This window comes from Rhodococcus sp. NPDC059969, assembly GCF_042738325.1.
Taxonomy (GTDB): domain Bacteria; phylum Actinomycetota; class Actinomycetes; order Mycobacteriales; family Mycobacteriaceae; genus Rhodococcus_F.
The window spans coordinates 1-57,671 of record NZ_JBHWUF010000014.1 but is presented as its reverse complement, the minus strand read 5'-3'; the positions used below and the strand labels follow the sequence as shown (position 1 = coordinate 57,671).

44 protein-coding genes (1 of these 44 running past the window's edge) are annotated in these 57,671 nt (G+C 62.7%); 27 read left to right on the top strand and 17 right to left on the bottom strand.

The features are described from left to right. Window positions 1-1,048 carry the 5' portion of a D-arabinono-1,4-lactone oxidase gene (locus ACFWAD_RS27420; RefSeq protein WP_029255793.1) on the bottom strand. The gene continues 266 nt to the left of window position 1, outside the view, so the window shows 1,048 of its 1,314 coding nt (coding positions 1-1,048); its start codon is at window positions 1,046-1,048; its stop codon lies beyond the left edge, outside the window. A 78-nt stretch (window positions 1,049-1,126) separates the two neighbouring features. Here ACFWAD_RS27420 and ACFWAD_RS27415 point away from each other — a divergent pair, with 78 nt between their 5' ends. After that, window positions 1,127-1,774 (top strand): TetR/AcrR family transcriptional regulator, encoded by a 648-nt coding sequence (locus ACFWAD_RS27415; RefSeq protein WP_230817438.1) that lies wholly within the window; start codon window positions 1,127-1,129, stop codon window positions 1,772-1,774. 70 nt (window positions 1,775-1,844) lie between these two features. After that, on the top strand, window positions 1,845-3,020 hold the full coding sequence (locus tag ACFWAD_RS27410) for an amino acid deaminase/aldolase (protein ID WP_230817439.1): 1,176 nt from the start codon (window positions 1,845-1,847) through the stop codon (window positions 3,018-3,020). Window positions 3,021-3,048: 28 nt separating this feature from the next. On the opposite strand, the gene ACFWAD_RS27405 is transcribed toward ACFWAD_RS27410, so the two are convergent. Then, entirely contained in the window at window positions 3,049-6,492 is a 3,444-nt protein-coding gene (locus ACFWAD_RS27405) for a TM0106 family RecB-like putative nuclease (protein ID WP_378549566.1), read from the bottom strand. An 83-nt stretch (window positions 6,493-6,575) separates the two neighbouring features. Here ACFWAD_RS27405 and ACFWAD_RS27400 point away from each other — a divergent pair, with 83 nt between their 5' ends. Then, window positions 6,576-7,217, top strand: coding sequence for an alpha/beta hydrolase (locus ACFWAD_RS27400; RefSeq protein WP_378549563.1), 642 nt, complete (start codon window positions 6,576-6,578; stop codon window positions 7,215-7,217). A gap of 5 nt (window positions 7,218-7,222) precedes the next feature. Here ACFWAD_RS27400 and ACFWAD_RS27395 read toward each other — a convergent pair whose 3' ends face one another. Continuing rightward, window positions 7,223-7,840, bottom strand: a complete 618-nt coding sequence (locus ACFWAD_RS27395; protein WP_317555172.1) for an isochorismatase family cysteine hydrolase — start codon at window positions 7,838-7,840, stop codon at window positions 7,223-7,225. Window positions 7,841-7,932: 92 nt separating this feature from the next. Here ACFWAD_RS27395 and ACFWAD_RS27390 point away from each other — a divergent pair, with 92 nt between their 5' ends. The 3 genes from ACFWAD_RS27390 (at window position 7,933) to ACFWAD_RS27380 (ending at window position 11,091) form a co-directional block, all read left to right on the top strand. After that, window positions 7,933-8,634 (top strand): FadR/GntR family transcriptional regulator, encoded by a 702-nt coding sequence (locus ACFWAD_RS27390; RefSeq protein WP_378549559.1) that lies wholly within the window; start codon window positions 7,933-7,935, stop codon window positions 8,632-8,634. After that, window positions 8,631-10,001 carry an FAD-binding oxidoreductase gene (locus ACFWAD_RS27385; RefSeq protein WP_378549556.1) on the top strand — a complete coding sequence of 457 codons (1,371 nt, stop codon included), beginning with the start codon at window positions 8,631-8,633 and terminating at the stop codon, window positions 9,999-10,001. The genes ACFWAD_RS27390 and ACFWAD_RS27385 overlap by 4 nt, the downstream gene beginning before the upstream one ends. An 85-nt stretch (window positions 10,002-10,086) precedes the next feature. After that, a complete protein-coding gene (locus ACFWAD_RS27380; protein ID WP_378549553.1) occupies window positions 10,087-11,091 on the top strand; it encodes an NAD-dependent epimerase/dehydratase family protein in 1,005 nt (334 codons plus the stop codon). 55 nt (window positions 11,092-11,146) lie between these two features. On the opposite strand, the gene ACFWAD_RS27375 is transcribed toward ACFWAD_RS27380, so the two are convergent. From ACFWAD_RS27375 to ACFWAD_RS27360, 4 genes are all read right to left on the bottom strand, one after another. Further along, window positions 11,147-12,934: an AMP-dependent synthetase/ligase gene (locus ACFWAD_RS27375; protein WP_378449081.1), complete on the bottom strand. Its 1,788-nt coding sequence runs from the start codon at window positions 12,932-12,934 to the stop codon at window positions 11,147-11,149. A 139-nt stretch (window positions 12,935-13,073) separates the two neighbouring features. After that, window positions 13,074-13,772 carry a hypothetical protein gene (locus ACFWAD_RS27370; protein ID WP_058228429.1) on the bottom strand — a complete coding sequence of 233 codons (699 nt, stop codon included), beginning with the start codon at window positions 13,770-13,772 and terminating at the stop codon, window positions 13,074-13,076. A gap of 126 nt (window positions 13,773-13,898) precedes the next feature. Beyond that, the gene (locus ACFWAD_RS27365) at window positions 13,899-14,525 is read right to left on the bottom strand and encodes a phosphoribosyltransferase (RefSeq protein ID WP_378449082.1); all 627 of its coding nucleotides are present in this window, start codon (window positions 14,523-14,525) and stop codon (window positions 13,899-13,901) included. Window positions 14,526-14,580: 55 nt separating this feature from the next. Next, window positions 14,581-15,408 carry a carbon-nitrogen hydrolase family protein gene (locus ACFWAD_RS27360; protein ID WP_378449083.1) on the bottom strand — a complete coding sequence of 276 codons (828 nt, stop codon included), beginning with the start codon at window positions 15,406-15,408 and terminating at the stop codon, window positions 14,581-14,583. A gap of 102 nt (window positions 15,409-15,510) precedes the next feature. Here ACFWAD_RS27360 and ACFWAD_RS27355 point away from each other — a divergent pair, with 102 nt between their 5' ends. Next, entirely contained in the window at window positions 15,511-17,286 is a 1,776-nt protein-coding gene (locus tag ACFWAD_RS27355) for a DEAD/DEAH box helicase (protein WP_378539170.1), read from the top strand. 103 nt (window positions 17,287-17,389) lie between these two features. On the opposite strand, the gene ACFWAD_RS27350 is transcribed toward ACFWAD_RS27355, so the two are convergent. The 4 genes from ACFWAD_RS27350 to ACFWAD_RS27335 form a co-directional block, all read right to left on the bottom strand. Then, on the bottom strand, window positions 17,390-19,288 hold the full coding sequence (locus tag ACFWAD_RS27350) for an ABC transporter ATP-binding protein (RefSeq protein WP_378549550.1): 1,899 nt from the start codon (window positions 19,286-19,288) through the stop codon (window positions 17,390-17,392). Between the two features lie 92 nt (window positions 19,289-19,380). Beyond that, window positions 19,381-19,971 carry a hypothetical protein gene (locus ACFWAD_RS27345; protein WP_283301357.1) on the bottom strand — a complete coding sequence of 197 codons (591 nt, stop codon included), beginning with the start codon at window positions 19,969-19,971 and terminating at the stop codon, window positions 19,381-19,383. A 56-nt stretch (window positions 19,972-20,027) separates the two neighbouring features. Next, window positions 20,028-20,438: a YchJ family protein gene (locus ACFWAD_RS27340; RefSeq protein ID WP_378549545.1), complete on the bottom strand. Its 411-nt coding sequence runs from the start codon at window positions 20,436-20,438 to the stop codon at window positions 20,028-20,030. Window positions 20,439-20,460: 22 nt separating this feature from the next. Continuing rightward, entirely contained in the window at window positions 20,461-22,023 is a 1,563-nt protein-coding gene (locus ACFWAD_RS27335) for a long-chain-fatty-acid--CoA ligase (RefSeq protein ID WP_378549541.1), read from the bottom strand. Window positions 22,024-22,284: 261 nt separating this feature from the next. Here ACFWAD_RS27335 and ACFWAD_RS27330 point away from each other — a divergent pair, with 261 nt between their 5' ends. The 5 genes from ACFWAD_RS27330 to ACFWAD_RS27310 all read left to right on the top strand — a co-directional run bounded on the left by ACFWAD_RS27330 (window position 22,285) and on the right by ACFWAD_RS27310 (window position 28,532). After that, window positions 22,285-23,058, top strand: coding sequence for an ABC transporter ATP-binding protein (locus tag ACFWAD_RS27330; protein WP_378539166.1), 774 nt, complete (start codon window positions 22,285-22,287; stop codon window positions 23,056-23,058). 4 nt (window positions 23,059-23,062) lie between these two features. Beyond that, window positions 23,063-25,597, top strand: coding sequence for an ABC transporter permease (locus ACFWAD_RS27325; RefSeq protein ID WP_378549538.1), 2,535 nt, complete (start codon window positions 23,063-23,065; stop codon window positions 25,595-25,597). 67 nt (window positions 25,598-25,664) lie between these two features. Further along, on the top strand, window positions 25,665-26,111 hold the full coding sequence (locus ACFWAD_RS27320; RefSeq protein WP_007736175.1) for a hypothetical protein: 447 nt from the start codon (window positions 25,665-25,667) through the stop codon (window positions 26,109-26,111). Between the two features lie 106 nt (window positions 26,112-26,217). Further along, window positions 26,218-27,393, top strand: a complete 1,176-nt coding sequence (locus ACFWAD_RS27315) for an acyl-CoA dehydrogenase family protein (protein ID WP_007736177.1) — start codon at window positions 26,218-26,220, stop codon at window positions 27,391-27,393. A gap of 8 nt (window positions 27,394-27,401) precedes the next feature. Further along, window positions 27,402-28,532, top strand: coding sequence for an acyl-CoA dehydrogenase family protein (locus ACFWAD_RS27310; protein ID WP_378549536.1), 1,131 nt, complete (start codon window positions 27,402-27,404; stop codon window positions 28,530-28,532). A gap of 59 nt (window positions 28,533-28,591) precedes the next feature. On the opposite strand, the gene ACFWAD_RS27305 is transcribed toward ACFWAD_RS27310, so the two are convergent. Together ACFWAD_RS27305 and ACFWAD_RS27300 are read right to left on the bottom strand one after the other, a co-directional pair. Continuing rightward, window positions 28,592-29,938: a DUF5691 domain-containing protein gene (locus ACFWAD_RS27305; RefSeq protein WP_378549533.1), complete on the bottom strand. Its 1,347-nt coding sequence runs from the start codon at window positions 29,936-29,938 to the stop codon at window positions 28,592-28,594. 54 nt (window positions 29,939-29,992) lie between these two features. Then, on the bottom strand, window positions 29,993-30,754 hold the full coding sequence (locus ACFWAD_RS27300; RefSeq protein ID WP_378549530.1) for a GntR family transcriptional regulator: 762 nt from the start codon (window positions 30,752-30,754) through the stop codon (window positions 29,993-29,995). Between the two features lie 211 nt (window positions 30,755-30,965). Here ACFWAD_RS27300 and ACFWAD_RS27295 point away from each other — a divergent pair, with 211 nt between their 5' ends. From ACFWAD_RS27295 to ACFWAD_RS27250, 10 genes are all read left to right on the top strand, one after another. Further along, window positions 30,966-31,715 carry an inositol monophosphatase family protein gene (locus ACFWAD_RS27295; protein WP_378449106.1) on the top strand — a complete coding sequence of 250 codons (750 nt, stop codon included), beginning with the start codon at window positions 30,966-30,968 and terminating at the stop codon, window positions 31,713-31,715. An 11-nt stretch (window positions 31,716-31,726) separates the two neighbouring features. Continuing rightward, complete coding sequence (locus ACFWAD_RS27290) at window positions 31,727-32,005, top strand: hypothetical protein (RefSeq protein WP_378549527.1); 279 nt, start codon at window positions 31,727-31,729, stop codon at window positions 32,003-32,005. A gap of 1 nt (window position 32,006) precedes the next feature. Then, a complete protein-coding gene (locus ACFWAD_RS27285; protein WP_378539162.1) occupies window positions 32,007-33,548 on the top strand; it encodes a sodium:solute symporter in 1,542 nt (513 codons plus the stop codon). Further along, window positions 33,541-34,785, top strand: coding sequence for a M20 family metallo-hydrolase (locus ACFWAD_RS27280; RefSeq protein WP_378549524.1), 1,245 nt, complete (start codon window positions 33,541-33,543; stop codon window positions 34,783-34,785). Before ACFWAD_RS27285 ends, ACFWAD_RS27280 begins: the two co-directional genes overlap by 8 nt. After that, on the top strand, window positions 34,785-36,191 hold the full coding sequence (locus ACFWAD_RS27275) for an amidase (protein WP_378539160.1): 1,407 nt from the start codon (window positions 34,785-34,787) through the stop codon (window positions 36,189-36,191). The genes ACFWAD_RS27280 and ACFWAD_RS27275 overlap by 1 nt, the downstream gene beginning before the upstream one ends. Continuing rightward, on the top strand, window positions 36,188-37,144 hold the full coding sequence (locus tag ACFWAD_RS27270) for a phosphotransferase (RefSeq protein WP_378549521.1): 957 nt from the start codon (window positions 36,188-36,190) through the stop codon (window positions 37,142-37,144). The genes ACFWAD_RS27275 and ACFWAD_RS27270 overlap by 4 nt, the downstream gene beginning before the upstream one ends. A 13-nt stretch (window positions 37,145-37,157) precedes the next feature. Next, the gene (locus tag ACFWAD_RS27265; protein ID WP_378549518.1) at window positions 37,158-38,144 is read left to right on the top strand and encodes a phosphotransferase; all 987 of its coding nucleotides are present in this window, start codon (window positions 37,158-37,160) and stop codon (window positions 38,142-38,144) included. Window positions 38,145-38,192: 48 nt separating this feature from the next. Next, on the top strand, window positions 38,193-39,542 hold the full coding sequence (locus ACFWAD_RS27260; RefSeq protein ID WP_378549515.1) for an aspartate aminotransferase family protein: 1,350 nt from the start codon (window positions 38,193-38,195) through the stop codon (window positions 39,540-39,542). 68 nt (window positions 39,543-39,610) lie between these two features. After that, window positions 39,611-40,822, top strand: a complete 1,212-nt coding sequence (locus tag ACFWAD_RS27255; protein WP_378549512.1) for a hypothetical protein — start codon at window positions 39,611-39,613, stop codon at window positions 40,820-40,822. A gap of 136 nt (window positions 40,823-40,958) precedes the next feature. Next, on the top strand, window positions 40,959-41,729 hold the full coding sequence (locus ACFWAD_RS27250) for a hypothetical protein (protein ID WP_283302988.1): 771 nt from the start codon (window positions 40,959-40,961) through the stop codon (window positions 41,727-41,729). 1 nt (window position 41,730) lies between these two features. Here ACFWAD_RS27250 and ACFWAD_RS27245 read toward each other — a convergent pair whose 3' ends face one another. Then, the gene (locus tag ACFWAD_RS27245; protein WP_317556799.1) at window positions 41,731-42,678 is read right to left on the bottom strand and encodes an aldo/keto reductase; all 948 of its coding nucleotides are present in this window, start codon (window positions 42,676-42,678) and stop codon (window positions 41,731-41,733) included. 183 nt (window positions 42,679-42,861) lie between these two features. On the opposite strand from ACFWAD_RS27245, the gene ACFWAD_RS27240 reads away from it, so the two are divergent. From ACFWAD_RS27240 to ACFWAD_RS27230, 3 genes are read left to right on the top strand one after another with little or no spacing between them, the layout of a single operon-like run. After that, a complete protein-coding gene (locus tag ACFWAD_RS27240; RefSeq protein WP_378549507.1) occupies window positions 42,862-43,317 on the top strand; it encodes a hypothetical protein in 456 nt (151 codons plus the stop codon). Next, window positions 43,317-47,405 (top strand): cation-translocating P-type ATPase, encoded by a 4,089-nt coding sequence (locus tag ACFWAD_RS27235; RefSeq protein ID WP_378549504.1) that lies wholly within the window; start codon window positions 43,317-43,319, stop codon window positions 47,403-47,405. Before ACFWAD_RS27240 ends, ACFWAD_RS27235 begins: the two co-directional genes overlap by 1 nt. Before the next feature lie 11 nt (window positions 47,406-47,416). Next, window positions 47,417-47,698 (top strand): hypothetical protein, encoded by a 282-nt coding sequence (locus tag ACFWAD_RS27230; protein WP_378549501.1) that lies wholly within the window; start codon window positions 47,417-47,419, stop codon window positions 47,696-47,698. 69 nt (window positions 47,699-47,767) lie between these two features. Here ACFWAD_RS27230 and ACFWAD_RS27225 read toward each other — a convergent pair whose 3' ends face one another. Beyond that, complete coding sequence (locus tag ACFWAD_RS27225) at window positions 47,768-53,251, bottom strand: carboxyl transferase domain-containing protein (RefSeq protein WP_378549498.1); 5,484 nt, start codon at window positions 53,249-53,251, stop codon at window positions 47,768-47,770. 528 nt (window positions 53,252-53,779) lie between these two features. After that, complete coding sequence (locus ACFWAD_RS27220) at window positions 53,780-54,553, bottom strand: hypothetical protein (RefSeq protein WP_378549495.1); 774 nt, start codon at window positions 54,551-54,553, stop codon at window positions 53,780-53,782. A 216-nt stretch (window positions 54,554-54,769) separates the two neighbouring features. Between ACFWAD_RS27220 and ACFWAD_RS27215 the strand changes: the two genes are divergently transcribed. Both ACFWAD_RS27215 and ACFWAD_RS27210 read left to right on the top strand, forming a co-directional pair. Further along, window positions 54,770-55,501 carry a GNAT family N-acetyltransferase gene (locus tag ACFWAD_RS27215; RefSeq protein WP_378549492.1) on the top strand — a complete coding sequence of 244 codons (732 nt, stop codon included), beginning with the start codon at window positions 54,770-54,772 and terminating at the stop codon, window positions 55,499-55,501. Window positions 55,502-55,554: 53 nt separating this feature from the next. Next, window positions 55,555-56,529, top strand: a complete 975-nt coding sequence (locus ACFWAD_RS27210) for a sigma-70 family RNA polymerase sigma factor (protein ID WP_378539148.1) — start codon at window positions 55,555-55,557, stop codon at window positions 56,527-56,529. 71 nt (window positions 56,530-56,600) lie between these two features. Here the strand turns inward: ACFWAD_RS27210 and ACFWAD_RS27205 are convergent, their stop codons facing one another. Further along, window positions 56,601-57,011 carry a VOC family protein gene (locus tag ACFWAD_RS27205; RefSeq protein WP_003945103.1) on the bottom strand — a complete coding sequence of 137 codons (411 nt, stop codon included), beginning with the start codon at window positions 57,009-57,011 and terminating at the stop codon, window positions 56,601-56,603. Window positions 57,012-57,671: the final 660 nt, after the last annotated feature.

Here is a 57,671-nt window from a genome sequence, read left to right as displayed (position 1 = left end):
AGAGGTCGTCGGCGGCAGCAAAACGTACTTCGACGGGGAAAGCGACGTTCGTTCCGGACTTCTTCATCCAGCGATCGATTTCGTGGAGCGTCTCGGTGACGTGTTCGCGGGGAATCGCGTATTCCATCTCCTTGAACTTCACCCGGCGCGAGGACGCGAATACTCGGTAGCTGCGATCGGTGAACTCGCGGGCGCCGAGCAGTCGAGACGACACGTTGTTGATTCTCGGGATCGCGGCCGGTGCCAGGGTCGCGACGCGATTGACGCCTTCGAAGAGTGTGTTCGAGAGGAGTTCGTCGTCGACGAACGCGCGGACCTTGCCCACCGGATCGGGTTCGGTGTCTCCGGGGAGTCGGGTGTTGCTCTTCGTGAGCACACGGTCGGTATGCGGAAACCAATAGAACTCGAAGTGATCCAGGCCCAGACGATCGCTCTCGAGGGTGTCCAGTATGTGAGACAGCGTGTCGGGTTCCTCGATTGCGCGGAGCGTGAATCGCGGTACGCAGGCGAGAGTGATCTTCGAAATGATGCCGATTGCACCCAATCCGAGGCGCCCCGCTTCGAACAATTCGACATTTTCGTCGGCACTTGCGGTAACCACGGATCCGTCGGCGAGAACGATCTCGATTCCGCGAATCTGTGTGGCGATACCGCCGAATCGGGCGCCGGTTCCGTGCGTGCCGGTGGATGTCGCGCCGGCCAGTGACTGGACGTCGATGTCGCCGAGATTGGCCATCGCATATCCGCGTTGCCACAGGGCGTCGTTGAGGGCGTGAAGGCGAGTGCCTGCAAAAACAGTGACCAGCGCGCCGTCGTCGGTCGGCGTGATCGAATCGATTCCGCTCAGGTTGTCCAGGCTGACGAGGATACCGTCGGTGACCGCGACACCGGTGAACGAATGGCCTGCGCCGACGGCCTTCACACGTTGGCCACGCGCCGCAGCCTCGGCGACCAACGACGAAAGTTCACGGGTATTTGTCGGCGTCGCAAAGCGACGCGGCGCGGCGCTTTGAGTGCCCGCCCAGTTCTGCCAAGTGTCCGAAGCCATTACGCAATAATGTACTTGGACGGTCGTCCAGGCAAGTATTGCGCGAAGATTTTGTCATTTGCGTTCTACGATCATTGGATGCTGAACAGGCTCCCGGCGGACGAACGCCGCACACAATTGGTCGAGTCCGCTTTGTCCATAGCGGAACAGCGCGGTGTCAGTTCTGTGACGGTAAGGGCGGTGGCAGAGGAGGCCGGCGTATCGCTCGGCGTCGTTCATTACTGCTTCGAGAGCAAGGAAGCGCTGATCGCGGCAATGGGTGAGACGCTCATTCTGCAGCTCAGTGCGTCGATGCAGTACGCATTCGCGCAGGTCCGACACGCACCGGATCTCAGTGGCGTGCAGGGGCTCAAGGAATTGCTGCATATCGGGTTGACGGGAATGTGGCCCACTATCGAGGCAACGCCGGACAGGCAGTTGTTGACCTACGAAATCACCGCGCAGGCTCTCCGCAGTCGTAATCTCGGTGCCGAACGCGCTGGGGCTGTTGCTTTCGAGCAGTACCGAATCATGGACGAGCTTGCGGTTTCGTTTCTCGAGGAGTGCGCCAAGATTTCCGGCACCGTGTGGACCGAGCCGTTGAGTTCGATTGCGCGCCTGAGCCTTGCACTTATCGACGGCCTCGTCCTGCGTTGGCTGGTCGATCGTGACTCCGACGCGACTATTGCGGAGTTCGGAGAAATGGTTCAGGTAATTGCCAACAAAGCAGTGATCGCGCCCCAGTAGAAGTGCCATCCTGGACATACGTCCAGTATTGGTGATTGACTGGTCGCACGCCGCGACGATTGGATCATCTGTGACCCGGACCCTCGATCGACTCACTGCTGCCACGCGAGAACTCGACCCGCCTCTGGCCGCTCTGGATCTGACCACACTGCGCAGTAATGCAGCCGACCTGGTGCGCCGCGCCGGTGGAACGCCGGTGCGAGTGGCGAGCAAATCGGTTCGTTGTCGGACGGTTCTGGCTGAAACTCTCGGCGACACACTGACCGCGTCCGGCGGATTCCGCGGAATCATGGCGTACTCATTGCGCGAGGCTTTGTGGCTGGTCGGGTTGGGCGCACGGGACATCCTGATGGGATACCCGACCGCCGATCGCGGCGCCATCGCGGATCTCGCTGCCGACGACACCGCTCTCGAATCGATCACCTTGATGATCGACGACGATGCACAGTTGGATCTCATTCGTTCGGCGTCGACGGGGGATGCGCCTGTCCGGGTGTGCCTCGACGTCGACGCGTCGCTGCGAATCGGCCCGATCCATCTGGGCGTACGACGCTCACCGCTGCGCGAACCTGCCGCGGTCGCCGCACTCGCGGCGCGTGCGCGCCAACGCGGATTCTCCGTCGTAGGAGTGATGTTCTACGAAGCTCAGATTGCCGGCCTTCCTGACACCAGTGCTCCGATCGGTTGGGTCAAGAAAGCCTCTGCGCGCGAATTGGCGTCCAGAAGGGGCGCTGTGGTCGCGGCCGTCACCGATGCCGTTGGTGCACTCGAGATCGTCAACAGCGGCGGCACGGGGTCGCTGGAGGTCAGCTCGGCCGATCCTGTGGTGACCGAGGTAACAGCAGGCTCCGGGTTGTATGTACCGACCCTGTTCGACCGCTACCGCGCCTTCCGACCCGATCCTGCGCTGTTCTTCGCTCTGTCGGCAGTGCGCAAGCCGACTCCGTCCGTCACGACCCTGTTCGGCGGCGGATACATCGCGTCGGGACCTGCGGGAGCCACCCGCGTTCCGTCGCCGATCTGGCCTGCCGGTCTCAAACTGCTCCGCAACGAAGGGGCAGGCGAAGTTCAGACCCCGGTCACGGGAAAGGAAGCCGGAAACATCGCGATCGGCGACCGCGTGTGGTTCCGGCACGCCAAGGCAGGCGAGTTGTGCGAGCGTTTCGACCGCGTGTACGTGGTCGAAGCCGACGGCACCCGAACCTCGGTTCCCACCTACCGCGGTGAAGGACAGTGTTTCGGGTAAGGCAGGCTTCGGGTAAGGCAGGCTTCGGCTAGCTCGTCAGCCTCATGAACGCGCCCAGTTCCACCAATCCCGCGGGCGTGCTCGGCATGTACTGCGTCAATGCGTGCGATCGGACGATGATCGCGCACCACTTGCCGCGTGAGACAGCAACGTTGAGGCGGTTCCGCGACAGCAGGAACGACATTCCTCGCGGGACGTCCTCGACGGCGGAGGCAGCCATCGACACGATTGCCACCGCGGCCTCGCGTCCTTGGAACTTGTCGACGGTGCCGACCTCGACCTCCGTGAGACCGGCCTCGGTGAGATCGCGCTCGACGGTGCCCACCTGGGCGTTGTACGCCGCGACCACGAGAATGTCCGATTGCTCCAGCGGCCTGGTTCCCTCGAACTCGCTGGGGTCGGTCCACGGTGTACCGAGAAGTTCCTGGATCTGGCGAACGATCTCCTGCGACTCTTCCGGAGAGTATGTGGAATTGCCGCGGTGATCGACGTACACGGTGTGCACTCCGGCGGCGAGTCCGTCGAGTTTCCTTGCTGCACTGACGGTTTCCTGGGAATGGAGTTTGCCCTCGTACGACAGAGCAGACACGGGGGCGCACAGATCAGGGTGCATCCGCCACGTTTTCTCGAGGAAGTAGCCGAGTTCGGGTGGCAGTGCACCGTGTCCCTCGGCGAGCCAACCGAGTGCCGATTCGTCGACAGGTTCGGGGTGCGTGCCTTGGCTGACCTGCGGCAGTTGCTGTGGATCGCCCAGTAGCAACAGGTTTCGCGCGGAGATCGCGACGGCAATCGTGTTGGCCAGCGCGAATTGACCTGCCTCGTCGACCACGAGCAAGTCCAAACTGCCGGCGGGAACACGATCGGTGTTCGCGAAGTCCCATGCAGTGCCGCCGATGACGCAGCCGACGCCTTCCGCTTCGGCGATGAAACCGGCGTATTCCTCGGACGCGATGTCCTGCCATTCCGCGGTCTTGCTGCGGCTACCCTTCTTTGCGACCAGTGCGGGGTCCACGCCGGCCTTCAGAATGCCGCCGAGCATGTTCTCAACCACCGAATGTGATTGTGCCACCACGCCGATTCGCCAATGGTGTTGTTCGATCAGTGTCTTGACGACGCGAGCGCCCGTGTAGGTTTTGCCCGTACCGGGAGGACCTTGCACCGCCACGTAGGAATCGTCGAGGTCGAGAAGTGCGGCGGTGATGGCGTCGGCGTAGTTGTTGTCGGTGCCGACAGGTGGCAGCGGTGAACCCGAGAGGGTTCTCGGGGTGCTGCGCCTGAGAATGTCGACTGCCGCGATGTGTGGCAGTTCGGGCAGGCTCTCACTGGCGCCGGACGCGGCAGCGGCGATGGACTTCTCCATACGTCCGGTGGGAATCGGACGACCAGGTGCCAACGCGACCGGGGAATCGATGTATTCGTCACCGCTGAGCAGTTCTTCCACGGTGACCACGTCGAGCCCTTCGGACTTGACGACGGCGGTGACCTTGACGCTGCTGGTGCCGCGCTGGGTGGGGTTCTCGCTTGCAACGGCATCCGGGGAGGGGGTTGCGTAGAGCGCGAAAAGATCACTGCCCGGGCTCAAAGACGTTCCGGTGCCGAAACTTCCGGTCAACTGGATGTGGCGACGAAACTTCTTCTGCCGCGGGGTGCTCTTGTGCCAGTCCGCTTCGATTTCGGACTGCTCGACCACCATGACGTCGCGGATGTCCACGAGGTCTTCGATCGGTGTGACCAATCGGTCGAAGTGGGCCCACCAGTACGGCTTCCGTTCGCGATTGTGGTAACCGACTGCTGCGGCCAATAGAGCAGCAGCCTGCTGATCGGGGGTTCGTGTCGAACCGGCCTTGTGGCCGGCGAAGTCGCGGAGTGCGATTTCCGATTCGGTGAGTTCTTCGAGTGGAATCTTGATCTGTCCGGTCGGCTCACGAAGTTCGACACCATGTTCTGCGGCGCGCTCGGCGAGCCAATCACGCAGGCGGAGAGTGGATTCGCAGTCGTACTCGTTGTAGTCGGAGATGCCCTGAAGAAGCTCCCTGGCCTGGTCGGCTTGTCCGCCGTCGCGCAATTCGCAGTAGTCGGCATAAGCGACGACCGAGGCGGCGGCGTTGGTCACGTCACCGTCGCGGCCGTGCTCACCCATGTAGAGCGGCTCGAGTTTCTTGATGCTGTACGAGCGTTGTCCGATCCGCAGGCACGCGCGGACGATCGGATACAGGTCGACGAGCACGTTCTCGCTGAGCAGCGTGTCCACTGTCTGCTCGCCGACACCGTGACGTGCGGCCAAGCGCAACAGCGCCGATTTCTCGTACGCGGCGTAGTGGTAGATGTGCATGCCGGGGTGGGCTTCACGGCGCGCGGTGACGTAGTCGAGGAAGTCGAGGAGCGCTTGGCGCTCGCCCTCGCGGTCGTGTGCCCAGAACGGCTTGAACACGTAGTCGTCCGCCGGCCCTTCGACCACGCCGAACAGGTACTCCAACCCCCAGTCGGTGGATCCGTCCTCGGCCCAGAGTGGATCGCCCTCGAAGTCGAAGAAGATGTCGCCGTCGTCGGGGACGGGTAGACCGCCGAGCGCCGAGGGCTCGTAGACCTCGAATTCGGCGTCGCCGGATTGTTCCTGGCGTAGTTGAACGGCTGCCTGCGCACGGAGTTTGTCGAGGGTTTCCCGGCGGATTCCCTCAACTGCGCCAGTGCTCGAGGCGAGTTCGTCGATTGTCGTGATCCCCGAGACGATCAGTTGTTCGCGCTGATTGCCGCGGACACCCGCAACCAGCAGGAGGTCCCGATGGCTTTCGACTTCGACGCTGCAGGTGTCGCAGCGACCGCAACGTAGGTACCGATCGTCGAGCCACTGGGTTGGTTTTCCTTCGGCGCGGTGCTCGTCGAGGACTCGTTCGAGTTCTGCTCTGCGCGCCGCGAACACCGGTGCGATGTCTCCGATGTCGTGTGATGACGTGCTGCCGTCTCCGAGCAGTAGATGAACCTGATCGGAGGCGGCGATTGCATTGCGCTCCAAAGCGTCTGCGTACGCGGCGAGTTGGAGGAGCGCCGACACCTTGGCATGCCGGGAGAGTTTGCTGTCGTAGACGGCGTACGTGTCGCCCTCACGGACGAGGAAATCGCAGAAACCGAGGAATCGGCCGTCGAAGAAGGTTCCCTGATAGATGACGGGCGCACCGGATCGGGCGGCCTCGACGGTGGCCAGGGTGGCGGCGGTCAACCCCGCGCGTGAGTGTTCCGGCCGCGGCATGACGACGACGCCGTCACCGTGTTGATCGATGAACTTCTGAAGCTGTTCGCGCTCGTGCGAGTCGCCGAGGCTCGACGTTCGCTCGAGCATCGGATCCGCCTCGGCGGCCTCGGCCGCGATCAGACCGGTACGGGCGTCGAGTTGCCGCAGCAGTGCGAACTCGCACGAGGCCGCAGCCGAGAGGTCGCTGGCGCTGTAGACGATCTGATCATCGAGTAGGAACACAGGGCGATTGTGCCATCGCTCACCGACAAGGCAACCCACCAGTAATCGCCCACGCGCCGCGGATACCGGTCGCGGAGTGCAGAATGACGATCATGCCTTTCTTCGACGGACGAACCGGTCAGGTGCACTTTCGGCATTGGCCGGCGGCAGGGGGTGTGGTGCCCACGGTGTCATTGGTCTTTCTGCACGGTCTCGGTCAGCACAGCGGGCAGTATCACCGCTTCGCGGGCGCTATGGCGGCGTCGGGGATAGACGTGTGGGCGATCGATCACACGGGGCACGGCTTGTCGGAGGGGGACCCGGGGGTAGGCGCTCCGCTGTCGGATCTTGCTGCCGACGCAGCCGCGCTCGCTGACATCGCTCTGGCGGAATTGCCCGAAGTCCCGCAGGCGGTGATGGGCCATTCCTTGGGTGCGGTGACGGCGCTGACGATGTTGGCTCATCGCGATCACGATTTTGCCTCCGCGGTGCTGTGCGGCATTCCGCGCAGCGCGGTCGAGCAACACGGTTGGGGGGAACTCTCCGAAGCCGGGATTCCGGTGTTGGTCGTCCACGGCACCGACGACCGGATCGCGCCGGTCGATCCGGTCCGAGACTGGGCCCGGACGCTGCGCAACGTCGAGATGCGCGAGTTCGAGGACGCCGGTCACGATCTGTTGCACGAGAAGATTCACGCCAGCGTCACCAACGTCAGCCGTGAATTCCTTCTCGCGCATTCCAGATAGGCCTCTCAGGAGAGTGCGTCAAGCACCTCTTTCGACGTGACGGGATGCGAGAACATCGGATAGTCGTAAGTGATCGCGTTCTCGTGTTCGGCGACCGAAGTGCCTGCCACACAATCGGTGAGAGTGATGACCCGGTAGCCGTTCTCGTATCCGGTGCGCATGGTCGATTCTACGCAGCAGTTGGTCAGGAAACCGCCGAGAATGATCGTGCGAATTCCTTTGCTGCGCAAAATGAAATCGAGGTTGGTGCTGGCAAATGTGTCGAGTCCACGCTTGCCCTCGATGACGATGTCGCCGTCCTTCGGGGTGAGGTCGTCGACGATCGCGGCGCCCCACGAGCCCTTCACGAAAGCCTTGCCGTCGACGACGCCCTTGAGGATTCCGTACGGATGCGAGGTGATTTCGTTGTACCCCTCGGCGAAGGTGATCGGTGCGTGCATCACGGTGACACCCGCCGCGCGGGCCGCATCGACCAGTGCGGCGGTGTTCGCGAGGAGTCCGTTCGATTCCATGACCGGTGCGACGGCCTCGTGGAGGACGCCGCCTTCGGTGGTGAAGTCGTTCTGGTACTCGATGAGCACGACGGCGGTGGTTGCGGGGTCCAGTTCGAGCTTGTCGGTCATGGTCGGCACCTTCTCTGTTGTGGTCCGGGTCACGAATCTTCTCAATTAAACAGTTTGTCAGACAAGCAGGCAAGGGGTGGTAGCGTCGCGGCATGGATACGACTCCGTTGTCGCGCATGCCGCTCAGCCTTGCCGTGTCGGGAAGAATCCGCGCTGCCATTCTCGACGGCTCGCTTCCCGTCGGTGAGGCATTGCCGACCGAACAGGAACTTGCACAGACGTTCTCGGTGGGTCGATCGACGGTCCGTGAGGCACTTCGCGTCCTGCAAGCGCAGGGATTGCTGACCGGCGCGGACACTACGTCGACTGCCAGACCTCGGGTGACGCACGAGCACACGGCCGATTCCGCCGCCACCGCCCTCAGTACGGCGTTGCAGGTGGGTGCAGTTCCCCTGGGCGATCTTGTCGAATTACGAGTGCTGCTCGAATCCGCCGCACTGCGCACAGTCGGTGCGGTGCCGTGCGACGCTAGGGACGCGATCGAGCGGATGCGCGTCGCGACGCTTGCCGACGACTCGGTCGCCTTCCACGACGCGGACGTCGACTTTCACGTCGCGCTCGCCGGAGCGGGCGGGAACAAGGCGTTCGGGTTGGTCATGACGGTTCTTCGGGACAGCATCGCCGGCTACTTGCTGAGCGAACTCGACGCGCGCGAGAACTCGGAAGCCACACTCGGCGCACTGCTGAAAGAACACGAGGGTATCGCCGACGCCATCGAGCGCGGCGCCTCCGACGAGGCTGCCCATTTGGTCGAGCGCCACGTGCGCGGATTCTACGAAGGAAAAACCGAATGACCACGAGTATCGATCTGTTGGGCGAACGCTTGCAGAAAGCGCTGGGGGACAGGGCCACAACCGACCCCGACCGAATGGGCGCGTACGTCCGGGATCAATCACTGCTCACTGCGGCGGGAAAGCCTGCTGCACTGGTCAAGGCGCAGACGGTCGACGACGTCGTCGCCGTCATGACGGTGGCCCACGAACTCTCCGTTCCGGTGGTGACGCGAGGGGCGGGAACCGGGTTGGCCGGCGCCGCCAACGCGCTCGACGGATGCATCGTTCTGAGCGTCGCGGGCATGGATCGCATTCTGGAGATCGATGCCGCCGCGCGCACCGCCACGGTGGAGCCCGGAGTGATCAACGGCGACCTCGCCGAAGCTGCTGCACAGCAGGGCCTTTGGTACGTACCGGATCCGGGAAGCCGGGCGATCTCGAGTATCGGCGGCAACCTGGCGACAAATGCGGGCGGCATCTGTTGCGCAAAGTACGGTGTCACCGGCGATCACGTCGCGGCCCTGACGGCGGTACTGGCGGATGGGCGTCTGATCCGTACCGGTGCGCGGACGCGCAAAAATGTCGCGGGGTTGGACCTGACACATCTGCTCGTGGGGTCTGAGGGCACGTTGGCCGTCATCGTCGAAGCCACGATGCGACTGCGAACGGCGCCCACTGCAGCGACCACCGTCGTCGCGTTTTTCGATTCCGCGGAGTCCGCGATCGATGCGGTCCTCGCGGTGTCGGCAGTGGCCGAACCGTGTCAGATGGAGTTGATGGACGACGTCACCATCGGCGCGGTCAACCGCCTGACGAAGATGGGGCTGGACGAGTCGGCCGGGGCGATGCTGCTCATCCAGTGCGACGGTAGGTCAGCTGCCGCCGAAGCTGCGGACTGTGCCGCAGCGTGCGAAAGCGTCGGGGCGAGAGAGGTTTTCCACACCGACGATCCGGTGGAAGGTGACGAGTTCACCGCGGCTCGACGGATGGCATTACCCGCTCTCGAGGCGATGGGCACGGTGCTCCTCGACGACGTCGCGGTGCCCGTGCCCGCGTTGCCGTCGATGCTGGGGTGCATTCGTGAGACGGCCGAGCGTCACGGTGTCACGATCGGAACCTTCGGTCACGCCGCGGACGGAAATCTCCACCCGACCATCGTGTTCGACGCCGCCGAAGTCGGAGCACAGAATCGTGCGCGTGGAGCGTTCGACGACATCGTCGCCGGGGCGCTGGCATTGGGCGGAACGATCAGCGGTGAACACGGTATCGGCGTGCTCAAAGCGCCGTACATGGCAGACATGGTCGGCCAGACCGAACGCGAGATGATGCTCGCAGTGAAGGCCGCATTCGATCCGAAGAACATTCTCAATCCCGGACGAGGTATCTGAGCGTTTCGTCTGTCGTACTCATCGTAAATTGCGCTACCAGACGAACGTGTTGCCGCACGACGCTTTTCGAGTGACGATGGCCGTCATGAAGCTGTTGATGCTCGGGGGAACACGGTTCCTCGGCCGCGCCCTCGTCGACGACGCTCTGGCGCGGGGCTGGGAAGTGACAGTGCTCCATCGGGGGCTCACCGGAGCGCCGCCGTCTACGGCGGAGGTCCTACTCGCTGATCGCACCGATCAGCGAGCGATGGTCGAGGTGCTCGGTGACCGTCGATGGGACTTCGTCGTCGACACGTGGTCGGGTAGCCCCCGGGTGGTCGGTGAGAACGCACGCGTCTTGCGCGGTCACGTCCAACGGTACGCATACATTTCCAGCGGATCCGTCTACCAGTGGGGCTTGCACGTCGACGAGAGCTCACCTGTGGTTGCCGCTTCCGCGACGTCTGACGACGGCAGCGATTACGCGTCCGCCAAACGCGGCGCCGAACTCGCTGTCCTGGAATTCTTCCCGAATGCACTGCTCGCGAGGGCAGGGCTGATCCTCGGACCACACGAGGACATCGGGCGATTGCCGTGGTGGCTGCGGCGCATCGGCGCAGGAGGCCGCGTCGTTGCTCCCGGGGTGCCGACCAGGCCACTTCAATACGTCGATGTCCGTGACATCGCATCCTTTGTCCTGTCCGGACTGGCCGCAGGGATCGGCGGGGCATACGACGTCATCAGCCCGTCCGGGCACACCACAACCTCCGGGCTCCTTCAGGCGTGCGTGGACGCCACCGGTTCGGGCGCTGAATTGGTGTGGATCGACGAGGACAGGCTGGCGGCCGCTGGAGCGCAGCCGTGGACACAACTTCCGTGTTGGGTGCCGCAAGAGGGTGAGTTCGCAGGCTTCCTCGAAGCCGACACCGCCAAGGCGGCACAAGCAGGGCACGCAGGGCAGGCGGGGCTGCGATGCCGTCCGGTCGAAGACACCGTGCGAGATACCTGGGCGTGGATGCAACAGGAAACTCTGCCGGCCCAGCGGGAGGATCGTGCGGTGCACGGATTGCCTCCGGAGATCGAAAGAGAACTTCTTTCCGCCGGAGACTGAAACGCGTCTGGCCCGGTTCGCATTCGAACCGGGCCAGACGCTTGAAAGACGAGGATCAGGCGTACAAGTCGCTGATCTTGGTCTTGTGAGCTTCGTGAATGATGTTGCGCTTGAGCTTGAGCGTCGGCGTCAATTCGCCGGTCTCCTGCGTGAAGTCGACCTCTAGGATCGTGTACTTCTTGATCTGCTCGGGGTTGGAGACCTTCTTGTTGGCGTCGGCAACGGCTGAGTCGATCTCGGCGATCAGATCGGCGTTCTTCACCAGATCGGCAATCGCGGTGTTTGCGGGCAGGCCGTTGCGCTCGACCCAACCGGGCAGTGTTTCCGGATCGAGGGTGATCAGTGCACCGATGAACGGCTGACCGTCACCGACCACGAGGCACTGGCTGATCAGAGCGTGCGCACGCAGGGAATCCTCGAGGCCTGCCGGTGCGACGTTCTTACCGCCGGCGGTGACGATGATTTCCTTCTTGCGGCCGGTGATCGAGACGTAACCCTCGTTGTCGATCGATCCGAGGTCGCCGGTGTGGAACCAGCCGTCGACGATGGATTCGGCAGTGGCCTTCTCGTTGTGCCAGTAGCCGGCGAATACGACCGGGCCCTGCAGGAGGAGTTCGCCGTCTTCGGCGATCCGGGCGGCGTGGCCGTTGATCGGCTTGCCGACGGTGCCGACGCGCTGCGCGCTCGAGGTGTTGACGGTGATTGCGGCGCTGGTCTCGGTGAGTCCGTAGCCCTCGTAGATCGGGATGCCGACGCCGCGGAAGTAGTGGCCGAGGCGCGCACCGAGAGCTGCGCCGCCGGAGACCGCACGCTCGCACTCGCCGCCCAGTGCTGCGCGTAGCTTCGAGTAGACGAGCTTGTCGAATACCGCGTGCTTGAGCTTGAGTGCCAGTCCGGGGCCACCCTTTTCGAGGGATTCGCTGTATTCGATGGCTGTGGCCGCAGCCTTGTCGAAGATGCTGCCCTTGCCGCCGTCGACGGCTTTCTGGCGAGCCGAGTTGTAGACCTTCTCGAACACGCGGGGCACCGACAGGATGAAGTTGGGCTTGAAGCCGGCGAACTGCTCGAGGAGCGTCGTCAGATCCGACGTGTGGGCGACGGTGACCTTGGCGTCGAAAGCACCGAACGAGATCGCTCGCGCGAACACGTGGGCGAGCGGCAGGAACATCAGCGTTTTCTTGCCGGGGACCATCGACTCCGGCATCGCCAGGCGGCAGGCGTTGGACTCGGCGTAGAAGTTGGAGTGCGTCAGCTGGACACCCTTGGGGCGTCCGGTGGTTCCGGAGGTGTAGATCAGGGTCGCGGGCGAGGCTGCGGTGACCTGGTGACGACGAGTGTGCAGTTCTTCGTCGGTGATTGCGGAACCGCGGCTGGACAACTCGTCGATCGCACCCGACTCGATGACCAGGACTTCGCGTAGGGCTTCTGCGCCGTCGGTGACTTCCTTGTGGGTCTCCGCGTGCTTGGCCGTTTCGACGACCAGAAGCGTCGTCGCGGAATCCTCGAGGATCCACTGTGCCTGATCAGGGGAGGAGGTCTCGTAGATCGCGACGGTGCATCCGCCGGCTGTCCAGATGGCGTAGTCGAGAACGACCCACTCGTAGCGAGTCGCGGACAGGATAGCGACGCGGTCGCCGAGCTCGACACCTGACGCGATCAGGCCCTTGGCAACTGCGGAGACCTGCTTCGCGAATTCAGCTGCGGTGACGTCGACCCATCCACCGTTCGACGGCCTCTTGAACGGCACGAATGTGGGGTCTTCTTCGGCATGACGGAACACGGAGTCGGCCATTGAAACGTTCTCCGGAATTGAGAACGACTGTGGAACTGAGAACTCGCGCACTATTGACCCCTCCAGTGACTACTGACATTTCTGATGTGCATTGCATCACATTAGTCGTCATTTTGCACTGTCGTTACTATTCGGTAGAACTGGTCGGGCGCTGACCTGCAGTTTAGTGTGACCGGCTGTTTACAGGTACTCAGGCGACGTGTTGGAGCGTGCGGCCGTGTACGGACAACCAGCGGCGAATCGCGTAGTCCAATCGGTCCGGATCCACGCCGAGTTGCTCTGCAGTAGCTGCAAGGATCTCCGAGGTGTCTCCCGGCAGTTCGGTGGTGCCGAGTGTTGCGCTGATGAAGGTGTCGGCGGCGGTGCCCAGATCGGTGTGGGGGATTCCGGCCAACATCAACAGGTGCGCCCAGGTCACTTCGGAACCGTCTCCGCAGGCGTCGACCCAGGCGTGGTGAACGGCATCGAGAGCGTTGTCGGAATCAGCAGCGGACAGCAGGTCCTCGACGCTGTTGATCCGCAAGTGATGGAGTTTCTCGGCGACCTGTTGGATGTGACGTGCTTCGATCGGGACGCCCGTCGCCGTGTAGCGGCGCTTGTACGAGCCGATCTTGCCTGCCCACTGGTCCGAGCTCCCGGCTTCCTCGAACGTGCGGAGGAGTTCGCGTGCGCCGTCCGTGACGGGTTTGTCTTCGCGGGCTTTCCGGTAGGCGAGGTAGCGATCGACGACGGTCACTTCGCTGTGGCCCGACGTGGACTGAACGGATTCGATGATGCACAGGGCGAGGCTCTGTCGATAAGCGTCTGACGCAACCCATGCGGACGGGTCGCCCAGGCGGTCACGGCACGCAGCTGCGACGGCGTCGACGGTATCGGTCGAGATGGTCACGGTTCCTCCAGAAAGCTGATTCTTTTTGTTCCATTTGGGCTATCGGCACCGAGGAGCGAAATGTTGCACACATCACAAATTCACATAGTTTTCTTGGACTGCGCTCAGGTGAGAAAGAGTCAGGGCTCAGGCGAGGAAGGTCAGAACTTCGTCGTCGCTGAGTTGATGAAAGTCCTCGAATGCAGCACCGACGCCGCCCAACAGGGCAGGAACGAAGGGGCAGATGACGCGATCGGCCGAGCACGCGATCACTCTCATGGCTTCGGGGGAGGCGACGGGTACAGCGACGATCACGCAGGCAGCACCCGCGGTGCGCGCACACCGGCAGGCAACTGCGGCACTCGCTCCCGTCGCCATTCCGTCGTCGACGATCACCGCGGTGCGTCCGTGGAGGGAAACCGGGGTCCGTCCTTCACGCAGGAGGCGCGCTCGCCGCTCCAACTCGAGTCGTTCGTCGTGCTCGACGGCGGCGAGTTCTCTTTTCGAGACGCGAACCGCTGCGATGACGTCGTGGTTGAGGACTCGCACCCCGCCCTCGCCGATAGCGCCCATCGCGAGTTCCGGGTTGTACGGACTGCCGAGCTTGCGCACCACCACGATGTCCAGCGGTGCATTCAGTGCTGCAGCAACCTCGGCTGCGACGGGTACTCCGCCGCGTGGGAGTCCGAGAACGACCGGCTTGTCCATACGCAGAGCCTCGAGCCGCCCGGCCAGAAATTTGCCGGCGGAAGATCGATCCCGATATTGGGCCACTGCTTTGTCCTCGAGAAGCTCGAACCCCGACCAATTCGACGCTACTCGCTGCACGTCACCGCGACGAGACTGTGAACCTCCGCAGTGCGAGAGCGGGATTCTTCTCGCGTACTTCGGCGATTCGAGCGGCCGTGACAGTCGCGGTGGCGACCCCGACCTGCTCGCCCAGTGAGCACATCACGACGCCCATCGGGTCGACGATCATGCTGGCACCCGCGCCGCCGCGCGCGCTCTGATCCGCCGCTGCGATGTACATCGTGTTCTCGATGGCCCGGGCACGCACGAGAGTGGTCCAGTGGTCTTCCTTGAGCGGCCCGGGCACCCACTGGGCGGGCAGGAGCAAGACGTCCGCGCCGACGTCGACGATGCGTCGGGTGACTTCCGGGAAGCGCAGGTCGTAGCAGGTCTGGAGGCCGAAGGTCAGGCCGTCGCACCCGAAAGTCTGCGGTTCGGTGATGTCACCCGCGCGGATCACGGCCGATTCCTGGTAGCCGAAGGCGTCGTAGAGGTGCAGTTTGCGGTAGGTCGCCACCAGTTCGCCGTTGGGGTCCACCGCGACGAGGGTGTTGGAGATTCTGCTCACGTCGTCGATTCGCTCGTTCATTCCTGCCACGAGGAAGATTCCGAACTCCGCGGCGACCGCCGCCAGTGCCGAACCGAATTCGCCGTCCAGGTCCTCCGCGGACTCGATCAGTCGCTCGTCCGTCTTCGGTGCGGTGAACATCGAGTACTCCGGCGCCACGACAACTTTCGCGCCCCGTGCTGCTGCGTCGGAAGCCAGTGATCGCAGTGATTCGAGGTTGGCTTTCTTGTCCGTCCCCGGAGCGAATTGGGCAATCGCGACAACGGTCTGGGAGGGGGTGGCTGTGGTGGCTGCGGTCATGCTTCCTACGCTAGGCGAAACCCGCTGGGAGGGTGGATCTGTCGTAAATGCACCCCCGGTATGTCGTCGTGTCTATACTCTATCCGCTAAACTGCTGGTCAAATGAGTGATATTGAGCGTGACCCCGAACCCCCAACATTTGCCGACCTCGACATCGATGATCGGGTACTGAAGGCACTGTCAGACGTGGGCTACGAGTCGCCCTCGCCCATTCAGGCTGCCACCATTCCGCCGCTGCTCGAAGGCAAGGACGTCGTCGGTCTCGCACAGACCGGTACCGGCAAGACCGCAGCCTTCGCAGTTCCCGTTCTGTCGCGGATCGACACGTCGATCAAGCAGACCCAGGCGCTGGTGCTTGCTCCCACGCGTGAGCTGGCGCTTCAGGTTGCCGAGGCATTCGGCAAGTACTCCGCCCACATCCCCGGACTCAACGTCCTGCCGATCTACGGTGGCCAGAGCTACGGCGTCCAGCTGTCCGGCCTGCGCCGCGGTGCACACGTCGTCGTCGGTACCCCGGGTCGTGTCATCGACCATCTCGAAAAGGGCACCCTGGACCTGACCAATCTCAAGTACCTCGTTCTCGACGAGGCCGACGAGATGCTCAAGATGGGTTTCCAGGAGGACGTCGAGCGCATCCTCCGCGACACCCCCGGCGACAAGCAGGTTGCCCTGTTCTCGGCAACGATGCCCGGCTCGATTCGCCGGATCTCGAAGCAATACCTGAACAATCCGGTCGAGATCACCGTCAAGTCCAAGACGTCGACCGCCTCGAACATCACGCAGCGCTACATTCAGGTTGCTCATCAGCGCAAGCTCGATGCACTGACCCGAGTCCTCGAGGTCGAGGCTTTCGAGGCGATGATCATCTTCGTCCGTACCAAGCAGGCCACCGAAGACCTGGCGGAGAAGCTGCGCGCCCGCGGGCACTCGGCTGCCGCGATCAACGGCGACATCGTCCAGGCCCAGCGTGAGCGGACCATCGGTCAGCTCAAGAACGGCGCCCTCGACATCCTCGTCGCGACCGACGTTGCTGCTCGAGGCCTCGACGTGGATCGAATCTCCCACGTCGTCAACTACGACATCCCCCATGACACGGAGTCGTACGTTCACCGCATCGGTCGTACCGGCCGCGCCGGTCGTCAGGGTGACGCGTTGCTGTTCGTCGCTCCGCGTGAGCGTCATCTGCTCAAGTCCATCGAGAAGGCGACGCGTCAGCCGCTTGCGGAGATGCAGCTTCCCAGTGTCGACGACGTCAACGCCCAGCGTGTGACCAAGTTCGGTGACTCCATCACCGAGAGCTTGGCATCGGAGAATCTCGCGATGTTCCGCAAGATGATCGAGGACTACGACCAGGAACATGACGTTCCGCTCATCGACATCGCTGCCGCCTTGGCGCTGCAGTCGCGCGACGGTGAGGCATTCCTGCTCGCTCCCGAGCCGCCGGCACCGCCGCGTCGTGAGCGTGAGCCCCGTGAACCTCGTCCCCCTCGCCGTTTCGACGACGGCCCGGCTCCTCGCTCGCGTGGACCCGAGGGTCAGGAATTGGCCGCGTACCGCATCGCAGTCGGCAAGCGTCACCGCGTCGTGCCGGGTGCCATCGTCGGTGCAATCGCCAATGAGGGCGGGCTTCGTCGAAGCGACTTCGGGCACATCAGCATTCGCCCGGATCACAGCATTGTCGAGTTGCCGGCCGACCTCTCCAACGAGACTCTGGAAGCTCTGCGTCGCACACGCATCTCCGGCGTTCTGATCCAGCTGCAGCCTGATTTCGGCCCGCCGCAGGGACGTCCGAGTGGGCGTGGCGACCGTGGTGGCCGCGATGATCGCGGTGGACGTGACGACCGCCGCGGTGGCGGACGCGATCGCTACAACGACTGACGCACAGCCTTCAACGTCTTGATGTAAAGGCTGAAACAGGCGCTGCCCTCCGTGAGGAGGTCAGCGCCTGTTTTTTGTGGGGCGGTGGCAGGGGCGGGCAGTATCAGATCGGCGTCGGTTCGAGGGCGCCGTTCTTCCTGGCGTTGGTGTCGAACTGCGTGCGGTACAACTCGGCGTAGCGACCACCGCGTGCAAGCAGTTCTTCGTGGTTGCCGCGCTCGATGATTTGGCCTGCCTCGACGACAAGGATCAGGTCGGCTGCCCGGATTGTGGACAAACGGTGTGCGATCACCACAGCAGTCCGCCCGGCGAGTGCTTCGCCGAGGGCTTCTTGAACCGCGGCTTCCGACGTCGAGTCGAGATGCGCGGTGGCCTCGTCCAGGATGACGACGCGAGGCTGGGCCAGGAGCAGTCGTGCGATGGTCAGGCGTTGACGCTCACCGCCCGAGAGGCGGTATCCGCGTTCACCCACCACTGTCTCCAATCCGTCGGGGAGCGACGCAACCAGGTCGGTGAGCCGTGCTCGCTCCAGAACCTCACGCAGATCTTCTTCGGTGGCATTCGGTCGCGCGAGGAGCAGGTTGGATCGAAGGCTCTCGTGGAACAGGTGCCCGTCCTGCGTGACCATGCCGACGGTCTCACGGATGGAATCGGAACTGAGGTCTCGGACGTCGACGCCGCCCAGCTCGACCGATCCGGAGTCGATGTCGTAGAGGCGCGGAATCATCTGCGCCACGGTCGACTTTCCGGCACCGGACGTGCCGACCAGGGCGACCATCTGTCCCGCTTCGGTGCGGAACGAGAGGTCGTGCAACACGTCCTCGCCGCCGCGGGTGTCGAGGATCGCGACCTCCTCCAGCGAAGCGAGTGACACCTTGTCGGCAGAGGGGTAGGCAAAAGTGACGTTCTTGAACTCGACGGATACCGGGCCCTCCGGCACCGTGCGTGCATCGGGCTTCTCGGTGATGAGTGGTGCCAGGTCGAGAATCTCGAATACCCGCTCGAAGCTGACCAGAGCGCTCATGACGTCCACCCGGGCGCTGGCCAGTGCGGTCAACGGCGAGTACAGCCTCGTGAGCAGCAGCGCCATTGCGACGACAGCGCCTGCGTCCAATTGACCGCGCAGCGCGTAGAAGCCGCCGAGTCCGTAGACGAGGGCAAGGGCAAGCGCGGAGACGAGCGTCAGTGCTGTGACGAAGACGGACTGCAGCATCGCGGTCCGGACTCCGATATTGCGCACACGCCTGGCACGAACCGCGAACTCCGCAGACTCTTGCGAAGGGCGACCGAACAGCTTGACCAGAGTCGCGCCGGGAGCGGAGAACCGTTCCGTCATCTGGGTGCTCATCATCGAATTATGGTTGGCAGCTTCACGATTGAGTGCCGCGAGTTTCGCGCCCATCCGCCGTGCGGGGATCACGAAGATGGGGAGAAGTACCAACGCGAGCACGGTGATCTGCCACGAGATCCCGAGCATGACGATCAGCGTGATCACCAGCGTGACCAGATTGCTGACAACTCCGGACAATGTGTCGCTGAAGGCGCGCTGAGCGCCGATGACGTCGTTGTTGAGACGGCTGACGAGTGCTCCGGTTCGAGTTCTGGTGAAGAACGCGATCGGCATCTTCTGGACGTGATCGAAGACGGTGGTGCGCAGATGCAGGATCAGATCTTCACCGATGCTGGCCGAGAGCCACCGGGTCAACAGGCCCAGCGCGGCCTCGAGAATTGCGACCAGTGCGATCAGGGCGGCAAGTTTGACGACCACGTCGACGGCGTCGCCGCCGACTATCGCGTTGACCACGCGCCCGGCGAGGACGGGTGTTGCCACGGCAAGCGCAGCCGTGACGACGCTCAGTACGAGGTACCAGCTGAGATTACGTTTCTGCGGGACTGCGAACGTCGCGATCCGCTTCAGTGTCGCCTTCGAGAACGGGCGCCGATCTTCTTGCGCGTGCATCGCGTTGTACATCGCGTTCCACGCGGTGACTTCCATACTCATGACTTCGCCCCTCCGGTCGCCGGCCACGAAGATTACGTGGCCGGTACGACACGAAGGTAGAACCTCAACCAAACTTCAGGTCAAGTGCGGCCTCAGCGGGCCACGTCGACCACCACGCGCGGAGGGTCGCTGAGCGTCGTGACCGTGAACGGCTGCTTCTCGGTCACGCCGATGAACGATTGTGTGACTCCCTCGAAGACGTTGGACCCGTTGACCTCGGTCACGACTCCGCCGACACCGGGGACCGGGTTGGGGCCGGAGTACTGCTCGACTCCGCTGTCGAAGGGATAAGCGGAACCGTCGATCAGGACCTGGATCACTGCGGCGCCCTGGATGTCCACGGGCTTTCCGCTGCCTTCCTGGGTGGCCGCGTCGACGTACTTGACGCGCCATCCGGGTGTGCCGGTGCCGCCCATCTCGTAGACGACGCGATCGAATCCGTCGTGCTCGCCCACGCGGATGTCGACGACGGTGAGCTTGGATTCGGTGCCTGCTGCCGATGTCTTGTCGGAGCTGTCCGTCGGGACTGGTTCTGTGGTCGACGCTGCGGCACTCGAGGTCGAGGTGACGGCCGAGGTGGCTGCCGTGGGAGTGGTCTCCGCGTCCTGCGAACAGGCAGTCAGGCTCACGCCCACTGCGATGGCAGCGACAGCGGCAAATGATCTCGTCCGGTTCGTTGTCATGACTCGATCGTAGGGCTCGCGTGATCGGGTTCCGCGGCGGCGGTGCCCGGAGTTACCTAACCGATATCGCCGTCGACGTAGAGCCACTTGCCTTCTGCTCGTGCAAATCGACTGCGTTCGTGGAGCATTCCCCGCTCGCGTCCGAATGCGTAGTGAGCGCGAAATTCAACGATGCCGTCGGAATCGAACAGGCCACCTCGTTCGGTGCCCAGGATCTCCAACCGGAGCCATTTCTGGTCAGGATCGAGATCGAGTTCGGTCGGCCGATGGTCGGGATGCCAAGTCCGCGTGAGGTATTCGTCGTCCATCACGGCGAAAGCCGTGTAGCGCGAACGCATCAGGGTTTCGGCGGTCGGAGCATGCGCCGCCCCCCTGATGTACTTGCCGCAGCACTCGACCAACGCGTTGCCGCTGCCGCACGGGCACGGATCGTTCGGTCGGGGTGTGGTGGGGCGGCTCGAGGTCACCGCCCCATTACAGCACGGGTTCTCAGACCAGCTTGTGTTCGCGGTTCTCCCAGTACGGTTTGCGGAGGTCGCGTTTGAGGATCTTTCCGGTGGGATTGCGAGGAAGGATCTCGACGACGTCGATACTGGTCGGGCACTTGAACTTTGCGAGGCGTTCTTGTGTGTAGGTGATCAGTTCGGTTTCGTCGATCTGTGCATCGGCGGTGAGAACCACGACGGCCTTGACGGTTTCACCCCAGCGGTCGTCGGGAACGCCGATGACCGCGACCTCCGCGATTGCCGGATGCTCCACCAGTACGCGTTCGATCTCGGGGGAGTAGACGTTCTCGCCGCCGGTGATGATCATGTCCTTGAGACGGTCCTCGATGAACACGAAGCCGCCGGAGTCGGCGCGGCCCATGTCGCCGCTGCGCAACCATCCGTCGGCGGTGATGGTTTCGGCCGTCGCCTCGGGCTTACCCAGATATCCGGGTGTGCACTGTTCGGATCGCCACCACAGTTCGCCGGTCGTACCGGTGGGCACGTCCTCGAGCGTGACGGGGTCCACCACGCGCATCTCGACGCCGGGGATCGCTGTACCTGCTGATGCCATGCGCTCGACCTGCGACTCGTCGCGGTGAACGTCCGGCATCAACGCGGTAACGACACCTGCCATTTCGGTCATGCCGTAGACCTGGACGAATTCGGTGTCCGGCCAGGCTGCGAGTGCCGCTCGCAACAATGGGAGGGGCATGGGGGCGGCGCCGTAGGTGATGCGTTTGAGTGCTTTGAAGGCGGCGACTGCCTGCTCGCCGGCGGCCAGGACCCCGGCAATGACCGGTGGGACGAGGAAAGCGATGTTCGCACCGGCGGCGAGACCGGCGAAGATCGACGGCCCGTCGGCTTCTCTGGTGAAGTGACAGCGACCACCGGTGTGAATTGCCATGATGGCGTAGCAGGTTCCGCCGACGTGGAACATCGGCATCGCGATCAGGAATCGATGATCCTCGTGAGCCGGCAGGATTTCGAGAACATTGTTGCTGTGCGCGAACAGGTTTCGATGCGTGAGTTGGACACCTTTGGGTCGACCGGTCGTTCCGGAACTGTAAAGAACCAGAGCGGTGACATCGGGGCTCACCTCGGGTCGGGAACTGAGCGGGGTGACCTCGTCGATCCAGGGTTCGAACTCGTCGTGTTCACCGCCGACGGCGAAGATCGACTCGACGGCCGTCAATCGATCGCGCATGGCGACGATCTGGGGCAGGAGGTCGCTGCCGACGAACAGGATGCGTGCGCCACAGTCCGCGAGAACGTAATCCAGCTCTTCGCCCGAAAGTCGCCAGTTGGGAATGACATTCGCGGCCCCGAGCAGTGAGGCGGCGTACGTGACTTCGAGACAGGACAGATGATTCTTGTCGACGAAAGCGACAGTGTCGCCGGCACCGATGCCTGATTCGGCGAGGGCGGCGGCGATACGCAGGATGCGGTCCCGCCACTGGGCCCACGTGTACTCGGTCCCTTGGAAGGTCATCGCTGCTTGATCAGGCTTGACCGTCGCCCAGTGCTCTAGCCGATCGAAAATGATTCCAGCGGTGGCGTCGGACATTCGGCCGCCTCTCTCGTGTGATTGGTGTCACAAGGTTAGTGCGCGCCCGCCATTCATACCGCTGTTTCTCGCCAATGCACGCCCTTGGAGGGCCGTGAATTCTCAGACCCTGATCGGCTCGGCCGTGGATATCAGGGTGGTCCCCGATGGCGGGCGGGCCCCACACCCGACAGGATGGAACCAACCATTGCGGGCGTCCGTGTTTTCACGGGCGCCCGTCACGCCCGCAAAGTAGCACCGAAGTGAACAGGAAAGGCGATCATGAGTTCGCACGCCCAGGATGTCGCGGCCCGCGCAGTCGGCCTGTCCAAGACCTACGGCACCGGAGATACCCAGGTGCACGCCCTCAGTTCGGTGTCCGCAGATTTTGCCCGCGGTGAGTTCACGGCGATCATGGGGCCGTCCGGTTCCGGCAAGTCGACGCTGATGCATTGCCTCGCCGGTCTGGATTCCGCCAGTTCGGGTTCTGTCCTCATCGGCGACACGGAACTCACGACGCTCTCCGACAAACAGATGACGCAACTACGACGCGATCGCATCGGATTCGTCTTTCAGGCGTTCAACCTGGTGCCGACGCTGACGGCGCTCGAGAACATCACGTTGCCCCTCGACATCGCAGGACGCAAAGCGGATCAGACCTGGCTGAACAGCGTCCTGACCAAGCTGGGGCTCGGGGATCGGCTCGATCACCGGCCGGGAGAGTTGTCGGGTGGTCAGCAGCAGCGTGTGGCGTGCGCGCGTGCGCTGGCGGGTCAGCCGGAGATCATCTTCGGCGACGAGCCGACCGGAAACCTCGATTCGAAGTCCTCCGGGGAGGTGCTCTCGATCCTGCGCGCAGCGGTCGACGAGTTCAACCAAACCGTGGTGATCGTGACGCACGATCCGCGGGCAGCGGCGTACGCCGATCGGGTCGTGTTCCTCGCGGACGGCAAGATCGTCGACGAATTGCGCGAGCCGACGGCAGATTCGGTCCTCGATCGTATGAAGCGCCTCGACGCTCCGCAGGCGGTCGTGAACGCGGAAGCCGGGGCTTGAGCACATGGCTTCGGTAAGCAACTCGCCGATGCGCAAGGTTTCCCTGCGTAACTTGGCGGCACACAAGGTGCGACTTGCGCTGACGGTTCTGTCCGTCGTGCTCGGCACGGCTTTTGTCGCGGGGTCCTTCGTTTTCACCGACACCCTCCAGAAGACTTTCGATTCGATCTTCGAGAACACTGCCCAGGGCGTCGACGTTCGGGTATCGATGGAAGACCGCAACACCAGCGGCGTTCCGGTGGAGGACGTCGACAAACTTGCGGCGGTCGACGGCGTCCGGGCGATCGCGCCGGCGGTCAGCGGACAGATCGTCCTGATCAACGCAGACGGTGGTGCCGTTCAGACCGGCGGCGCGCCCAGTATCGGGCAGTCCTACCTACCTCCGGGCCAGGCGATTGCCGAACCCGACACCTTCGTCGAGGGCGCGCCTCCGACGCAGACCGGTCAGGTCGCGCTGAACACCAGCGCCGCCGAGCGAGCCGGTCTGAAGGTGGGGGACACTGCCAAGGTTCTGGCACCGGCCCGCGGAATCGTGGACGTGACGTTGTCCGGCATCTACGAAGGGGCCGGTAGTGACACCGGTGGATTCATCGGCGCGCTCTTCACCGACGAACAGGCTCGTGGACTTTTCACCGACGGCCGGCATGTCGAGTACATCGACGTCGCGGGCAACGGGGTCTCGCAGACGGAACTGCAGCAACGCGTCGAGCAGGTTTTCCCCGATCTCAAGGTGCAGACCGGTGACCAGGTTCGCGAGGAGACCAAGGCCGAGGTCGACTCGGCGCTGAGCTTCATCAACTACTTCCTGCTGGCGTTCGGTGCGATCGCTCTGCTCGTCGGCACGTTCATCATCTACAACACCTTCTCGATGATCGTGGCGCAGCGTCTTCGGGAGCTGGCGCTGCTGCGTGCGATCGGTGCGAGCCGAGCGCAGGTCGGTCGTTCGGTGGTCACCGAGGCGTTGGTGGTCGGGCTCATCGGCAGCATCATCGGTCTGCTCGGTGGTATCGGTCTCGCTTACGGATTGCGCAGTCTGCTCAACACATTCGACGTCGGTCTGCCGGAAGGCCCGCTCCAGGTGGGCGCTCGCACGATCATCGTCGCGTTGGTGGTGGGCGTCGTCGTCACGACGCTCAGCGCCTACGCTCCCGCTCGGCGTGCGTCGAAGATCCCGCCGGTAGCGGCCATGCGTGAGGAGTTCGCCTCCACTGGCGACTCACTGCGGGTGCGGACGCTGATCGGCGCGATCCTCGGCGTGATCGGTGTGGCACTGCTCGTGTTCGGCTCTCGCGGTACCGGCGGCGGCGCCGCTCTGATCGTCGGACTCGGCGCGTTCTCGTTGATCATCGCGGTTCTTCTCGGTGCTCCGGCGCTGTCGCGGCCGATCGTCGGTGCGCTCGGTGCCGTGTTCGCCAAGCCGTTCGGTGCCATCGGGCGATTGGCTCGTACCAACGCGGTGCGCAATCCCCGTCGCACGGCCGCAACGGCATTCGCACTGACTCTCGGCCTGATGTTGGTGACCGTCATCGGAGTGTTCGGATCTTCGGCCAAGGCGAGCATCAATGCTCTTGTGGACGTGGGTGTCTCGGCCGACTACATCCTGACCGGTCCCAACGCGATCGGTGTGCCGCGCGGTGCGGCCGACGCCGTCCGGCAGGTGCCCGACGTGCAGAGCGCGACGTCCTTGCACGGAGTGCGCGCGAAGGTCGACGGTGAGGACGAGCAAGGCGCTTCGTTCGACGGCCCGATCGAAGGCGTGCTCGAGTACAAGATCCTCGAGGGCACGGTCGATCTGACCGGCAACAACATGCTCGTCTCGAAGTCGACTGCGGACGACAAGGGGTGGGCTGTCGGCTCGACTCAGACGCTCACTGGTCCCGGCGGCGTCGAATACCAGACCGTTGTCGCGGGAGTGTTCGAGGACAACCAGCTGATCGGTTCGTGGATCGTCTCGGACGAGGCGTACCGGAAGCTGATGCCGGCGGAGAGCCTGCCGGACTTCGTGGTTCTGGTGAAGGCGAAGCCGGGGGCGGATCTGACGACGCTGCGATCCGAACTCGAAACGGCGACAGAGAAGTACGTTGTCGTCCAGGTGCAGGATCGTGAGGAGTTCAAGGGAACTCAGGGTCAGCAGATCAACACGTTGTTGGCGATCCTCTATGGTCTCCTAGCACTCGCGGTCGTGATCGCGATCCTCGGCATCATCAACACGTTGGCACTCTCGGTGGTCGAGCGGCGACGAGAAATCGGAATGCTGCGAGCCGTCGGCATGCAGCGAGGACAGATGCGACGCACGATCTACCTCGAATCGGTGCTCATCGCGGTGTACGGCGCGGCAGTCGGAGTTGTTCTCGGCATCGCGTTCGGTTGGGCGTTCGTGAGCACTCTCGCGGATCAGGGCCTCGACAAGATCACGATCCCGTGGGGTCAGGTAGTCGGAATGCTGATCGGCTCCGGTGTGGTCGGCGTCTTGGCGGCGCTGTGGCCGGCCAACAGAGCGGCCAAGACGAAGCCGCTGGAGGCGATTGCGGACATGTAGGGCCTTCGGCCCCGTGCGCACTTTTGGTAGCGGAAGCAGCCGAAAGTGCGCACGGTACCGTTGCCGCATGAGCACCCTTCAAGAAGTCGGCGAACGTGAATCCTGGCGCTGCTGGCTGTGCGACGAACCGGTCGACCCCGACATGTCCGTCAACGATCCGCGTGGCCCGAGCATCGACAGCATCAACACCGCAAAAAAGGGTGGCAAGACCAAAGGCGGCGTCGAACGTTTGGCACATCGCGCATGCAACACCAAGAAAGGTGCGGTCAAACCTGTTGTGGAATGGCCGGATCGGCTGTTCGTCGTCGATCCCGCTCCGATCATCGGAGTCGTGGAGCAGCTCGAGCGCAAGGGTGGCCGCGTCGCCGTCGCTCGCTGCCCCGGCAAGGACGACGCCCAGGAAGCCTCCGACTGGCTGATCGATCGGTTGTCGCGTCTGGCTCCCGCATTGAACGTCGAAACGAGCATCGACGCCGCGGGTGGGGGTTACCTGTTGGTCCTCAAAACCGTGTAGGAGCGCAGTTCGGGGGCCGTCTTTCGCGGTACCTGTTCCGCCTCCAGTGTCGTCGGGGTACGGTCGAACCGAACATGAATCCGGTTTCGAGTGCGAAGGAATTCCGATGAACCTGGCATTGACCGACGAGGAACTAGCGTTCCGCGACGAGATGCGGACGTTCTTCCGTACGCAAATCCCCGCGGACATCAGGGAGGCGTACGCCCACGGCGAGGAGTTGGGGCGCGACCGTATGGTCGAGGCGCAGCAGATCCTCAACGCTCACGGTCTGGCGGTGCCGCACTGGCCGGTCGAGTGGGGCGGCAAGGACTGGACCCCGGTCCAGCACAACATCTGGCTCGACGAACTCCAGCTCGCGTCTGTCCCCGAACCGTTGGCGTTCAACGCCAACATGGTCGGTCCGGTCATCGCGGCCTTCGGCTCGCAGGAGCAGAAGGAGAAGTTCCTTCCGGCGACCGCGAACCTCGATATCTGGTGGTGCCAGGGATTCTCCGAACCCGAGGCCGGCTCCGATCTCGCTTCGCTCAAGACTCGCGCGGTCCGCGACGGAGACGACTGGGTCATCAACGGCCAGAAGACGTGGACGACGCTGGGACAGTACGCCGACTGGATCTTTTGCCTCGTGCGTACCAACCCCGATGCGCCCAAGCGCCAGGCGGGCATCTCGTTCATCCTCGTCGACCTGAAGACGCCTGGCGTCACGGTCCGCCCGATCAAGCTGATCGACGGCGGCTACGAGGTCAACGAAGTGTTCTTCGAGGACGTCCGCGTCCCGGGGGAGAACCTGGTCGGTGAAGAGAACCAGGGCTGGGGTTATGCCAAGTTCCTGCTCGGCAACGAGCGGACGGGTGTCACGCGCGTCGGTTTCTCGAAGGTTCGTCTCGCGCAGGCCAAGGCTCGCGCTGCCGAGGTCAAGGTCGGTAACGGAACACTGCTCGAAGATCCGCTCTTCGCTGCCCGCCTCGCCGAACTCGAAAACGAATTGCTTGCCCTCGAGCTCACTCAGCTCCGGGTGGTCGCCAGTTCCGCTGACGGCCAGCCGAATCCGGCGTCGTCGCTGCTCAAGCTTCGCGGTTCCGAATTGCAGCAGGCGAGTGTCGAACTGCTGATGGACGTGGCCGGCCCCGATTCACTGCCGTACGACGCGGGCAGCGACATCGCCTCCGCGAGCTGGGCGCAGCACACTGCCCCGACGTACTTGAACTACCGCAAGGTATCCATCTACAGCGGATCGAGCGAAGTGCAGCGCAGCATCATCGCTTCCTCGATCCTCGGATTGTGAGGCGTGGCATGGACTTCGAACTCAACGACGAGCAAAAACTTCTCCGCGATACCACCAAGGATCTCCTCGCGCGCAGCTACGACGCCGAGAAGCGCAATGCGATCATCGACTCCGATCCCGGGTGGAGCCCGCAGGTTTGGAAGCAGTTGGCCGAGGTCGGCTTGCTCGGCCTGACGTTCTCCGAGGACGACGGCGGCATGGACGCCGGCCCGGTGGAAATCGGCGCGGTCATGACCGAGATCGGTCGACGCTTGGCTCCCGAGCCGGTACTCGACGCGGTCGTGACGCCGGGCGGACTGATCTCCGAAGGCGGCAGCCAAGAGCAGCGGTCGTCGATTCTTCCCGGTGTTGCCGAGGGCGTCACGTTCCTGGCATTCGCCGATCAAGAACCCGGAATCCGTTGGCCGGCAACCGAACGTGCTACAGCCGCGGCGCAGGTCGACGGCGGCTGGACCGTGACCGGGATCAAGAATCCCGTCGGGCACGGCGCGACGGCGGACATCCTCGTCGTGAGCGCTGCGCTCCCCGGCGGTGGCGTCGGACTGTTCCTCGTCAAGAGCGATGCCTCCGGTTTGGTGCGCAAGTCCTACGCCACTCACGACGGTTTGCGCGGTGCGCAGATCGAGTTCACGGACACTCCGGCCGAAGCGCTCGGTGAGGGCGGCGACGCTTCCGCTCTGATTCAATCAGCGCAGATCCGTGAGCAGGCTGCTCTGTGTGCCGAGGCTGTCGGAGCGATGGAAGAGGCGCTGCGACTGACCACCGAATACCTCAAGACGCGTAAGCAATTCGGTGTTCCGCTCGCGAAGTTCCAGACGCTGACGCACCGCGCTGCCGACCTGTACGTCTCGCTCGAGTTGGCGCGCAGTATGAGTCTCTACGCGACGATGTCCCTTGCCGACGGCGTCGTCGATCCCGTGATCGCTTCGCGGGTGAAGCTGCAGATCGGGCGCTCGGCTCGGCTCATCGGTCAAGAAGCAATCCAGATGCACGGTGGTATCGGTATGACCGCCGAATACCCGGTGGGTCATTACGTGAGCCGACTCGTCGCCATCGAGCACACGCTCGGTAACACCGAAGACCACCTTCGGGTGTTGGCTGCCGGTGTCGCTGATCACGAGATGGTCAGCGTGGTCTGACCTTTCACGACTCAGGTAGGGGGTCGCACTCCGTTCGCGGGGCGCGGCCCCTTCGCCGTTCAGTGGTGATTACGCAATACATCCAAACGGAGACGGCGCTGCTCGATATTGACGGCGCTGTCGGTGAACGCTTGTTTCCAGCCGGGGTCGCCCGTTCGGGACGCCGCGTCGTGCAGAAGCGGAATCGCGTCGAAAGGGAAGCGCGCCTGGACACTTCGCAGGGTGGAGAAGTGACTGTGGCGCGAGTGGATGCCCAAGTCCTCGCCCGTCGCAGCATGCTCCAACGCTTCGTTTTCCAAGGCATTCAACAGTTTTTCGGCGACGGCCAGTGGCCATGGGCGGTCGATGCCGTCTAGTAGCGCGCTGCCGTCGACTCCCAGAAGGTACTCGTCCGCGTGTCCGGCGACGATGTACTCGACGCGCTCGCGCGGGTCGGCGATGGCGACGATTCTCCGGTCCGTCGTGCGCCCGTTGCGCTCCAGAAATGCCGACGCCCAGGCTGTATTCTTCTGGAGAACAGTTGCCGCAGTCCATGATTCGATCATCACGTCGCGCCACTGCTTCTCGACGGGGATGGTGAGGGCGCCGCGCGGTGAACCGGCCATCGATTCCCAGAGCGTCAGGGGAGTTGCGGTCACGACTTGCCGCAACCACCAGCGCCGGATGCCTTTGTTCTTGTAGTGGACGTCTTCGATGCCGTCTCGAAATGCGAGGTCGTCGAGCGATCCCGGCAATCGGACGGCCAGGCGGGGTCGCAACGGCTTCGTCTCGAGCCGCACCCACGACTGAGCGCGAGTGACCATGCGAGAGGCAAACGGAGATCGGGGGAGTTGCCGCAGGAGTTGAATTGCGCGCTCACGGACCCGCACGGCTGAATCGTCGAGTGCGCGCTCGAGGAGTGCGTAGTCGTGTTCACCCAGCCCGACGTCGAGATGGTCGAGAAAATGCAGGCGGCTTGAAGTGGCCTCGTCGTCCCAAGCGATCTCGAGCTCTTCGCTCGCTAGTTCCGGGTCGACCGTACGTATGTAATCGAACCAGGCCGTACGGTCGTCCGGATCGGGCGAGAGCCACAGCTCGTCCCGGCGTGATCCGATTCGTCGTAGCTGGGCCCAATCCGGATTCTGCTCCGCCAGATACTGCCCGCGTCGACCGGCGAGGCGTAGTAGCGCCTCGCGGTGCTCGGGATGCTTCAGCGCGGCTTCCATGAAGAGCGGAACGCTGGCAGCGGGCGCGAGGAATTCGCGTTGGTCGGCCATTGCGAACCATTCCGTGAGAGTCCAGGAACGAACCTGCAACAAGGACTGAAGTTGTTCGATCGCGAGGTCGGGAAGCAGCGGTTGAACCGCTGGATCAGTCTTCGATGCGCGCGAGTGACCTGCGTGCGCGTCTGATCGCAGGGAGGTCACCCGCCTACGGTATGGCAGGGGTGCGTCGACTTTGGGGGCAGGGTCGGCCTGGGCTCACACACGGTGTCCCGGCCGCGTGCTCACGCTCAGTCGTGTTCGGTCGGCACGGAACAGGTCTACCGAGTACTCGACGGGACGCTCATGCTGGTCGTAGCCGATTCGTTCCAGCTTGAGCACCGGGGCCGGCATCGGTTGTCCGAGAAGCGTCGACACCGAGGAGCTGACTTCTGCCAGTTCGATGGATTCGTCGGTGGCCGAGATGTCGATTCCGAATTTGCAACGCAGGGCTTCGTAGACGGAATCCATGTGTGTTCGGAGCAGATCGCGGCATCCGGGGTCGCCCAGATACATCCGTTCCAGCGACAACGTGTCACCGTCGGCAAATCGTAAGCGCAACAAGGAAATCACATCGCGGTCCGGGGAAACTCCGAGTATCTGGGCGGCTCGCGGGCTGGGCCGCTCCAGACGTGCTGACAGCACTCTCGTGCCATCCTGGAATCCTTGTTCCTGGAGCATTTGCGGTACGCCCATGACTGTATTCAGATTTCGGGACAGTCGTCGGTTGGCACACAGGGATCGTGCGTTCTCCGGAGTGGGGGCGTCTGCGTGGACGCTGGTGAGAAAGGCGCCGCCTGCTCGGCCTTTGACCCGATGTACCAATCCTTCACGTTCCAGCGCGTCGAGTGCGCTGCGCACTGTCGTGCGAGATGTCCCCAGTCGTGCTGCCAGTTCGCGCTCGGGCGGGAACTTGCCCACGGAGCGTCCTTCGAGTTCCTGAGCGAGCCGTAACAGCGCAGATCGAGTCTGCTCCATCATCGACATATGGCGTGACCTCGCAATACGGCAGTTCGTTGAACCCCAAAACTAGTGAGGCACCCGATCCACCACAACACGAAGTGTGATCTGTAACACGCCGTTAACAATTGGTGAGAGAACCAGAAATGGTCTAGCCCGAATCTCTGGGGAGTCCGAAGTCGTCGGTTTCGGACTCCTATTCAGGGAATGGAGGGCACCAGCAGTGAATCGAATGCTTTCGACCCGTGCCGAGATCGCGTTGGCGATTACTCGAGAAGCAGGAGATCTTGCCAGGCACTGGTTCGACAAGTCGACGCTTCGGGTCGACACGAAGTCGGATGGATCGCCCGTCACCCAGGCTGATCAAGAGATCGAACAGATGATTCGCGATGCTTTGTCCGAGAACTTCCCCGATGACGGCATCATGGGCGAGGAGTTCGACGACGTCGTGGGTTCGAGCGGAAATCGGTGGATCATCGACCCGATCGACGGAACGAAGTCGTTTGTCCACTCAGTGCCGCTCTATGCGAACCTCCTCGCATACGAAGAGGCGGGTGAAATTACATTCGGGGCGATCAATCTGCCCAGCGCCGGTGTGCTCGTGTCAGCAGAAAAGGGCGGTGGATGCTGGAGAAACGACGAGCCCGCCGCTGTCTCCGACCGGACGGATCTCGACGGCGCGTATCTGATGGCCACGTGGCTCGAGGACTGGAAGCCGGATACGATCCGCGATCTCAACTCGCGGGGCGTCATTCTCCGCACCTGGGGTGACGCGTACGGCTATGCGATGGTCGCCTGCGGGCACGCCGATGCGATCGTCGATTATACGACCAAGGCCTACGACCTCGCGCCGATGCCGGTGATCATCGAAGAGGCGGGTGGTCGCTTCTCGAGTCTCGACGGTCGTCGGAACTTCGACTGTGGCAACGGAATTGCATCGAACGGTCATCTGCACGACTCCATTCGCCAGCTCGTCAACTGAGGGAAGGTCCGATGAAGGATTTCATCCGCGGGCTCAGTCACCGAAAGATCATGGTGTTCTTCGGGTCCGTTTACGGTATTGCGCTGCTGTTTGCACTTTTCCCGCCCCTTTACCTCTGGGGCAGTGGAGTTTCGACGCTGGTGTTCGGAATCCCGTTCAGCATCATGTACTGGATTCTCGACGCGCTGGTTCTCGGGTTGGGCCTATGGGGCTTGTACCTGGTCGAAGACCTTCGCGGTGAACTCGACGAAGAGCTGGCGCTGACGCCGGCCGGTCCGAATGGAGAATGACATGGCAATCATGCTCGGAATGCTGGCGTTGTTCTACGCCGGAGTGCTCTTCATTCTCTATGCGACTCAGCAGAAGACGAAGCCGACGTTCGAGGAATACTCGGTCGGCGGCCGTAGCTACGGCCCGTGGTACGTGGCCATGTGCTACGTGAACTCCTGGTGGCCGGGCGCGGTATTCATCGCTTTCTTCGGGATGGCTGCGGGTGCAGGAGTTTTCGGATTCTACGGCCTCGCCTACTCCAGTCTCGGTGTCGCGATGATGTACTTCATGGCTACAAGGGCGTGGCGATGGGGTGCCCGATACAACCTTCGATCACAGCCGGATCTTCTTGGCTTGCGGTTTAATTCACGTTCGGTGAAGATGATCGCCAGTCTCATCGGAATCGTCTCGGTCTTCCCGTGGGTGGTTCTCGGAATGCAGGCACTGGGGGAGGTATTTCAATACGCGAGTGAGGGTCGATGGTCGGTGACCACCTGCTTGCTTGTCGGGTTGGCGCTGATCCTGATCCGTCAGTACTGGACAGTGAAGATGGGCATGCGTGGGTTGATCATGACCGATGCGTTCCAAGGGATCGTCGCGTACGTGATTGCAGCACTTGTATGTCTGGTCTTGTTGTCCGGCGTCGCCGGCGGCCCGATCAGCATGAGTGCGCTGGCGCAGGTCCCGATCGAATTCCTGCGGGTGCCCGGCGACGGCGACGCTTACGGTCCGTTCTACCTCTTCAGCCTGATCTTCACCGGCGTAGTCGGATCGTTGTGCTGGCCGATGAGTTTCCAACGGATCTACACCGCGTCGGGAGTCCGTGCAGTAAAAGCGGGGACTATACGTACCGTGTTGATCTCGAGTGTGTTCTACACGCTGTTGATGTTGTTGGGTATCGCCGCATCCCAGATGCCGGAGGTCATCGCAAACCCGCAGGCTGCATGGTTCACGATCATGGAGTCGTACGGGGGAACCTGGCTACTCGGTCTGGGTGTGACAATGGTGTTCGCGGCGTCGATGGGCCACATCGACGGAAGTGTCCAGGTGTGTGGTCTGCAAATTGCGAACGATCTCGTCAACTCCGACAAGCGCAAACTTTCGGATTCGGCGCTTACCGTGGTCGCAAAAGTCAGCATGGTGGGGTTCATGGCATTGGCCGGAGTGGTGGCCTATGTAACGTACGACATGACTCGGTTGCAGCTCCTTGCACAAATCTCCTACCAGGGCGTAGTCCAGTTGGCCGTTCCGCTCTTCTTCGGAATCTTCTGGCGGGGTGGCAACAAGTACGGGGCAGTTTCGGGCATGCTGTCGGGTTTCGGGATTGCGTTGGTGTTGACCTTCATCTACCCGGATGACATCGCCGGACTTGGCTCACTGACCGGCGGTGTAGTCGGAATGGCCGTCAATCTCATCGTGTTCCTGGTCGTCTCCGCTCTGACCGGTATCTCGGCGGCCGAGCGAACTCGGGTGGAAGAGATGTTCGAGATCGCCGCTCGTTCGGTTGTTCCGAATCATGTCTCCAAGGTGGAGGATTCCTCGGTGAGGGTAACGAATGTCTGATTTCCTCGCAGACTTCGACGCGATGTCGAGATTCGGCGCCACCGAGGGAGGTGGAGTGGAACGTCAAGCCGGAAGCGCGGCGGACGGGCAGACCAGAGACTGGTTTCGTATCTGGTTGACGGAGAATGGTTTCCATTGCCGCGTCGACGCAGTGGGCAACCTTTTCGGCTCCCTCGAATGGATCGAAGGCGCTCCGCACGTCTTCGTCGGCTCACACCTCGACAGTCAGCCGAAGGCAGGTCGCTTCGACGGAGCCTTCGGCGTTCTTGCCGGGGCGCATGCTGCCGCCGTTGTGGCCGAACGAGTCGCTGCCGGAAGTATCACACCGTCCTTCAACCTCACCGTCGTCGACTGGTTCAACGAGGAGGGATGCAGATTCAGCCCCAGCTTGATGGGCAGTGGGGTTTTCACCGGGAAATTCGCGGCTGATGAGGTCCTCGACACCGTCGATTCGGACGGTCGGACGGTCCGCGGCGCACTCAGGGATATCGGCTACCTGGGTTCGGACGAGCCGCCGGAGTGCAGTGCATACGCAGAGATCCACATCGAGCAGGGGCGAGTCCTGGAAGAGGAGGGGATCTCGATCGGCGTGGTCACCGCCAACTGGGCAGTGCGCAAGTATCTCGTCCGAGTTCGCGGCGAACAGGCACACACCGGCGCGACGTCGATCGAAGACCGTAGGGATGCGCTCCTCGGCGCAGCACAGATGATCGTCGCGGTTCGTGAGGTGGCGTCGGCGTTCCCTGCGGGGGCTGTTCTCACGTCGATCGGTAGATTGACCGTCCAACCGAACTCACCTGTTGTGGTGGCGTCCGACGTAGTCATGTCAGTGGACATCCGGTCAAGTGAGGAAGCGGCTCTCGACAAGGCTCATGAGCTGTTCCTGCAGGCGAAAGCCGATATCGAAGCGCTGGGCGAAGTCTCCGTCGACATCGAATCGGGTTCGCTGCGCCCCAGCACTTCCTACCATCTCGCCGGTATCGAGTTGTCCGAATCGGTTGCCGGCGGATTGGGGCTGAGCGCTCGGAGAATGCTCACCAGAGCAGGACACGATTCGATCAATCTCAAAGACCTGGTGCCGACGGTGATGTTATTCGTGCCGAGCGTCGGCGGCATCTCGCACGCGGAGAACGAATACACCGAACCCGAAGATCTGTTCGCTGGACTGAACATGTTGACGGGTGTGCTCGAACGGCTTGTAGTAGAAGGATTGTCGTCGGAACAGGAGCAATCGTGATGGACAAGGTACTTCCGCAGAACATGTCGTCGCTCGTTGAGGGGTACCGAACCGGTGAGTTCACGCCCGTGGATTCATTGAGTGCAACTCTCGCGTTGATCGACGCTGTCAATCCGTCGATCAATGCGATGGCGATGGTCGACGTGGACGGCGCCCGATCGGCGGCCGCAGAATCGGCGGCACGATGGGCTGCCGGCACCCCGTTGAGCAGTCTCGACGGAGTCCCGGTCACCATCAAGGACAGCGTCAACGCAGTCGGTATGCCGTGGCGCCACGGGAGCGCAGCGCACTCGGATGTTCCTGATGCCGAGAGTGATTCACCGCCCGCGGCGCGATTGAAGGAGGCAGGCGCCGTCATCGTGGGCAAAACGACGATGCCTGACTTCGGCATGATGGCCGCCGGCGTCAGTTCGCTGTACGGCATTGTTCGCAATCCCTGGGATCTCTCACGCAACACCGGTGGCTCCAGTGCCGGAGCAGGTGCGAGCCTTGCGGCGGGCATCGGATATGCCGCGGTGGGCACGGACATCGCCGGCTCGGTGCGATTGCCGGCTGGACACTGTGGGTTGGTCGCACTCAAACCAACGCAGGGGAGGATTCCGCACTTACCGTCTTCGATGATGCGCTCACCGGGTCCGATGGCCAGGACGGTGGACGAGGTGGTCGACATGTACCGGGCCATCGCGCGCCCTGACAGCCGTGACGCCTGGTCACTCCCAGCGCAGTCCATCGACGAATCCCGCTGGGAGACAGAGGTGAGAGGTCTGAGAATCGGCGTGATGACAGGAATGGGCTACGGATACGAAGCAGAACCTGCGGTCGTTGCCGTGGTGGATGCTGCGGCGCAGGTACTCGCGGCGGCGGGGGCAAAGGTGACGAGGGTGACCCCGCCGTTCGATTCCGATCCCTATGCACCACTGGATCGATTGTTCCAGGTTCGCGCCCGGGCGGAGTGGGAGTCGATACCTGAGGAACGGAGAGCGGAAGTGATTGCTGCAGTGTCCGAGTGGGCTGAACCGGCGTCGCTCGCGAGCGCTACCGACTATTCACGCGATCTGGACGCGGTGAACACGGCACAGGCACGGCTCCAACGGCATCTCGAGCCATACGACTTCGTGATAAGCCCGGTCATTCCGGTGGTGGGATTTGACGCAGATATGGTCGGTCTCGACCCCGAACGGCCCTTGGCGCATTGCAGTTTCACAGCGTGGTTCAACCAGACCGGGCAGCCGGCGTCGACGGTGTGTTTCGGAATGGTCGACGGTTGCCCAGTCGGGGTGCAGATCGTCGGATCACGTTTTGCGGACATTGATGTTCTCGCGATGACCAAGTGGCTCGAGGACAGGCGGCCTTTCGACATGACGTGGCCTGACGTCACGCTACGTGTATCCGGAGGAGTCCGATGACTGACACCAAACAGCTTGTTCAGCAAGAATTGTCGGCAGGTGGGCTGTTTCTCGACACCGAAGTAAGACTGGACGCTGGATCGCCGGTCATGGCCAGCCCGAGTTGGTGGGGCGCGGACTCCGATCATTGGATCGTCGATGACGCAACGCCGGATTCGGTTGGCAGTGACCGGGTCTTCGTCAAAGTCATGCAGCAGCATTCGCTCGAGTACGTCGATGTCGGAGCGTCATTCCGCGCTGCGGTCGCAGCGGGACTAGCGGGTATCGGTCCTCGAGTCCGCCACTCGAATGCCGCAACAGGAGTGCTGGTGATGGACGATCTAGGGCAGATGGCATCGACGGCGACTCTTGATCTCTTCGATGACGTCGAGGCGATCGAACGTCTGGTGCATCTGCGACGGGCAGTCCACGCGCTGCCTCCGTTCACGCGAACATCAACGGTCTTCGACGATCTCGATGCTGCCTTGCTCATCGCGCAGCACGCCGGTTCGTCACTGCCAGTTGACCTGGACTGGATGCTTCGGGCCTTGGATCCTGCCCGATCACGAATAGCGAGCAGTGGATTCGACGTTGTTCCGTGCCACGGCGACGGCAATGTGTCGAATGTGATGGTCGTGGAAGAAGACGCATCGTTGAGATTGGTCGATTGGGATTGCGCGGCGATGATGGATCCGCTGCAGGATCTCGGCGTCTTACTCGCGGAGTTGGCTCCGTCCGATCTCGAGGCGCGCCCTGTCTTCGAAATGTACTGGGGAGCATGGGATTCAAGCCTGTTCGATCGTAGCCGCATTTACGGGATTGCGGACTCGCTGAAGTGGGGTCTCATCGGCTCCTTCGTCGATGTGATTCGACCGGGAACATTGGAGTACTCGAAGTTCGCAGACTGGCAATTCCTACGTGCGCGAATCGGTTTGCGCGATCCGCATTTCGACGACCGAGTCCGAAACCTGTGAGGCAAGGATGACCATGACCGAGAATACTCAGCAACCTGACCTTACGCACTGCATGGCCGACGAGCGTGTGTGTGGTACTGCTCGAACGGATTTCGAGAGGGGCGTCGAAGAGGCCTTGGCTTCGATCGCCGACTGGCGCGGACGCGAGATCCGATACGCGCCGGTGCACGGTGGCCTGCAGAACAGTAATTGGCGAATCACTGTCGAGGGCATCGACCGCCGGTACTTCTTGAAGATTCCCGGTGCCGGAAGCGAGTCGTTTGTCGATCGCGTTGCGGCGAACGAGGCCGCGATGCTGGCGGGTTCGCTGGGAATAGCTCCGGAGATGATCCTGTTCGATCATCGGACGGGAATCGAGGTGATCGAGTACATGGAAGGGTATCGCGGCTGCACCAACGGAGATCTCAAGCGTCCGGAGATCGCGTTGCAGATCGTCGACCTGTATCGGACACTGCACTCGGCCCCGCTGATGTCCCTGACGAAGACGATTTTCGACATGATCGACGAGCATCTCGATCAAGCGCGCGAACACGGCGTGATGCTTCCTCGGGACTTCGCCCTGATCGAGCGTGAGTATCACACCGCAAAGTCTGCCTTGTTGGCTTCCGGTCTGGATCTGGTTCCGTGCCATAACGATCCGATGCCGGGAAACTTCCTGTATTCGGAAGGGCATCCGCTCAAACTTGTCGACTACGAATTCGCAGCCAACAACGACAGAGCGTATGAGCTGGCGATTTTCGTCACCGAAATGTTCTTCGACGAGCGCCGGACGTTGGAACTGATAGACGCCTTTTACGGAAGCAGCGAGTGGTCCGTCGTGTCGCGTGTTCACTTGTTCGGGGCGTTGGCAGATGTCAAATGGGGCCTGTGGGGATGCATCAACAATCGACTCAATTCGGGTTGGGATTTCGACTATCACAAATACGGAGTGTGGAAACTGATGCGTGCCCGCTCGAAGATGTCCGATCCGAGATGGGCCTTGTGGCTTGACTCGGTGTGAACGGTGCGGTTGGCCAGCCTATTTCGTACACCCACTTCGGAGGAATTGATGACGGCTCACTTTCACGATGCGAGAACATCACGTGTCTCGCCACTCGACGCAAACGGTTACGTGCCCGAAGACGCTGCAGGACTCGACGCGCGGACACGAGATCTCATCAGGCGTAGAGCGGATGTTCTCGGCCCGGCGTCGCCGTTGATGTATCGAAATCCGGTGGAAATCGTTCGAGCACAGGGACTTCGGCTCTACGATCGTGACGGAACGTCGTACCTCGACATGTACAACAATGTCGCGAGCGTGGGACACTCGCACCCCAAGGTCGTCGACGCCGTGCGTAGACAGATCGCCGAACTCAACACTCACACAAGATATCTGAACGAGGAAATTGTTCAGTACGCCGAAGATCTGGTGTCCACGTTTCCGAGTCAGCTCTCCACTGTGATGTTCACCTGTACGGGATCGGAGGCAAACGATCTTGCCCTGCGCATCGCGAGGGAAGCCACGGGTAATACCGGTGTCATCGTCACCGAAAATGCTTATCACGGAGGCACGATCAACATTGCCGCGTGCTCGCCGTCGATGGGTTCCGCTGATTCGGGCGATGAACCATGGGTCCGTGTCGTGCCTTTGCCTGATCCTCGTGTCGTAGCGGACATCGACCGAGAATCCTGGTTCGCTGACCGTGTCAGAGAGTGCATCGACGGACTGAACCGCGACGGCATCGGTGTAGCCGCACTACTAGTCGACACGATATTTGCTTCCGACGGAGTATTGACCGACTCGTTCCTCTCAACGGCTGTCGATCAGGTGCACCAAGCGGGTGGTCTGTTCATCGCGGACGAGGTGCAGCCGGGCTTCGGTCGGCTGGGGTCCGGTATGTGGGGGTTCGCGAGGCATGGGGTCGTCGCAGATATCGTCACTCTCGGAAAACCGATGGCCGGTGGCGTACCTCTCGCCGGGGTGGTGCTTGGTGACAATTTGGTCCAGCTGACGGCGGGCGAGCTTCGGTACTTCAACACGTTCGGTGGGAATGCCGTGTCGATTGCTGCGGCGCAGGCGGTGCTCGACGTGATTCGGGGAGAAGAGCTGATCGAGAATGCAGCAGTGATGGGGGCTCGTTTGACCGATGGGTTGCGGACGTCTGCACACCGCGACCCGCGCGTGGGTGCGATCCGTGGAGCCGGGTTGTTTGTCGGGGTAGACGTGGTCGATGCGGATTCGGGCGAACCAGATCCGTCCGGTGCGCTCGACATTGTCAACGGACTACGTGCACACGGTGTGTTGATCTCGGCGACAGGCAGACACGGCAACGTTCTGAAGATTCGGCCACCGCTCCCGATATCGGCCTCGGATGTCGACGAGTTCCTGACACGGTTCGAGATGGTGTTGGTCGCGTAACGGAGGGTCGGCGCGCGTTCGGGCAGATTCTGGAACAGTGGTAACCGGCGACCACCAGGAGGCGTGAGATGACAGACGGAACTGACGACGTCTTTGTCGTGGCGTCGGTGACCGAACGGCGAACGCTCATCTCCACGCGGGTGAGGGAGTGGTGTGCGGCGGGGACCGTCGAGTCGAACCGGCCGGAGTTGTCCGACGACGTCGCACTGCTGATTGCCGGTGGCTTTGCGGACGAGTCGACGCGATCGATCCTGGCGAACCGGCGCAGTGTCGGGCGCTCGTTCCCGGAGATCGGCGGCTTCTCGGAGTTGCGCTACCTCACCGACGAACTGGCCCGCACCAGACGCAGACTGCTCGCGACCCGCATCGGTCCTGTTCAGGTAGTCCTCGAACGGCGGGTGCAGACGCTCGACAAGCGCGTGCAGTCGATGCGTTCGGCGATAGTGCATTCCAATCGTCACTTCGCGAGCAGCGTCCGTGCCATTCGCAAGGACCGCCGCGACGGCCTTCATCTCGACGTCGAGCAACGTGAGGCGCTTTTCGCCGGGCTCACCCGCACCCCGGTTCCAGCCAAGCTGCCGGTGGGGTTGGGGGTCGTGGCAAGTGGTGGAAACGCTGCGCTCGACAAACTTGCCGCCCAGCTGGGGAAGGTCCAGGGAACCGGTGTCATCGCCGACGCGGGTAGGCGGATCGCGGAGGTCCTCGACGGACTGGTCGATTCCGAGCCCGAAGGACGTGCAGGGGAGTACGACGCTCTGCTTTACCTCGCCGGAAATCTGTTCGACCGGATCGAAAGCTCCAGCGCATGGCATTCCGACCACTTTGTCATTCAACGCAATCAACTCGACCTGGCCGACGAGATCACCCAGATCGCGGTCGATACCGTAGCGCTGCGTTCGATTCTCGCGGAGTTGGACGACGCGGCTGCGTTGGCACGCGACGAGGGAACCCGAGCCGGGATCGCTTCGCGCAAGGAAGCGCTCGGCGCGGTCTGGGACCAGTTGGTCGAACGCGTCGCGGCGCTCGCGCGGATCGGTGACCTGGTCGCACGGGCCGAGGATCAGTTGAGTTCGCAGCGCGCGGTTGCGCATGCAGCGAGCCTCGACAGCCGGATCGACGACCTACTTGCGCGCTCCGGTTCACGTGAACTTTCGGCCGCAAACACGCACTACGTCGGGGATCAATTCGACGGTGTGGAAGAGCTGATGTTCGCTCACCGCGCTGCTCTTTACGGGGACATTGCACTGCTGACCTCTGGGAACGAGCGTCGGGCGCCGTAGTCAGGCCGACGTCGGAGCTGTAAGGTCGGAGGTACTGACCGGCCGTACGATCGAAGAACAGGCCGAGAATTCGCTCCTTGCTCGACCCCGTGCCGATCCGGTGATGCGGGCGTATCCGCTTCAAGACAGGTCGATCATGGAAGACACCGCAAGCCGCGGCATCAATGCGTTCATTTCCGAAGCTACGCAGCGTGGGGGCAAAGCCGTCCGGCTCACGCACTCGCGTCGTAATCCCGTCGAGGTGACGGGTGCAGACGGCACCAGTCGTATCGTCCGAGTGCGTTCGAAGCTCGAAGGCGACTGGCAGGCCAGGCGTCAAGACGAGTCGCTCGAGAGTGACGACACGCGCTCCGAGTTCTGGGTGTTCGTGGACCTGGCAGCAGATCCGCACGAGTTCTTCATGCTGCCCTCCAACGAGGTCGCGGACGACATCCGTGCCGAGGTCGACCTGTGGATCATGGACAGCCCCGGACGCAATCGCACCGGTCATCATGCGATCCCGCGCGGACGCGTCGTGCACGGCCATGATCGTTGGGACGCTCTGGGCCTCGCTGCCGTCAAGGATCCGAGCATTCACGTCGAGACACCGGTCGCAGCCAAGCGCAAGGCTTCGCCGGTCGCGGCGAAGAAGCGGCGCGCCAGCGGAGTCGAGGAGATCGAAGTTGTCGACAATCGCCTCGAGATGACGGCTGATTGCCACGGATACCGCTGGGTCGGACGCTTCGACGAAACCACCGAGGTGGTCGAGATCATGCGCGGACCGATGGAAGGCCGCCGATTCCCCGATCCGACCGCGGCCGCCAATGCCGTCACCGGTCACATTTCAGGCGACACCGAGAGCCATGACGGCTGGTCGTTCTGGACGATCAATAACACTGCTCTCGGTGCCCATCTCAAAACTGCCTGATCTAGGCGCCGACTGCCGCCGACACCCGTTCGAGCGTGTCCAGTTCATTCGACGACAGCACGAGGTTCGGGGCGTCCAGTAGCGCGGGGAGCTGCTCCGGCCGGCTGACGCTCGCGATCGGTGCGGTGATGCCCGGTCGAGTCAGCAGCCAGGCCAGGGCGACTGTCGAGATCTCGCTGTCGTGTGCCTGTGCGATTGTCGCCAGTTCTGCGACGACGTCGAGTCCGGCGTCGCTGAAGTATCCAGCGGTCAGTCGTTCGCGGGAGCTGCCTTCGATGTCTGCGCGGGTCTTGTACTTTCCGGTCAGGAAGCCGGAGGCGAGAGCGAAGTAGGGGAAGACGCTGATGTTGTTGTCGGTGGCGATCTCGGCGAGTTCAGGTTCGTACGACTTACGGTGCACCAGGTTGTAATGCGGTTGCAGCGCGATCGGCGCGGCGTAACCGTTCTCTTCGGTGATCCGCAACCACTCCCGGATGCGGTCGGGGCTGTAGTTGGAGATTCCGAGGTAGCGAACTTTGCCCGCGACGACCAAGGCATTGAAGGCTTCGAGCGTTTCTTCGAGCGGAGTCTGCGGGTCGTCGAAATGCGCGTAGTACAGATCGATGCAGTCCGTCTGCAGACGGCGCAGCGACGCCTCTGCAGCGGCTGCGATGTTGTCTGCCTTCAGCCCTTTGAAATCGGGATGGCTACCCACCTTGGTGGCGACGACGATGTCGTTCTGCAGTCCCCGATCGGTGATCCATTTCCCGATGATCGTTTCGGATTCCCCACCGGAATTTCCGGGAGCCGACGCCGTGTACGAGTCGGAGGTGTCGATGAAGTTTGCACCGGCTTCGGCGAACGAGTCGAGGATCTCGAAGGACGTCTTCTCGTCTGCGGTCCAACCGAAAGGGTTGCCGCCCAAGCTAAGTCGGAAGATGTCGAGGTCCGAATTTCCGATGATCGCCACTGTGTGGAACTCCCGTCGATGAAGGTGGTCGCTGCATCCCGCACCGTACCCTCTCACGGCCCTGACGATGGCGCGCCCTCGCCAGGTTCGCCGAAAAATGTATCGGATCGTGATTGCCGCCGTCGGTGTTGGGTATGGCCTCAAATACTGAATTCTTCGATGGACTGCTGATAGGAGCGTCCGATGATGATTGTGGACGAAGCCACCCGCGTCGTCCGTGGTGTGGCAGACGCAACGACGACGGTGGCCGGAGCCGTTGGTGGTGGTGTGATCGGCGGAGTGGCAGGCGGGATACGCGGAACGGCGGAGGGCGTCCGAGACGGAATTCGTTCGGGTAGTTCCTCGACGCCGACCGCGGTTCTGACGATGGCCGCCGTCGGAGCGGCAGGGTTGGTGGAATGGCCGGTGCTGTTGGCAGTCGGCGGCACGGCCCTGGTGCTTCACGAATGGGATCGCAAGAGCGGTCGGCCTCATCGCGAGGTCAAGGCGGTTGGCCCCTCGACGAAGATGGAGGCGGCGAAGAAGGAAGCGGCGAAGAAGGAAGCGGCGAAGAAGGTGTCAGGCGGAAACTCCCACAAGGTGGCCAGTCGGTCGCAGGATCGAACCCACAGTTCTTCGCATACTCGATCCACTTCCTGATGTTCGCCGCGATGGCCCGGCGTGTGGTGTCGGTGGCAACTCTGCCACCGCGCCTGGCGTTGTCGGGCCTCGCGTTGGTCGGCGGATCCGCGATTTCGCGAACCTCAGTCAGTGATGTGGTGCTGCGGACCGGCACGCTTGCGTTGGCGGGCGTCGGGATGATTCCTGCAGCAGCGGGTTCGATACTTCGCGCCCCTCGAGTGCCGGGTTCCGCCTATGTCTCGGCGGCGGCGTCGGCGATCAATTATCAACCCCGGGTGCGTCGGCGAATCGAACAGGCAGTTGGCCGTTCGTTGACCGACTTCGCTTTGGAGTCGGCGACGTCGTTCGCGGACGTTCTGACCTATGCGCCTGCGTCGCTGGGCGTGGACTTCGGGCTGAGGACGATGCTGCTGAGCGAAGCGATTGCAGCGCGAAACTCGCGGCGTGTGTGGTCGCTCGACACTGGTGGGCGCGGTTCTTCCGTGTGGCGTGAACGGAGTGGTCCGGGGGAGCGTTACGCCGACAGGATCGCTGGGGTTCAGTTGGTTGCCGGGGCTGCACTGGCGTCCGTGTTCGCCGGCGGTGACACCGTCGCGACGAGCATCAAGGTTTCGGCACCGCGACCACTGCGGATGTCGCGCGAATCGTTCGCTGCTGGTTTGTCATACGGTCTGTGGCGGACGCACCGCGTCGCCGTTTCGGACCCTGCGGCTCTACGCATGCTCGATCGGGTCGACACCGTCCTCGTCGATCCCACCGTTCTGTTCGAAGATGCGCTCCGGGTTTCCGACCTACGAGGAGTGTCGGAGTCGGACCGCCTCGCGGTGTGGGCACAAGCCAGGAAGGCTCTGTCTGACGGAACTGTCGGAGTGGGAAGGCACCGCATCGGCGGCGCCGAAGTGGTCGTGCGACCCGTGCGAAAAGGGCTGGCGGAAACACTGATAGGTGAAATACGTGCGGCCGGGGTCGCAGCCGTCACGATCGACGACGACGGGCTCGGAGCACTGCGAAGTGGATTCGACGAGCTCTATCCGGCGCAGGCGACTCCCGAAGCCGGCCTACGCGAAGCGCTCTCGGCGTTGGCCGCCGATGGTCGGACAGTTGCGATCGTGTCGAGCAGGGCGATATCGAGACAGACAGTTCTACGCATCGGGATTTCACCACCGAGCGGCGAGCACGTGAGTGCAGACATCCACACCGACTTGGCTGGGGCGTGGCGGGTTGTCCATGCGCTCCCGGCTGCCCGAACAGCGACCAGGCGTGGAGTCGAACTCTCTTCTGGCTCTTCGGCATTGGGTGGGTTAGTCATGCTTCCAGGAGTTCGAGGCGTTGGGCCGGGACCGGTCACGGCTGGGTCCGCTGCGGGCCTGTGGACCGGATACACCTTGTCCCGATCGGTGATTCGGACTCCCGTCCCAGTCGGTACGCCCAGCGATACCTGGCATGAGATGGACGGTGATGCTGTACTTGACGAACTGTCCGAATCCGTCCGACATGTACCGCACCGCGCGGAAGCTCGTGTGCGAGCGCCCGCACGGTTCAGGTTGATCCGTGACGGATTGTCGGCGTTGCGAACAGAATTGGCGGACCCACTGACGCCTGTGTTGGCGACCGGCTCGGCTGCCAGTGCAGTCCTCGGGTCACCGGTAGACGCCGTCCTGGTCGGCTCGGTCTTGGTCGGCAATGCCGCGATGTCCGCTGTTCAACGTCTGCATTCGGAACGGGCGGTGCAGCGGCTTTTGCGGACTCAGGAACCGGTCGCTCGGCGAGTGACCAACGCTGGTGAGGTCGAGGTAACGGCAGACGCGCTCGAACTCGGTGACGTCGTGGCGCTCGAGTCCGGAGACATCGTGCCCGCCGATTGTCGCCTGTTGAGCGCCGAATCGTTGGAAGTCGACGAGTCGTCGTTGACGGGGGAGTCCCTGCCCGTCGACAAGCAGACCGACCCGACCCCTGGGATGCCACTGGCCGAGCGAACGTGCATGGCCTATGCGGGGACAACTGTGCTTGCCGGTTCCGGTCGAGGCGTGGTCACAGCCACCGGAGCCCGAACAGTGACCAGGCGCGCCGATGTCGGTGTGTCCCGATCCGGACCTGCGGTGGGCCTGACCAACAGACTGCGCGAACTCACCAGGGCGACCCTGCCGGCCAGTATCGGCGGTGGGGCGATGGTGACAGTCGCGGGTCTGGTTCGTGGTACCGGTCTGCGCCACGCTGTCACCGGTGGTGTGGCAGTGGCGGTTGCCGCCGTCCCGGAGGGGCTGCCGCTGGTCGCGACTCTGGCTCAACAGGCTGCGGCTCGAAGGCTCACTGCAGCAGGCGTTCTGGTTCGTGCTCCACGTTCGATCGAGGCGCTCGGCCGTGTCGACGTGGTCTGTTTCGACAAGACCGGAACCCTCAGCGAGAACAAGCTACGGGTGGCCACGGTCGAACGCGTCGACGGTTGGAACGAAAGCGAGATTTTGGAAGTTGCGGCGCGCAGTGCCTTGGGAAGTCGCGACGATCGCGTGTTTCATTCGACGGATGCCGCCGTCGTCGATGCAGCCCAGCAAGCACTGGACGAGGCTTCGGTTTTCGGTGATGCCGACGCCCTCAACCTTGTTCCGTTCAGATCTGGGCGGCCGTACTCCGCGGCCTTGCTGGGAAGACGGATTGCGCTCAAGGGTTCACCGGAATTCGTGACGGAAGCAGGGCGAGATCCGAATGCTGTGTCGGCGAGGCATGTTCAAAGCATGGCCGGACGCGGACTACGGGTGGTTGCCGTCGCACAGCGAGAGCTGTCGGAACACGACGCGCGACGTGCTGGGAGGGACTCGGAGTTTCTCGAACGGTGTTGTTCCGAGGGACTCGAGGCGGTCGGCCTTCTCGGGCTCTCGGACACGTTGAGACCCGAAGCCACGCAACTTGTTCGAGCACTTCAAGGCAAGGGGCAGCAAGTGCGCGTGCTGACCGGCGATCATCCGACAACAGCTGCTGCAGTCGCCACCGAACTGGGGATGGATGTCGCACGCGAGGACGTTGTCACAGGTCCGGACTGGGAGAACTTCTCTCGCGCCGAACGACGGGACGCCGTCCGCTGTAGCAGCGTCTTCGCACGTGTGACCCCCGAACAGAAGGTCGAGATCGTGCAAGCGTTGGAGACGGACGGGCGGGTGTGCGCCATGGTCGGTGACGGCGCGAACGACGCCGCGGCGATCCGAGTCTCCAGCGTGGGGATCGGCGTGGCGTCGACCGACAGTGATCCGGCGCGCGGCGCCGCGGACATCGTGCTCCTCGACGGCCGAGTCGGCGGATTGACCGACGCATTGGACGAGGGCAGTCAATTGTGGCGGCGGGTCAGATCAGCGGTGGGGGTGCTACTCGGGGGCAACGCGGGCGAAGTGGCATTCGCGCTGATCGGTTCTGCGTTGTCCGGCGAATCACCGCTCAATGCAAGGCAGTTGCTGCTGGTCAATCTGATGACGGACGCGCTGCCTGCTGCCGCGCTTGCGGTGAGTACCCCGTCGGAGAACGGATCCGAGAAGTCTGGACACATGGACATTCACGCGTTGTGGCAGACGATCGCTGTCCGCGGCGGTGCCACGGCAATCGGCGCGCTGGCAGCGTGGCTGCTGGCCCGGACGAGTGGCAGGCGGCGGCGAGCGTCGACGGTGGCGTTGGTTGCCCTGGTGGGCACCCAACTGGGGCAGACGCTGCTCGAATCGCGAAGTCCGTTGGTGGTCGCAACCGTTGCCGGATCCGCTGCGGCGCTGGTGACGCTCGTCAGTACGCCCGTGGTCAGCCAATTCCTCGGTTGTACGCCGCTCGGCCCTATCGCGTGGGGCCAGGCGGTGGGGTGTGCGTCGGCAGCGACGCTTCTCGCGGCGTTGGCTCCGCGGGTGTTGGAACGGATCGCAGAACCGGAGGAGAACAAGGAAGGTCAGTCGACGATTCGCAAGACCCCGACGCGGACGAGCACCGCGTACACCTCCCGGACCGGTGGAGTCAGCGCTCGCGACAACGTTGAGATCAAAGAAGCGGAAACCAGTGAATCGGACACGCTTGTCAGCGTCGCTGCTGGAAGTGACACGTCGCCGAACTCCCGGGCGACCCGAGATGAATCCTGAGGAATCGTGACATGTCCCAGAACGCCGTCGACCAGCCGAACACCGTGGATCACCGTGCAGTGGTGGAATCCGTCCGTTCGGCTCGAAGCTTCGAGTTGGAGTTGCCGATCGTCGGCGCCATTCCGGTGCCGCGCCCTGAACAGATCGCCTACTTTGCGGTGATGGGACTGATGGTGGCCTTCGAAATAATCGAGTGGCCCGTGGCGGTGACCATCGCGGCGGGGCATCTGCTCGCGACAGAGCAGCACAATCACGTCCTCGAAGAGATCGGAGAGGCGCTCGAGGGCGTCTGAAGCCAGCGCTGCCTAAAGACAGATCGAGCGGCCCCGCATTTCGCGGGACCGCTCGACGTGCGGAGAAACCTACTGCGCGAGTGCGCGCTTCATGCCGCGTTCGACTGCTGCGATGATCTGCGGACGCAGTTCTGCGGCAGGCACGATCTCATCCACCGAGCCGACCTCTCGGGCCCGCTGGATGTTGTGGATCGCTTCGAATTCGGATGCCACTTCGCCGAGCTTGTCGGAGCGGACGGCGATGCGCTGAGCGTTCAGTTCGACGCGCAGATGTGCTTTCTCCGTGTCGTCCTTGGCTGCTGCCAAGTCTGCTTCGAGTTGCTGCACCTTCGGATCGTTGTTGGTGCGGGTGTTCACCTCACGGGTGAAGACCACTGCGGCGGCGGGGGCACCGCCGAGTACCGAGGCGAACGAACCTTCGACAGCAAGAACTTCCATGTTGTCGTTGAGCGCGCCGGAGAACACGACGAACGCGCCGCCGTGGTAGCGGGAAACGACGCAGAACACGATCGGTCCGTCGAAGTTGACGATGGCGCGGCCGATTTCGGCGCCGTACTCGAGCTGGATGTTGCGCAGCGACTCCGGCGAGCCGTCGAAGCCGGACAGGTTGGCCAGCACCACGATCGGACGGTTGCCGCTCGCAGCGTTGATCGCGCGGGCCGTCTTCTTCGACGAGTTCGGGAATAGCGTTCCCGATGTCCAGGTGTCGGGTCCGTCGGCGGGGAATCGACCCTTACGCGGGATCGCGCGGGACTCGATGCCCACCACCGTGACCGGATGTCCGGCGAGGTGCGCATCCAGAACGACCGAGGTGTCGGCGCCGGCCATGTCGGCCCAACGCTCGAGTACCGAGTGGTCCTGGTCGACCACCGAACGCATGACGGTGCGAATGTCGAAGGGCTTCTTGCGATCCGGGTTCTTCGCCGAGGAGAAGATATCGCCGACAGTCTCGAAGTCGCTCGACGGGTGGGTGTGCGGGAAGCTACGCACGTCGCGATCGACGGGGTCCGTGGTCGCCGCGCGCCTCGGGAACCGTTCGCCGGGAGCGAGGTACGAGTGTGCGTAGTGACGGAACAGGATCTCGCACGCCGCGGTGAGGTCGGGGGCCCAGTACTGGGCCTGGCCGTTGGGGCCCATGACGCGGTCGTAACCACCGATACCGAAGTTGTCTTCGGCCGACACACCGCCGGAGTAGTCGAGAGACTGCTTGCCGGTCAGCACCATTGCGCTGTCCGGGGTCATCACCAGAATGCCCTTGGTGTGCATCAACATGGTGGCTTCGGCGTTCCAGTAGGGCTGAGCGCCGACGTTGATTCCCGTGACGACGATGTTGATCTCGCCGCCGTTCTGGGTGAAGGTGATGATCCGGCGCAGACCACGCGAGACCCAGTCCATGTTCTCGGTGCCGCTCTCCATCGAGATGGTGGCACCCGAGGACAGTGCGAACCACTCGACCGGAGCGTTCAACTTCTCGGCCAGGTCGATGGCGGCTACCACGCGTGAGCACTCGGCCTCGGCGACTGTACCGAGCGCCTTGGTCGGATCACCGAAAAGCGCTACGCGGGTCATTCCCTCGGGATAACGCGGCGTCGGAGTGTTCACGAGGCCGACGACGATGCCGGCCTTGTTGAGTCCGTACGGACGCTCGACGGGGGACAGGACGCCCGCTTCGTCGAAGTCGTGCTCGACGAAGGTGCCCTTGGTGCCGGTCAGCAGCGGAATCAGCTCGTACGGGTACACCGTGCCACGTGCCCGCGAACTCTGAACCTTCTGCGCATAGGCGTCGAGGGGGAGCAGAGGTTCGGTGGGGGGAGTGGTCTTGTTGATGACCACACCGGCACCCGCGCGGTAGGAGAAGCGCAGCGCAACTTCCTTGGGTGCGCCACCCTTCCGGTCCTTCAAGCGGGTGATGAGCGTGATCTCTTCGATCCCGGCACCGACGGTCAGTCGGGCTGCGTTCTGAGCGATCACCGAGAAGCGTTCGCTGGGAACGTCGGCGACCGGCCACACGTAGAGCACGACGCGGTTGGCCGCGAGTCGACGCTTGTCCCCGCGCTGGGACTGCGCACGGCGGATGCCGTCGAGGCAGGCGGCAAGAGTGCGCTCGATGGCCGGAAGCGCAACCATCTGGCCTTCGTCGTCGAGTTGCGGTGTCACGTCGCGGATTTCGGCCAGAGCGATCAGACGCTCGTCCTTCGGGTTCTCCTTGGCGGAGAGGTGGAACAGGTAGGTGTTCTCCGGAGCCGGTAGGCGCTTTCCGTTGAAGTTCTTCAGGCGCCACATGTCCAGACGCTGACCCGTGAGCGGGTGCATGTCGCGAATGATGTGGTCCTCGACCAGTTCACCGTCGACCGGCCGGAAGGTGACCCATCGGACCGGATCCCCGTTGGGGTTGCAGATGATCACCGTGGCGCGCCGTGAACGGGTGATCGTCTCGTTGCGCGAGAGTTCGGTACGCAGCGTTTCGACGAGTGTATCGCCGTCAGCGGGCTGATTCGGCCAGTCGAGGTAGATGTCGACCACCAGGCCGCGACCCGACGGAGCATCCTGCGCGATCGTGGCGACATCGTCGAGAGCGGTTCCGAGAGCATCGAATTCGGCCACAGTCGAGACCAGGTGCAGACCGTCACCCTTGAGATCGAAGTTACCGGTTACGAAACGGCGGTCGACGTGCTCGAAAACGCGGACGTCCTCGAAGGAGTGAATCTTGTAGTAGCGACGTGTGATGACCTCGAGCAGCGGTCCGCCGTCGCGGTTGCCGAGGCCGATCTTTCGACCCAGCAGGTCCAGGAGCGGTTCGGGGGTGGCGACGAGGTTGGCGATCCGCTCGTTGAAATCAGCAGCGTCCGGCTGCTCTTCGAGGTAGGCGAGGTTGCCGCGTACTCCGTCGTAGACGTCTTCGCGAACCTTACGGATTCGCGGCTCGTCGAAGAACCGGAAGCGAAGGTTGCGGGCGACGTCGCCGATGACGGGGTAGCGGACCTGCGTCGCGACGATGAGTCGATCGAGAACCTCGTTCAGCTCCTGAGCCGAGCAACCGGGAGCCTTGTCACCGACCAGCCAGCCTTCGAGAAGTGCTGCAATGACCGGGATCTGGGCTTCCATGCGCTGCAGAGCCAGGAAGAGTCGGTAGACCGCTTCCTCGACTGCCTGGCGATCTTCCAGATCGGTGACGTCGTAGTGGCGAAGTGCGCGTTCGAGTCTCGTGCGGAACGACGCGGGCAAACCTTCACGCTCGGCGTCGAGCGAGTGCAGGAAGGTGTGGAAGTGCTCGCGGGGGCTGTGGACGGATTCGTCCTTCGCCGACTCACCCGAGGTGGGCTTGTTGCGCGAGAGCTCACAGATGTCGGCGAACGTGGTCAGCACGGCGAGTTCGGCCTGTACCAGTTCGCGGTCCTCGGATTCGAGTGCGCTGCGAAGTGCGTCGTACTCGGCCAGAACAGCGTTGGCGTGCTTGCCGCTGACGTCGTAGCCACTGAGCATCGCGGTCAGCGCTTCGAGCTGTGCCAGCGCGTCGTCGCGGGCGTCGGTACCGGAAGTCGCAGCAGGAAGGTCGAATTCGACGCGCGGAGCCTTTTCCGCGACAGCTTCCTCACTGACCTGGTCGACGCGCAGGAGCGGCGCGCCGGCATCGACCTGCGAGTTGACGGTGGCGAGAACTTCTCGCACCTTGCCCGCGTAGGGAGCGCGAACTGCGGTCTCCATCTTCATGGATTCGAGCACGACCAGAGTGGAGCCGGCTTCGACGTCGTCGCCGACCGCGACCGGTACGGCCACCACGACGGCAGGAGCCGGCGCGCGGACCACTCCGGCGTCGTCCTGGCTGATCTGGTGGCTGATGCCGTCGACCTCGACGAGATAACGAGCCGGGCTCACAACGGAAACGACGTGGAAGCGGCGGTCACCGATCACCAGACGTGACTCGAAGTCACCGAGACGATCGACGTCGACCTCGATGTCGCCTGCGTCTCCGTCGACGCGGTAGCGGTGCGGGCCGATGCGCCCGACGGTCAGTTTGTATGCCTGACCTTGGTAGTTGAGCTCGACACTACGTCCGATCGCGTGATTCGCGCGGGGGCGACCGCCACGTGCCGAGGCGAGGAAGGCCGCACGCTCGAGGGACTCTTCGGCGTCGTAGGCATCGATGGCGGTGGCGATCAGTGCGACGTCGGCGCGGCGTGTGGCGCCGGTGAGGGCGCCCGTGCGGTCGAGCCAGCCGGTATCTGCGGATGCCGAGATGACCTCGTCGCGATCCAGGAGATCGAGGAGGAACGACTTGGTGGTGGTGCCGCCGTCGAGTACGACGGTGGTTTCACGGAGGGCGGTGCGTAGACGCGCGAGTGCCTCCGAGCGGTTGCGGCCCCACGCGATGACCTTCGCGACCATCGAGTCGTAGTCAGGCGGAATGACGTCGCCGGCCGCGATACCAGTGTCGACGCGGATGCCCGAGCCGAGCGGGAACTTCAGCAGCTGAACGGTGCCCGGCGCCGGAGCGAAATCGTTGTCGGCGTCTTCGGCGTTGAGGCGAGCCTCGACGGCATGACCGAACGCGGGCGGGCAGTCGCCGACCAACTCTTCACCGCTGGCCACGAGAATCTGCAGTTTGACGAGGTCGATGCCGGTCGTGACCTCGGTGATCGGATGCTCGACCTGAAGGCGCGTGTTGACCTCGAGGAAGGTGAAGAGCTTGTTCTCGGGCTGGTAGAGGTATTCGACCGTGCCGGCGCCGTGGTATCCGGCTGCTTTGACGAGTTCGGCCGAGACCTCCTTGAGGTGGTCCGACTGTTCTTCGGTGAGGACGGGGGAAGCGGATTCTTCGATGACCTTCTGGTTGCGACGCTGAATCGAGCAGTCACGAACGCCCGGAGCCCAGACGTTGCCGTGGTTGTCGGCGATGATCTGTACCTCGACGTGGCGCGCATCGGTGACAAGGCGTTCGAGGAAGACTACGGGGTCGCCGAACGAGCGCTCGGCCTCGCCCTGGGTGCGCTCGAGCGCAACTTCGAGCTCGTCCTCGGCCCACACCTTGCGGATGCCGCGTCCGCCGCCGCCGCTGCGAGCCTTGATGATCAGCGGGTAGCCGATCGCCTGCGCGTGACGGCGTGCGTCGGCGCGAGTCTCGACCGGCCCGCCGCTCCACGGGGCGACCGGTACGCCGACCTTTTCGGCGAGGATCTTGGCGGCAACCTTGTCGCCGAGCAGGCGCATCGCGTCGGCGCTCGGACCGATGAACGTGATGCCCAGCTTCGCGACGATCTCGGCGAACGTGGGGTCCTCGGCCACGAAGCCCCAGCCGACCCAGACGGCGTCGGCCTTGGCTGCGAGAAGTGCTCGCTCGAGTTCGGCGTAGTCGAGGTACGGGCTGCCCGTGCCGGTGCTGCGGAGAGTGACACCTTCGTCGGCCTGGCGAACGAACATGGCCCGACGCTCGGCCTCTGTGTGCAGTGCAATGACGCGAATGCCGTGGTCGTGTTCGGCGTTCAGTTCGCGTACAGCCCTGATCAGGCGGACCGCGGCCTCACCTCGATTGACCACTGCGATTCGTTTGAACATTGTCACTGCCACCGTCCCTTGATGAGATTCTTCGTCACGTACGTTGCGATATGAGCCGACCGTGTCCCACATACCCGGATTGTCCGGTTCGTGAACTACGCCGCGATGCGCTGTGTTTCCCCCGGTTGCGCGTCGGCAGGTGATTGCCCTTCCGGTTCGTCGAGTCCCTTGCGCCGAAGCACCGTGTGCGCTGATGCACCACGTGTGCCTTGTGCGCCACCCTGCAGGCGTGGACTCAGAACCGCTCCAATCACGAATCAGCAACATATTGTGTCTGCTTCCAGGGAATCCCTGGTTTATCTAAGGATGCAGTATGTCGACGCTCATGTCACCTGGGCGAATTGAAGAATATTAGTCAACGTGAACCACGGTTACATATATGGTGTTAAACCATTGCAGTGCAACAGGATTCGCTCTTGTGACACGGATCACGATGGTAATGAAATTGGCAAGAAAGTGAATACTCACTGGTAACAAAATCGCATATTCGGAGAATTCTCCCGATTGCTCGATTATTACTGATCGGTACTACTGGCGAGTATTTTTTATGTCCTGTAGGACCGTTTTCGAGAAATCGCTTTCGATGGTTGCGATGTGCTTTGCGATCGCATCGAGTCCTCCGGAAGGGAGTTGCAATGCGTCGCCGAGGGCAAGTGAAGTCCGCTTGAAGTGCTCGACAAGTGGTTCGTATTTCGTGACCAGTCTCAGTCTGTCGGTCTCGTTCAGGTACTTCACGCTTCCCGCGTTGTCGACGAAGTCGCTGAACTTCACGAGGAACACTGCGGGATCCGCGATCGCGCGGATGACGTGATCCTGGTATCCGGCGGTGGTGTTGTCGTGCGGGTATTCGATCGGATTGGTCACTGCCTCAACAAGTTCGGAGATTCTGTGGCCGAAGCGCGAGGCGATGAGTGTTGACGCACGTTCTTGCGCATCGGAAGGGGACATATCGTCTGCAGTCTGACCACCGAGGAGCGCGATGACGGCGTGTGGTCGGTCCTCGACCGTGTCGTGAAGCGCGGTTGCGCTCAGGATCTCGACATCGGAGCACCCGTACCGAAGCAGGCGCAATACATTTCGTAGGGGATGAACGATGTAGGGATCCTCGTCGGACTTTATCCCGTTCTTTCTGAACTGATCGAGGTGCGCGAGGGTCGCGACCTCCATGGCGAGTCGCAGGGTTTCACCCGGGATCGCCAGTTCGTCGACGGCGCTCTCGATGGCGAAGACCAGCGTCGCAGCGTCCATCTCTTTCAGGGGCAACTGATCGAATGCAGATCTGATCGGGTCGGAGTTGCTCATGCCGAATAGCCTTCCGGTTGGTGAGGCGTCGCGACGAATGTCCTGGTGCGGATCTGCGATCGAGCCCTGGTTGACGCCGGAAATACGGGCCGAGGTCAGAATCATCTTGATTCTATCCGGCGACTGCGACAGCAAGTGTTTCTAGCGTTGTCATCGAGGTCGGCGGGGAGTTTCGTCCGCGTCCATCACAAGCAAACTAGGGCAGGAAGAGGTTCGATGACCACGGAGGCGACCCTGGCGTCGTTTGTCGAGACAGTTCACACGGATGTCGACATCCATCCACTGGACGACCCTGTGCGACAAGGTCTTCGCGGACAACATGCGCAGTTCGCTCACTGGGCAGGGAGGGTTGCACGATACGACCCGACGGTCGCGCCGTTTGTCGGTCATCCGCCCGAGTTGGACGCCGAAGACTGGGAGAACCTGCGCACACTCGTAGGTCCGGGCGGCACAGTAGGTTTGCGAGGATTCGACCATCATCCGCCGGTAGGGTGGCGCATTGTGGATCAGTTCGGCTCGGTGCAGATGGACGGCTCCGCACTCGAAGTCTCTGTTGATCCGTCGGTCGAACTTCTCGGAACGAGCGATGTTCCCGAAATTCTCGCGTTGATCGAGCGCACCAAACCCGGGCCTTTTCTCGCTCGCACCGTCGAGATGGGGAGCTACTACGGCATTCGCGTCGACGGAAGACTTGTAGCCATGGCGGGGGAGCGGCTGCACCCTCCGGGATGGACGGAAATCAGCGCGGTGTGCACTGACAGCGATTTTCGAGGTCGAGGACTGGGCACGACCCTGATCCGAGCCGTCGCCGCCGGGATTCGCGAGCGCGGCGAGCTGCCGTTTCTCCATGCAGTGCAATCGAATACGAATGCGATCAGACTTTACGAATCGCTGGGATTCGTGCTGCGGAAGAAGTCCCGGTTGACCGCGGTGCAGGCGCCTGCCTGATCGAATTCTCGCCGACGCCTGTGTTTCGGGCGCTCGGCCACTAGTCTGAACAAATGACAGTCGATCAGGCGTTGGACAGTGATTTTCTCACTCTTGCCGATCCGTACCGCCGCGAGTTGCTGGCGCACTGCTATCGCATGATGGGGTCGATTCACGACGCCGAAGACCAGGTCCAGGAGACGTTCATCCGGGCTTGGCGCGGGTTCGACGGTTACAAAGGCCAGTCGTCGCTCAGGACCTGGCTCTACCGCATCGCGACGAATACGTGCCTGACCGCGCTGGAGGGGAGATCGAGGCGTCCCCTCCCGACAGGCCTCGGCGCACCTAGTTCGGACCCGGCCGACGATTTGATCGAGCGCAACGAGATCGCCTGGTTGGAACCGATCGCCGATTCTGCGTTGGGCGACGTCAATGATCCGGCCGTCATGGTCGTCAATCGCGACTCGGTGAGGCTCGCGCTTGTCGCCGCTTTGCAACACTTGTCCGCGCGCCAACGTGCAGTTCTGGTTTTGCGCGACGTTCTGCAGTGGAAGGCATCGGAAGTTGCGGAGGCCCTGGACACCACAACCACTGCGGTGAACAGCCTGCTGCAGCGGGCTCGCGCACAGATCAATCACATCGCGCCCACTGAGGACGACCTCGTGGAACCGACTACCGAGGCTGCCCGGAAATTGCTTCGCGACTACGTGCACAGCTTCGAGAGCTACGACGTCGAGGCCATCGTTGAGCTGTTCACGCGCGAGGCCATCTGGGAGATGCCGCCGTTCGAGGGTTGGTACCAGGGTCCCGAGGCAATCGGGCAGCTCATCGGAACCAAATGCCCGGCCGACGGACCAGGGGCGATGCGTCTACTTCCGACCGCTGCCAACGGACAGCCGGCGTTCGGCCTCTATATGCGCGAGCCCGACGGCGTTCACCGAGCGTTTCAGCTGCACGTTCTCGATGTCACCGAGTCAGGGATCTCGCACGTGACGTGTTTCTTCGATCTGAGCCTGTTCGCACGGTTCGGATTGCCCGCAGAACTGTAGGGGCAAGGAGTTGCGCGAGCCCTCCGGTTTGGAGGACCCGCGCAGCTGCTCGTCACTGCTGTCGCTGTGCGTTACTGCTGGGGAACCGTCGCGGCCGGGTCCATCCACATGACCTCCCAGACGTGGTTGTCGAGGTCGCGGAATGCGCGTCCGTACATGAAGCCGTGATCCTGGGGCTCCATCCACTTGCTACCACCGGCAGCAATAGCCGCGTCGACGAAGGTGTCGACTTCCTCCCTGCTGTCGGCCGACACACACATCAGGGCCTCGCGAGCTTTCGACGTGTCACAGATGTCGTCGGCGATGAAGTCCCCGAAACGCGGTTCGTTCAGGAACATGACCGTGGCGGAATCGCTGACGATCATCGAGACGGTGTTCTCGTCACTGAACATGTCGTTGAACTCGAAGCCGAGGCCGCTGAAGAATGCCCGCGTGGCAGCGACGTCCTTGACCGGCATGTTGACGAAGAGAAGACGAGACATGGGTGCTCCTTGAATTCGGTGGACTGGTTACTGATCGCTTCGGTTCCTGTTGGTTCCTGCTCATACAGACTGCAACGGCAACAGAAAATCATCGCGGTCGGAGAAAATTCGCGGAAATTGTCGGTTGTTAACCCCCAGCAGTGCTCTGACCTGGCGATTTGGTGTTGTGTTGATCTTCGCGTAACTTTGTCCAGGTCAGAGCGACACGGACACCGACTCCCACCTGCGAGGGTGAGTGACACGAGGTTGTACGAAGTGCCTGGCGAACACAATCCAGTTGTTCTTCACGAGGTTCCGGTTTGCGCCGGTGACTTGGTTGGGGTAGGCTGGAAAAGTTGCCCCGGAGCGGCGGCCATAGGGTCGTGGTGATGGTGTGTGCGTGTTCTTTGAGAACTCAACAGTGTGTCGATGAATGTCAGTGCCAAAATTTTTTGGTACTTCACATCCGCGAATGATCAACCGCCTCTTGGGGTTTGGTTGGTTTGTGTGTGGTGTGAGTATTTTTCGTCGGTGATTGTTCATTCTTCCGTCTGAATGGTTGCCGACACATTTTTTGCTAGTTGAGTTTTTTGCTAGTGATTTGACTCTTTTTGTCTATGACTGATTAGTGGGCTTGCCTGCGAAATCTAGAGTCTTCAACGGAGAGTTTGATCCTGGCTC

Bases quoted from the DNA above. Each gene is read 5' to 3' on its own strand.
- ACFWAD_RS27415 (WP_230817438.1), top strand. From the start codon at position 1,127: ATGCTGAACAGGCTCCCGGCGGACGAACGCCGCACACAATTGGTCGAG.
- ACFWAD_RS27400 (WP_378549563.1), top strand. From the start codon at position 6,576: ATGACGATCATGCCTTTCTTCGACGGACGAACCGGTCAGGTGCACTTT.
- ACFWAD_RS27395 (WP_317555172.1), bottom strand. From the start codon at position 7,840: ATGACCGACAAGCTCGAACTGGACCCCGCAACCACCGCCGTCGTGCTC.
- ACFWAD_RS27390 (WP_378549559.1), top strand. From the start codon at position 7,933: ATGGATACGACTCCGTTGTCGCGCATGCCGCTCAGCCTTGCCGTGTCG.
- ACFWAD_RS27385 (WP_378549556.1), top strand. From the start codon at position 8,631: ATGACCACGAGTATCGATCTGTTGGGCGAACGCTTGCAGAAAGCGCTG.
- ACFWAD_RS27380 (WP_378549553.1), top strand. From the start codon at position 10,087: ATGAAGCTGTTGATGCTCGGGGGAACACGGTTCCTCGGCCGCGCCCTC.
- ACFWAD_RS27360 (WP_378449083.1), bottom strand. From the start codon at position 15,408: ATGACCGCAGCCACCACAGCCACCCCCTCCCAGACCGTTGTCGCGATT.
- ACFWAD_RS27355 (WP_378539170.1), top strand. From the start codon at position 15,511: ATGAGTGATATTGAGCGTGACCCCGAACCCCCAACATTTGCCGACCTC.
- ACFWAD_RS27350 (WP_378549550.1), bottom strand. From the start codon at position 19,288: ATGAGTATGGAAGTCACCGCGTGGAACGCGATGTACAACGCGATGCAC.
- ACFWAD_RS27345 (WP_283301357.1), bottom strand. From the start codon at position 19,971: ATGACAACGAACCGGACGAGATCATTTGCCGCTGTCGCTGCCATCGCA.
- ACFWAD_RS27335 (WP_378549541.1), bottom strand. From the start codon at position 22,023: ATGTCCGACGCCACCGCTGGAATCATTTTCGATCGGCTAGAGCACTGG.
- ACFWAD_RS27330 (WP_378539166.1), top strand. From the start codon at position 22,285: ATGAGTTCGCACGCCCAGGATGTCGCGGCCCGCGCAGTCGGCCTGTCC.
- ACFWAD_RS27325 (WP_378549538.1), top strand. From the start codon at position 23,063: ATGGCTTCGGTAAGCAACTCGCCGATGCGCAAGGTTTCCCTGCGTAAC.
- ACFWAD_RS27320 (WP_007736175.1), top strand. From the start codon at position 25,665: ATGAGCACCCTTCAAGAAGTCGGCGAACGTGAATCCTGGCGCTGCTGG.
- ACFWAD_RS27315 (WP_007736177.1), top strand. From the start codon at position 26,218: ATGAACCTGGCATTGACCGACGAGGAACTAGCGTTCCGCGACGAGATG.
- ACFWAD_RS27310 (WP_378549536.1), top strand. From the start codon at position 27,402: ATGGACTTCGAACTCAACGACGAGCAAAAACTTCTCCGCGATACCACC.
- ACFWAD_RS27300 (WP_378549530.1), bottom strand. From the start codon at position 30,754: ATGATGGAGCAGACTCGATCTGCGCTGTTACGGCTCGCTCAGGAACTC.
- ACFWAD_RS27295 (WP_378449106.1), top strand. From the start codon at position 30,966: ATGCTTTCGACCCGTGCCGAGATCGCGTTGGCGATTACTCGAGAAGCA.
- ACFWAD_RS27290 (WP_378549527.1), top strand. From the start codon at position 31,727: ATGAAGGATTTCATCCGCGGGCTCAGTCACCGAAAGATCATGGTGTTC.
- ACFWAD_RS27285 (WP_378539162.1), top strand. From the start codon at position 32,007: ATGGCAATCATGCTCGGAATGCTGGCGTTGTTCTACGCCGGAGTGCTC.
- ACFWAD_RS27280 (WP_378549524.1), top strand. From the start codon at position 33,541: ATGTCTGATTTCCTCGCAGACTTCGACGCGATGTCGAGATTCGGCGCC.
- ACFWAD_RS27275 (WP_378539160.1), top strand. From the start codon at position 34,785: ATGGACAAGGTACTTCCGCAGAACATGTCGTCGCTCGTTGAGGGGTAC.
- ACFWAD_RS27270 (WP_378549521.1), top strand. From the start codon at position 36,188: ATGACTGACACCAAACAGCTTGTTCAGCAAGAATTGTCGGCAGGTGGG.
- ACFWAD_RS27265 (WP_378549518.1), top strand. From the start codon at position 37,158: ATGACCGAGAATACTCAGCAACCTGACCTTACGCACTGCATGGCCGAC.
- ACFWAD_RS27260 (WP_378549515.1), top strand. From the start codon at position 38,193: ATGACGGCTCACTTTCACGATGCGAGAACATCACGTGTCTCGCCACTC.
- ACFWAD_RS27255 (WP_378549512.1), top strand. From the start codon at position 39,611: ATGACAGACGGAACTGACGACGTCTTTGTCGTGGCGTCGGTGACCGAA.
- ACFWAD_RS27250 (WP_283302988.1), top strand. From the start codon at position 40,959: ATGGAAGACACCGCAAGCCGCGGCATCAATGCGTTCATTTCCGAAGCT.
- ACFWAD_RS27240 (WP_378549507.1), top strand. From the start codon at position 42,862: ATGATGATTGTGGACGAAGCCACCCGCGTCGTCCGTGGTGTGGCAGAC.
- ACFWAD_RS27235 (WP_378549504.1), top strand. From the start codon at position 43,317: ATGTTCGCCGCGATGGCCCGGCGTGTGGTGTCGGTGGCAACTCTGCCA.
- ACFWAD_RS27230 (WP_378549501.1), top strand. From the start codon at position 47,417: ATGTCCCAGAACGCCGTCGACCAGCCGAACACCGTGGATCACCGTGCA.
- ACFWAD_RS27225 (WP_378549498.1), bottom strand. From the start codon at position 53,251: ATGTTCAAACGAATCGCAGTGGTCAATCGAGGTGAGGCCGCGGTCCGC.
- ACFWAD_RS27220 (WP_378549495.1), bottom strand. From the start codon at position 54,553: ATGAGCAACTCCGACCCGATCAGATCTGCATTCGATCAGTTGCCCCTG.
- ACFWAD_RS27215 (WP_378549492.1), top strand. From the start codon at position 54,770: ATGACCACGGAGGCGACCCTGGCGTCGTTTGTCGAGACAGTTCACACG.
- ACFWAD_RS27210 (WP_378539148.1), top strand. From the start codon at position 55,555: ATGACAGTCGATCAGGCGTTGGACAGTGATTTTCTCACTCTTGCCGAT.
- ACFWAD_RS27205 (WP_003945103.1), bottom strand. From the start codon at position 57,011: ATGTCTCGTCTTCTCTTCGTCAACATGCCGGTCAAGGACGTCGCTGCC.